Genomic DNA, 57,671 nt, shown 5'->3' with positions numbered 1-57,671 from the left:
GTTAAAAAAATAAAAAAATACAATCCCTTTGCTCCTAACTAGGTTCACTTCAAAAAGAAAACCAAAACATACAAGGATAAGGAAAAAAATATATAAAATGTCTTTGTGTTGAATTGCTACATAAAAACTAAAAAATAAATAACTTAAAAAAAAGATCAACACAAAAACACCATACGTTACTAGCATGTGTGTGTATTGATTGTGTAAATTAAAATCTTCAAACCAATTAGGGCCTAAGTTATAGGAAAAAAAATAATAGTTTAAATAATCTTTAGTATCTCCTTGCTTGTAACCTAATAGTAATTTACCATCTTTTACTAAATGATAAATACCAATACTACTTAAAACATATCTTAACTCTAAATCACTAATCTCTGTTTTTTCTTGATATGTAAATATTTTTTTATTACTAAAATCATTAGTAGGTTTAAAGTTTGCTATTTCTGGACTAAAACGTAATCCATCTGTAAATCTTTCTTTTATAAAGTTAATATTAAATACAGCTATAGATACTATTGCTAGTATTGAAAAATATGCAATTCTTTTTTTTAATTGCTTTATTTTTAAGGCAAAATAAAACAGGTAAAATACTCCATTTACAAATAAAATAGCTTTAGAAACACAAAGGATTAGCCCTAAAAGAAGGAGTATTATAAAACAGATCTTTACAACTTCGTTTTTTTTAAAAAACCACTTTGTTTTTGTGTGAATAATAAAAAACAACGCAATAGAAATGTTTAAAGAGTAATAAATAGGATGGTAATCATATAACAGTGTGAAATTATGAAATATTAAATCTCCTATTTCTTTATGTTGGGCAATTTTTATAACATTATGAATAAGTAATACACTAACACTTAGCACTGTTGCATACGTAAACCATATTAGTATTTTAGTGATTTTGGTTTTGGTTATTTTGTTATTTACTAAAATAAAAACCAGTAAAATCAATAAAATTTCTAAGTTTAAGCGCTTTAAGCCTTGCATATATTTATTACTTAAAAAACTACTTATTACTACAATTAGAAAGAATGCTATTGGAAAAATAGCACTAAAAGATTTTAGTTTTTTAAGATTCTCTTTTCTAAAAAAGAATACCGTATATACAGAAGCTATAATAATTGCAAGATTACCAATATTAATCTTAAAAGGTATTGTTGCAGCAATTAAACATAACAAAACTGTTGCTACATCGTACTTAGAAATGATATTTTTAATAAAATCCACTAATTAAGCAGTTTTTTTAAATCTTCTACTTTTGTACTCCAAGAATGTATATTTAAGTCTATTAAATTCTTAGCATTTTGTTGGTTCATAATTTCAGTTGAAAATTCTTTGGCGTTGTGGATTATATACAAATGTTCTTTTAACTCTTCTAAGCCATTAGAATCTGTACCAATAACTTTTTTTGTAGTTGCTAAATACTCATAAACTTTAATAGAGTTTGCTCCAGATTTTTTTTCTTCATCTACCACATAAGGGACCGTACAAATATCAAAGTTTTTTACATAATTTGGATAGATTTCATAGTGCTTATCTCCTAAATAATAAAAATTATCTAATTTTAAAATACTATTAAACACCTGTTTATCTAAAATTTGCCCAACAAAAACAAAGGAAGCATTTTTAGTTTGCTTCATAGTTTTATTTAACAAATCAACATCCAAAAGGTGAGTTATTTTTCCTCCAAAACCAACAATTGGCTTCGGGATATTTTTCATATCCTCAGGAATTTCTGCATCTGTATCTTTAGCAAATCTAGAAACGTCTACACCATTTTTAATTAGTACGAGTTCTTTGGGTTGATAGGCATTTGAAAAATCTCTAATATTATCATTAGAATTTGTAATCCAAAAATCACAAATCTTGGCATATTCTTTATAAGCAGAAAAGATTTCTTCTTTAATTTTTGAATACACGTTAAATTTTGCAAAATTATCCCAAGCATCAAAAACAGATTTTTTAGGTTTTAAAGATTTAGATAATTTACTAGCAAAGATATTTTGATTAAGTAAAAAGTAATCGTCATGAATACCAAGTTTACTTAAAGACTCGTTAATAAAGTTAATATATTTTGGGTTTTCATATTGTGAAATAAACCATTTATAACCGTTAAATACTTGACCCAAAATATCATTGGAAACAAAATCTATGACATAAAAATTCTTACTTACTTCATAAAGTTTAAAGTTTGACTTTGAATGAATGACTTTCCCTTTGATTAAGTTAGGCTTTCTTTTAAGTAAGATTTCTACTAATGTTGTAGGCCTATTAATAACCACTTTTACATCGGCACTATTTTCATTTAAATGTTCAATAAAATGCGCATCTCTAGTTCTAAAACCTTCTAGGATAATTTTTCTCCAATCGTGAAAAGGTGCTATAAGTATATTCATTCTTGTCTAATCTTTTTATTATTCTGTAATAAACTAGTTAGGGTTATCATTATTGCTAAATCTGAAAAAATCGTTGTCATAAAAGCATAAATAAGCACAACACCAAATAGAATAAATTTCACACTTCTATCTAATTTAAAACTATTTACAAGCAAATATAAAAGTAATATTAATAGAACGAGCCCTATAATACCCAAATCTGCATAAACCCATATTAATTGCGAAAAATGTTCTGTTTTTGTAAACTCTCCTTTTAATACATTAAAATAAGAGTATGGTCCTTCTCCTACTACTCTTAGTGGTAGCATGGTTGCATACGTAATAACAACTTGAGGACGCTTAGCAATGCCTCTATTATAGTTTGAAAAGGATTTTTTAGAATTGTATTCTTGATGAAAAAAGTAAATTTCCCTTTCAAAAGCTTTTATTTTTTTAGCTTGAGAAAACACTAAAGGCGTTAAAAAAAGAATGACTAAAACACCAAATGTTTTTATTTTTTTAGGAAATGATTTATATATTAAATATCCATAAAACAAAATAAGCAAGAGTTTAGTAATATTTGATTCTGCTATTAATATGGTTAAAGAAAGGTAGAAAACAACTAGTTTAGGCATTTTGGTAATGCTATTATTTGTGTTGTTTTCAAAAATGTTAAAGATATTTAACAATAAAAAGAAACCTAAAGCGTGATCGGCTTTTAAGAAAAAGGTCCCGAACATAAAGTCAAAAGAAGCAATAGCTTGGCTACTATTATTAAACTGTACAAGGAAATCATATCCAAAGTTCTGTATTAAAATAGCAGGTAATTGTAAACAAGCTATAAATAAATAGATTTTACTAATTGTTCTAGTTGAAATATATCTTTCTTTTTGATTTATTTTAAAAAACAAATAGCTTCCCAGAGGTACAAATACAAAAATTAAATAAATAATTGTTTTTAAAACTTTTGTTTGATTTACAATAGAACTGAGAATAATGAGTAGAAAAAAAAGGAAGAAAAGTAGTACTATTTTATCTACAAAAACCTTTTTTTTAACTACAACATAAATAGTGTAAAATATAAAGAAAAGCCCAATTATACCATAAGACAAAACAGTATTGGGTACACCTATAAAAAACTGAGTAAAACCTCCTATTAAAAAACAAAAAGCTATAATTAATAAAAAAACACCTAAGTATAACTTATTTAATTTTATCATTTATTTTAAAGTGTTTACTAGAAGATAGTATCGCTCTTAATATTATAGGGAACTTCCAGAAGTGAGTCGGGTTAAAAATCATTGCCAAAAATAAGATAAAAATATAACTTAAGGTATTTATTGAATATATCAACTTACTAGTCACAAAGTTTTTCTCAAAAAACACATTGTTACGCACAGAGTAATAAATTGCATTTTTGGAATTGGTTGAAAAATATCTTGTATGCAGAATTTTTTTAGGTTTTTTTAAATGAAATGAGGTTTCTAAATCCTCTAATTCACTATCTAAAACTAAAATTATTTTACCATCATTTTTTGTTATTCTATAAGAGAATTCATGATCATCTGCATATAGAAAAAAGTGTTCGTTAGGAAGCCCTATTTTACGAATAGTATCCTTATGAAAAAACATACCACCGTAAGGTGCTACTGCAACTACACCAGAATCTACATTTTCCGGTTTATTTACTTTAGGCTTCTTCAGTTTATCTACAATATTAAATCCTAAAAAAGAATTTTCAGTACCTAGCATTAAATAGGGATTATGCTGCGAAATAGCATCCTTGTAAATCTTTCGTTGTGGTCTGTAGGACAATAATGAAAGCGGCTTGGTAGTATCGTCATTAAAACCATTCCATGACTTTAAAAGTACTTCTAGCGCTTTGTCTTTAGGAAGGTTATCATCATCTAATAGCCATATAAAATCAATGTCTTCTTCTAAAACTCTTAATATCCCTTCTTTAAAGCCTTTGGCTGAACCGGAATTATAGCCTAAATCATGAACTATAAGTTTTGTTTTATTTGCTTCTTGCAATTCGTTTAAACGAACGCTACTTTCTTGATCAACACCATTAGAAACCACAACAATTTTTGCGACATTAGGATGTTTAACAGCCGACGCTATTAGTTTTGAAAAATAAGTATCTCTGTTACCATAAGTAACTGTAACTATTCCTACCCGTTCTTGTACCATGAAGATAAATCTAGATTTATTAAACTTTCTAAAGCTTTTATATCTTCTAAAAACACAGACTTAATAAGCTTTTCTTTAAGATCTTCATTTGTATTATATGTTATCTTTTTTCTATTTAGATGATCTATTTTACTAATAATATTTTTTCTAATTTGCGGAGATGCAATAATTTTCTTTCCTATTTTTCTAATAATATTAGGCTTGTTTACAAAGTCTCTAATCATTTTACTTTTAGGAGTTGAAGCCACATTGCTTTGAATGCTTAAATCGTAGTTAAAAGACTCTAAGCCTAGAAAATCATTTACCTTATTTATAGTTTCTTGTTTCTTGGCAATGAAATCGTCTTCAAAACGAATAAATAAAAAATTAGATGGGTTAAAAAGCTTAAAATAGGTATTAATTTGCTTAGTGTACAAGCTTCTTGTTTTATAGCTAAAATACAACTCACCAAAATTATCTTTGGTACGTGATGCTTCTTTATCTATAGCCTCTTCAAATTCTAAATCTTCAAAACCTCTTCGTTTACTCATCAAATATTGAGAAAAGGCTCTGTCGTAGGGATTTCTTAAAATAACAATGAATTTTAAATCGGCCCCAAAATGTTTAAGAATTCTTTCTGGTGCTTTTTCTGAACATAGATATTCTGGATCAATTTCACCAATTATCTTTTTCTCGTTTAAATCATCATTAAACATTTTAAAATACTCCTCTAAATTTCCTGAGTACAAGTCGTCATGAGAGAAAAAATGAGTTTCCTTATTTAATGGCAAACCTATATTTGGATTTTGCAATAAGATATCATGTAGCGAGGTTGTCCCCGACTTTTGAGCTCCTAAGCAAAAAAAAGAAATTTTATTAGTATTCATAAGGAATCAATATTTAATTTTATAATTAGATTTAATTTGTAATGTATTAAAAAAGAATAACAATTACTTCTTCTTGTTTTTAATAAAAAGGAATGGATTAAAATAAGTTACTATGCCCAATTTTTGTTTAACAAAAACAGCAGAACTAAGATTAAGTACAATAATACTAGAAGCAGTAGCTATGGCTGCTCCAATAATTCCGTATAACGGAATTAAAAGAAAATTAAGGGTTATATTTAATATGCCGCTGTATATTGTAAAGTTTCTTAGTTTTTTATGATTTCCTGTCATATTCATTACTTGCCCAGAACTACCAGATATTGCATTAATTAATTGAGACATCATAACGATTATTAAAGCAAGGCCTCCTACAATGAATTCTTCTCCAAAAACAGATAGAACAAGTTTATTAGCAACCATAATTACAATTACCAATGGTACTGTAATTATAAAAATTAGTCTGGTTGATTTTGTTATTAATTGTTTCATCTCCTCTAATTGAGAATTACCATAGAACTCTGATATTTTAGGTGCTAAAACAAGATTAATGGATGTTATAGCTATAATTGCTATTCTTGCTATTCTAATAACCACATTATATACTCCTACGTCTGTTTTATCATTATAATAACCTAACATTAAAGTATCTGTCCACCCCATTATAAAAATAAAAGAACTGGTAGCTAGCATTGGAAAAGAATAATGCATTAGTTGCTTTGCAGAATACTTTTTTAGTTTTGAATTATCTGCTTTTTTTATCCAGAAAACACTCAAAACAAAAGCGATACCAACTCCTAAAGCATAAGCACTAATTATAATAGTATCTTCTATAACATTAAAATAATAAAAAGCTACAAGCACAATAATAGATGCCGCAAAAAAAGGGATAATATGAGATAAAAAACCAAATCTGACAATCTCTTTTTTACCTCTTAAGGTTTCAAAATTTAATCGTAATAAAATTAAAGGTGTTAATGCTATTGCAGAAATAACAAAATACCTTTTAAGTGTTTCATCTTTATAAAAATCTGATAAAAATGTAGAAAGTGAATATAATATTAAGCTTCCTACAGCAGCTGAAAGTATTAATAACTTTATAGAGGTTCTTCTAAAATGAAATTTACTATTTATACTTTGATCAGAAACTATTTTTATAGTAGCATCTGGTATACCTAGCGCAAAGACTAATGCAAAAACATTTAATACTGTAAATGCAATAGAAAAACGCCCATAAGATTCTGCCCCAAAAGATCTTGAAACGATAACAATAAAGGCATAGCTTAACACTAAGCCTAGTATTTTTAAAACAAAAGAGAATATTGTTTTCTTAGCAAATTCTCCTTTAAAGATGTCTTTAATTTTTTGAAACAAGTCCACTTTTCATTTTTTTCCAGAGCAACAAATCCTCCATACTGTTTATTACCTAGCTTCTAATTCTAGTTTCTTCTTAAAAACTGGTTTTGAATTAAAATAAGGGTCATACTTTCCATCTACCATTTTACGTTCGATTACACCTGTTTCTTTGGTGTAATTTACATATTCGTTAGGTACGAAAAAAGAAAGAAATTCTTGTGAATTTAATTGCAGTTCAAAATCTTCGTAAGACATTTTAACCGTATTAAAAACTATATTTTCTGTACTGTTTTTTGTACCAAAATCAAATCTTAAACTCGTAGGAAAGATTTCTTTTGGAAGCAATAATTCTATATTTTGAGATTTCGTATCTCCTGTAACTTTTTTGGTTACTTTCGTTTTATAACTATATGCTTGGTTATCATAATCTAAATAAAAAACTTCTATTTCGTCATCATTAGGCACCACGATATCTAAATTAATTTTAAACACCGATTCTTCTTTAGGTGCTTCCATAACTGGGTCTGTTGTTGTTACTTCGGTTTTTGCTTTCTTTTCCTTTTCACCACAACTGAATAAGCTAATACTTAAACAAATAGTTACTAATAAAACAATTCTTTTCATCATTTTTAATTCTGTATTATATTAAACAATCATTCCTGCTGCAACCGTTTCGTTGGTAGCATCATCTACAAGAATAACACTTCCTGTTGTTCTATTTTCTCTGTACGTATCTACCATTAATGGTTTAGTTGTACGTATTTTTACTTTACAAATATCATTCATGTTCATTTCTTTATCGTCATTAATACGATCTAGAGTATTGATATTGTATTTGTAAATCACTTCTTTAATCATTGCTTTTTGATCGTTTGAGGTGTGTTTTATTGTGTATTTAGTTCTTGGTTTTGCAGGTGTATTATTTAACCAACATAACATCACTTCAATATCTTGTACTGCTTCTGGTTTGTTATTAGAACGTACAATCATATCACCACGACTAATATCAATATCATCTTCTAGTGTTATAGAAACAGACATTGGTGCATACGCTTCTTCTAACTCTTTATCTAAAGTATCAATCGTTTTAATTTTAGAGGTAAATCCTGAAGGCATTATTGTTACTTCATCTCCTTTTCTAAAAACACCACTTGCTACACGTCCAGCATAGCCTCTGTAATCAATAAAGCCTTCGCTTTGCGGTCTTAGTACGGTTTGTACAGGAAAACGTGCATCGACTTTATTAATATCGCTACTAATGTGCATGGTCTCTAAAGTATGTAACATTGGAGCTCCTTGAAACCAAGGCATGTTTTCAGATTTATGAACTACATTATCCCCTAATAAAGCACTCATTGGAATAAAACGAACATCTGTCACTAACATTTTTGAAGAAATGTCTTCAAATTCTTTAACAATATTATTATAAACTTCTTCAGAAAAATCTACTAAATCCATTTTGTTTATACAAACAATAATGTGTGGTATTTGTAATAAAGAAGCAATAAAAGCATGTCTTTTAGTTTGTTCAATTACACCATGTCTAGCATCTATTAAAATAGTTGCAACGTTTGCTGTAGATGCTCCTGTAACCATATTACGCGTATATTGAATATGCCCAGGGGTATCTGCTATAATAAACTTACGTTTAGGTGTTGTAAAGTACCTGTAAGCAACATCTATGGTAATACCTTGTTCACGCTCATCACGTAAACCATCTGTAAATAAAGCTAGATCCACACCTTCGTGGCCTTTCTTTTTACTGGTATTTGTAATCGCTTCTAATTGGTCTTCAAATATAGATTTGGAATCGTATAATAAACGACCAATTAAGGTGCTTTTTCCATCATCTACACTTCCTGCTGTTGTAAAACGTAATAATTGATTATTGTCTAACATGCTTCTTATATTATTTCTATTCGTTTATTTGAATTTTTAACTAAAACTTCGCCCTCTGAATTTCTAATTATCATAAAGACTTTATATTTACCTTTTTCAAGCAATAAACTGTTTACATTTATTTTAAAACCTGAGTTGTCGTAAATATTTTCTTTTTTAAAAAACTTAGATACATCTTTTCTTTCTATTGGTTTAAATTGGCTAGCTTTAGATACATATATTGAATTATTATCACTTTTTAATCCAATAAATATTTCACTATTCTTAGAGTCTATATTTTCTATTGCTGTCCAACCATCTAAAACCAATGGGGAGCTACCTTGTCTTATTTTATATTGTTTGTTTTTGGTTCCATTTATTTTTTCCAAATTTCCTAACAATCTGTTTCCTTCCTTTAATGTATCTCTTTTAATATCATTATAAAGATAAAATTCAGGCAATGATTTAGGAATTACATTTGAATTTAAATTATAATTTGTGTTTATAAAATTAGAAAGGTAATTACTTGTTTTAATAGCTCCTTTGTAATTTACATGTTGATTATATCCTACATATTCATTAGAGAAATTAGTATTATCCCAATCTGGAAAAACGACATTTAGATCAAGGTGTTTAATATTATTCTTCAATGCAAGATTATTAATTTCTGTATGAAATGAGGAATAATCAATTTTGTTTCGATATTCTTTAAAATATGGAATTGTAAGAAGCATTACTTCTATATTATGCTTTTTAGCTAGTTCCATTATTTTATTAAAGTATTCGAGTTGGTTTTCAGCTATTTTAAATGGTTCATTTTTAAAGGTCTTTTTCTTATAACCTTCCACCCTTTTTTTACTTAATGTGGTAATAGAGTTTGACGAACCTTTATAAAATCTAGTTGAATTTACAGGATTGTATTCCTCAAATAAATTATTGGTTACAAAGTCTTCTTTATTCCAATTAGAATGATTTCTAATTAAAGGGAAGAATGTAGGTAAAAATTCTTCGTCCTTATAAATATCTAAATACTCATTGAGTTTAACCAGACCTATTTTCTTAGAATCAAAACTTTGAATTTTAGCTTTAAAAGGAACATCACTTTCTTTTACAGGGTCTTTAAAATAATAAATGCTATCACCTGGTATTGCAAAAGTTTCAATTACAATCAATTTAGGGGATTGATATTTTAGAGTTTCTTTAAAACTGTAATAAATTTGGTTTAAAATTTGTCCGGAACTATATATAGTATTTACGTTTGCTTTTGTCTTAACAGTTACAATATTTAAATCAATACCATTACCGATATGAGAGTTACCCAAAAACAATAAATCTATAGAGTTAGAAGGTTGATTATAAAAAGAATCCCAAGTTTTATTTCCAGATTTTTTAGAAATAAAAAAACCACCTAATATACTCAGAAACAACGCGTATATTATCGTTAATATAACTAATTTTATTAAAAGTACTGAAAAATTTCTCATATTTTAAAATTGAAAATAAATAAATTCTGAAACATTATCATCTCCATATACTCCAAAAATGGTAAGAACCATTGCAATAGCAAGGTAAGTAGACCAACGTAATATAATAGATTGTTTATTTAACCAATTAACCATATTATACTTCTTGTGGTTTAATTCAAAACCAATCAAAACAATAATACTTAAAAATAATGCTAAAAACTCATTTTCCTTTAAACCTATAAGGTATAAATCGGTACCAAATAATTCATAAAAATTATTATTAAACATATTTTGAATAATTATAGATGCATCTGCAAAAGAATTTGCTCTAAAAAATAACCATGCAAAATCTACAATAACAAAGGTAATGATTACAAAAAACAATTTATTTGCAAAGGTATAAGCAGACAAGCCTAAAGTATTGCTTATCTTGGTTCGTATTTTATAAGTCGCTTTTTCAAAGACAATTATTATACCATGAATTACTCCCCAAATCACAAAAGTCATGGCAGCTCCGTGCCATAAACCGCTAACTAAAAAGACGATAAATAAATTGGCATACGTTCTATATTTACCCTTTCTACTTCCACCTAATGGGATGTATACATAATCTCTAAACCATGTAGATAATGATATATGCCAGCGTCTCCAAAACTCTGTAATAGATTTAGAAAAATAAGGGCTATCAAAATTTTTCATTAAATCAAAGCCCATTGTTCTAGCAGCTCCAATAGCAATATCTGAATATCCTGAGAAATCACAATAAATTTGAAAAGCAAACAAAACAGTAGCCATGATGGTTTCTACACCTTCATAACCTCCTGGATTATTATATACTTCATTCACATAAAGAGCAGCTCTATCAGCAATAACCATCTTTTTAAACAATCCAAAAGCCATTAATAATAATCCAGATTTCACTTGATTATAATTAAAGGTATAGGTTTTATAAAACTGAGGTAATAAATGGGATGCTCTCTCAATGGGTCCTGCAACTAGTTGCGGAAAGAAAGATACAAATGAGAAAAAAGCGAGCCAATCTTTAGTAGGTTCTAGCTGTTTCCTGTAAATATCTATCGTATAACTAAGGGTTTGAAAGGTGTAAAAACTAATCCCTACTGGTAAGATGATATTTAACGTAGAAACCTCTAATTCACTACCAAATAACCTAAAGGAATCTACAAAAGTGTCAATAAAAAAGTTCGTGTATTTAAAATAAACTAAGAAACCCAAATTAACAACAAGACTGACTAGCAAATATTGCTTTTGCTTTTTCTTATTATCCGTATTATAAATTTTTTGACCAATTAAAAAATCAACCAACGAACTAAAAGCTATTAATAGTAGAAACCTCCAATCCCACCAGCCGTAAAACACGTAACTAGAAACAAGTAAAAGTATATTTCTGTAATTTTTATTTTTAGCAACCAGCCAATAAAGAATAAAAACTATCGGAAAAAATATAGCAAAGTCTAAGGAATTAAACAGCATAGGTAATTAGTAAATTGGGTTTTCTATTAAAAATATCCTTGACGTTTTCTATCTTCCATTGCAGATTCAGAACGCTTATCATCACTTCTATTTCCTCTTTCTGTGTTACGCATTCCTGCAACTTCTGCAGCAATTTTTTCTAAAGTATCTGCGTCTGATTCGTCTCCTCCAGTAATTGTGATATCTCCTAAGGTTCTAAAACGTATTTTTTTAACTACTACCTCTTCATGTTCTTCTAGTACTAAAAACTCTGAATTAGGAATCCAGGTACCTTGTCTACGAACAACTTCACGCTCATGTGCAAAATATAAAGAAGGTATTGCAATGTTTTCTCTTTTTATGTAGTTCCAAACATCCATTTCTGTCCAGTTACTAATTGGAAATGCTCTAAAATGTTCTCCTTCAAAATGTTTACCATTAAAGATATTCCATAATTCTGGTCTTTGATTTTTAGGATCCCATTGGCCAAAATCATCTCTATGTGAAAAGAAACGTTCTTTTGCTCTTGCTTTTTCTTCATCACGTCTTCCTCCACCAATAGCACAATCTATTTTATTAGATTCTATAGCATCTAAAAGTGTTGTGATTTGAAGCGCGTTACGTGTTGCATTTTTACCTTTTTCTTCTGCCACACGACCATCATCTATAGATTCTTGTACAGAACCAACAATAAGCTCTACGCCTAACTCTTTAATAATATCATCTCGAAATTGAATAGTTTCAGGAAAGTTATGTCCTGTATCCACGTGCATTAAAGGAAATGGTATTTTAGCTGGATAAAATGCTTTTTTTGCTAAGTGCGTTACTAGAATAGAATCTTTTCCTCCAGAAAATAATATTACTGGGTTTTCAAATTGTGCCCAAACTTCTCGTAAAACGAAGATTGCTTCGCTTTCTAATTCATCTAAATAATTTAAGTAATATTTACTCATTGCTCGAATTTTAGTTTTTTCTTTATAGTATTCCTAAAATAGTAATTTTCTATTTGATAGGATTTTCTGCTTTCATTTAAATTTCAGTATGATACCTTTTCGTATTGTACTACCTTATTCTGTTCTACTTTAACATTTTTAATTACTAATGATAGCAATAATTTGCCAAAGTTAAAATCTTTAACGATATTTTATACTCTTTAACCGTTTTTTTTATAAACGAATACATTTTAATTTCTTTAATAATCAATATCTTAAATATAGAATGTTATTCTATTTATTTAACCTTATTCTATTTATTTAATCTTATTCTGTTTTTATTATAAATTGGTAAAAATATAAACGACAACACACCTATTACAATTATAATCATTGTTTGAGAAGTCCATATAATCCACCCAAAAGCGTAACTAGGTTCTTCTGCTAAACCAAACAATGTAAGTGCAGATAAAACTGCTGCAGGGTAAAAAAATACGCCTCCATTTGTTGTGGCTATAGTGAAACTTGCAGCTATAAAAGCTACTATCATAGATGCAAAAGGAGCGCCATGTAACTCTTTTAAAGAAAGTGATGTTATATAAAACATTAAAATATACATTAACCAAATAAAAATAGTGTGAAAAATAAAAACTCCTTTATTCTTCATTTTATATATACTTGTAATTCCTTCTAAAAGACCAACTACAAAACTTTTAATTTTATTAGCAATTTTACCTTTAGATTTTTTAATATAGAAAACTACTAAACCAAACAATAAGCACAAACCTAACAGTATTATTATTAGGTTACTTAAGTTAATTTTTTTTATTAAAATATTATAAATAAAATCGAACTGGAAAAACAAGGTGATAACACAAATAGAAAGCATCATTATTAAATCACAAATTCGTTCTGTTACTATAGTGCCAAAGCTTTTTTCAAAAGGAATATTTTCATAATTTGTTGCTACTGCTGCACGCAATACTTCACCCGATCTTGGAACGCCATAATTTGCTAAGTAGGCAATAAATATAGCCATTATACTGTTTGGTGTTTTTATGGAGTAACCCATTGGTTTTAGTAGATAATTCCACCTATATGCTCTAGAGAGGTGGCTTAAAACACCTAAAACTAAACCTAAAGCAATCCACCAATAATTAGCAGATTTAAAATAGGGAATAATTTCTGTTATTGGAAGTTTAGAAAAAGTTAACCAACCAAAAAAAACAGCTAATACTATTGGAAGTATTAGCTTTGTTTTTTTTAAAAATGATTTCTTTTTATCACTCATATTAAATCAATTTATACTCTATTTATTTAATAAAATAAAAATTGTTTGTAATTAAATTTTTAATTTAGGCCTAATATACGCCATGATATCTTTCACCGCTTCTTCAACGGTCTTTTCTTCTGTTTTAATTTCAATATCTGGGTTTTCTGGGGCTTCATAAGGAGCTGAGATTCCTGTCATATTTTTTATTTCTCCTGCTCTTGCTTTTTTATAAAGTCCTTTTACATCTCTTCGTTCACATTCTTCAACACTAGTGTTTATATAAACTTCAATAAAATTGGCATCTTTAACAATGCTTTTAATGTTTTCTCTGTCTTTTCTGTATGGAGAAACAAAAGCTGCTAAGGTAACTAAACCTGCATCTACCATTAGGTTTGCAATTTCAGCAATTCTTCTTATGTTTTCTGTTCTATCTTCTGGTGCAAAAGTTAAATCACTGTTTATTCCTTTTCTTATATTATCTCCATCAAGCGTATACGTTTTTACGCCTAGTTTATACAACTCTTGCTCAACAACATTTGCTATTGTAGATTTTCCAGAACCCGAAAGTCCTGTAAACCATACTAAAAAAGAGGTATGCTTATTGTTTTCTTGTCTATCTTCTTTGGAAACTTGATAGTTATGTGAAATAATATTTTCTTTCATCTGTATCTTTTGATTATTTTGTACGTTCTACAAGTCCAAAATTTATTTTATACCAAACACGTTCGTGTAAATAATACAACAACATTTTTGTTACCACTTCTGCAAATCCTATTTTAAGACCTGTTAATGGATCTCCTGAAATTAACCAAGCTAGTAACATAGTATCCATAGTACCAATAAAACGCCATGTTACTGTTTTTGCAATGTGGCGTTTTCTGCTTTCTAAAACTTCTCCTTCTTTAGAAAGGTTTATTTTAAACCAAACACGTTCATGCAGGTAATATAAAGTCATTTTAGTAATAACCTCAGCAAAACCTATCTTTAGGCCTGTAAAAGGGTCTCCTGAGATTATCCAGGATAAAATAATAGTATCTATGGTACCTACAAACCTCCAAGTAATTGTTTTAGCTATATGTCTCTTATAAGATATATCTGCCATTATTTACTAACTAAAAACCAAGGGTTTAATAGATTTTCTTTGTTATATAAAAGAGATTGGTTTGTTTCTTGTGAAATAACATCTACACCAACAGCATTACAAATTGCTTGTCCAGCTGCTGTATCCCATTCCATAGTAGGAGCAAATCTTGGGTATACGTCTGCGTTACCTTCTGCAACAAGGCAGAATTTTAATGAGCTTCCTTTAGAAACTACTTCAACGTCTTTTCCTTCTTTTTTAATAGAGTCTACAAAATCTAATGTTTCTTGACTCATGTGCGAGCGACTACCTACCACTTGCACAGGGTTAGAACCTAATGCTTTTGGTTCTAATTTTATTGCTCCTTTAATAACTTCGTCTAAAGTTGCATCATGGGAACTTACTTCTGTTTTAAAAGCTTCTTTGTTGGTTACATCGGCAACATAAATAGTTTTAGTTGCTGGTACATAAATAACGCCTAATACTGGTTTACCATTAGTAACTAAAGCTATATTTACTGTAAATTCTCCGTTACGTTTAATAAATTCTTTGGTACCATCAACAGGATCTACTACCCAACAAGTAGACCATGTTTTTCTAGTAGCGTAATCTATTTGTTTATTTTCTTCGCTAATAATTGGAAACTCGGTATTAACTAGATAAGAGTTTATAACATCATTAGCTTTTTTATCAGCTTCTGTTAAAGGTGATTTATCATCTTTAATCTCAACATTAAAAGCGGTATCATACACTTGCATGATTACTTTTCCTGCTTTTAAACTTGCTTGTATAGCTATTTCTAAATCTTTATTCATAACTTTTTGCTAATGCTTTTTTTAAACTGTCTCTCCAATATGGTATTTCCATTTGAAGATTCGTTTTTATTTTGGTTTTATCTAACACACTAAAATGTGGTCTTTTTGCAGGTGTTGGATATGCTTTAGATGGTATTGGTAATACCTTAATTTTAATATTGCTTTCTTCAAAAATAGCTTTAGCAAAATCATACCAACTTGCAACCCCCTCATTACTATAATGATAAATACCGTATTGCGTGTTATTAGTAGTTATAATTTTTATAATGGTTTCTGCTAAATCTGTTGCGTAAGTTGGTGTACCTATTTGATCGGCGACGATAGTTAACAGCTCTCTTCCTTCTGATAGTTTTATCATCGTTTTCATGAAATTATTTCCATTTTCAGAATACAACCAAGATGTTCTTACTATAAAATGTTGTTCTAGATTTTTAGCTACTTCTAGTTCTCCTTTTAATTTTGTTTCTCCATAAACTCCTGTTGGGTTTGTGGTATCTGTTTCTGTATATGCTACAGATTTTTCTCCATTAAACACAAAGTCTGTAGATACTTGAATTAAGGTTACATTATTTTCTGCGCAAGCAATAGCAAGATTTTTTGACCCAAGAACATTAACTTCCTCTGCTTTTTCTTGGTCACTTTCTGCTTTATCTACAGCAGTGTAAGCTGCGCAATTAATACAATATTGAATGTTTGTAGTACTAAAAAAATCTTGTACAGCATCAAAATCAGCAATATTTAACTGTGCTGAATTTGCGTATATAAAGTTTAAATCGGAATATGTTGATTCCAGATCTTTTATACAGGTTGCTAATTGACCGTTTCCTCCTGTCACCAAGATATTTATCATAGTCTAGCGTTGTCTAAATTTGGTAAAACGACATCTTTTTGTGAAACAAGCAGTTCGTTTTCAGGCAATTGCCAGTCAATATTTAATTTTGGATCATTGTATATAATTCCTCCTTCAGATTCTTTATTATACAAGTTATCGCATTTATAAGAAAATATTGCAGTATCACTTAATACAATAAAACCATGAGCAAATCCTCTTGGTACAAATAGTTGTTTCTTGTTATCTTCTGATAACTCTACAGCTACATGTTGCCCAAATGTTTTTGAATTAGCTCTAACATCTACAGCTACATCTAAAACTTTTCCTTTAATTACGCGAACTAATTTTGCTTGTGCATGCGCACCTACTTGATAATGCAATCCTCTTAACACTCCTTTTGAAGAAAAGGACTCATTATCTTGAACAAATGCTACATTTTTATTAATTAGAGTATTAAATTTTTCTTGGTTAAAACTTTCAAAAAAGTAACCTCTTTTGTCTTCAAAAATTGTTGGTTCTAAAACAAAACAGCCTTCTAGTTTAGTTTCTGTTGCCTTCATATTATTTTTCTAAAATACTTAATAAATGCTTACCATAACCGCTTTTAATTAGTGGTTGTATTAAGGTGTTAAATTCTTCTTTATTGATATACCCCATTCTAAAAGCTACCTCTTCAATTGCTCCAATTTTTAAGCCTTGTCTTTCTTCAATTACTTGCACAAATTGAGATGCTTGCATTAGGGAGTTAAAGGTTCCTGTATCTAACCAAGCTGTACCTTTATCTAAGACACTAACTTTAAGTTTTCCTTGTTTTAGGTACTCTTTATTAACGTCTGTAATTTCTAATTCACCTCTATGACTAGGCTTTATGTTTTTTGCAATTTCGACAACAGAATTATCATAAAAATAAATTCCAGGAACTGCGTAGTTTGATTTTGGTTTTACTGGTTTTTCTTCAATAGAAATAACCTTTCCTTCTTCATCAAATTCTGCTACACCATAACGTTCTGGGTCGTGCACGTGGTATGCGTAAATAATACCTCCTTCTGGATCATTATTGGCTTGTAATAATTGTTCTAATCCTGTGCCATAAAAGATATTATCTCCTAAAATAAGTGCTACTTTATCATCACCAATAAAATCTGCTCCAATAACAAAAGCTTCTGCTAAACCGTTTGGTGCTTCTTGTACTGCGTACTCAAAATTACAACCAAACTTTTTTCCGTCTCCTAAAAGTTGTTCAAATAAAGGTAAATCATGTGGTGTAGATATTATAAGAATATCTTTAATTCCAGACCACATTAAAGTGGATAACGGATAGTAAATCATTGGCTTGTCGTAAATAGGCATTAATTGCTTACTTACAGCAAGTGTTAATGGATGAAGTCTTGTACCAGAACCTCCTGCTAGTATTATTCCTTTCATGTTATGTTTTATATTTTAGCTATATTGTTTTTGGTAGTATGTTTGATAGGCTCCACTTGTAACGCTATTTAACCAGTCTTCATTATTTAAATACCAGTCTATAGTTATCTTTAAACCTTGCTCAAAGGTTACCGATGGTTTCCATCCTAATTCTTTATTTATTTTAGATGCATCAATAGCATAACGTAAATCGTGTCCTGGACGATCTTTAACATATGTTATTAATTTTTCTGAAGAACCTTTTTCTCTTCCTAAAGCAACATCCATTTGTTGGCAAAGGAGTTTTACTAAATCAATATTTTTCCACTCGTTGAACCCTCCAATATTATACGTATCTCCATGCTTTCCTTCATGGAAAACTAAATCTATTGCAATAGCATGATCTACAACATACAACCAATCTCTAGTGTAATTTCCATCACCATAAACAGGTAAAGGTTTGTGGTTGATAATGTTATTGATAAACAATGGAATTAGTTTTTCTGGGAATTGATTTTGCCCATAATTATTAGAACAGTTTGTTATAACATAAGGCATTCCGTAGGTTTCACCATAAGCTCTTACAAAGTGGTCTGAACTGGCTTTTGAAGCCGAATATGGTGAGTTTGGATCATAAGAAGTAGTTTCTTCAAACAAACCCGTTTCACCTAAAGTACCATATACCTCATCTGTACTTATGTGGTAAAATAATTTGTTTGTAAAATCATCTTTCCAAAGTGCTTTAAAAGCATTTAACAATATCATGGTACCAATCACATTGGTTCTAACAAATGCTAAAGGGTCTTTTATAGATCGATCTACATGAGATTCTGCTGCTAAGTGAATAACACTATCAAATTTATGCGTTTCAAAAAGAGAATTGATAAAACCTTCGTCTGTGATATCTCCTTTTACAAAAGTATAATTTGCTGCTGCTTCAATATCAGTTAAATTCTCAAGATTACCTGCATATGTTAAAGCGTCTAAATTAATTATTTTATAATCTGGGTATTTTTCAACAAACAACCTTACAACATGAGACCCTATAAAACCTGCTCCTCCTGTAATTAATATCGTTTTACTATGCATTCTTTTATATTTTTATATTTTATTAAATTTTAAGTAAGCTATTCCTTAAACGTATTTATTTTAAACGTATTAGACATCAAATGTATGGCTTTTTGGTTTGTATTACAATTAATTAGCTACTAGGTGTTTTAAATAGTTTTTCTTTATTATCTATGCTTAACTTTCTTTTTAAGTACTATGTTTAGAAAATATTTATAGTGCTTTTAAATATGCTGCACAAACAAATAAAACTGGCTGCTGCCTTAATTAAATCATTATTCTTTTCCATAAGCATTTACAAACTTAACTATAGTTACAGTTATATGTAAAATCAAAAGGAAAATAACAGCTAATATTGGAAAGATTAAACTATACTTTTCTGAAATTTTATCAGATTTTGTTCCTATTTTTTGAAAACTAGATATAGTATCAAAGAAAACATCTTCTTCAATTTTCTTTTCTTCAAGCACCCTTAATTCGGTTCTTAGTTTTAATTGTTGATTTAACAATTCATATTCTTTGGTGTTTGATTTTTCTTGTTTTAAAGGATATCCTCCATCAAAATTTATGTTACCACTTCCAGATTTAGCTTCTTCATTAAGTACGTTAACATATATTTGCTGTAAAGAATCTAACTCTTGAATAGATGCTAAAATATTCTCTTTTTGAATGATAATTAATGAATCTCTTTTCTTCATTTTCTTTAAAGAATACTCATTAGTAAAAGAAGAGTTTAGTCCTTTTTCTAAAGAACTAAAAATATCTTTTTTATAAGACTCTACATTAATTTCATAAAAATCACCAGAATAGATACTTCTGTTTTCAACAAAATCTTCAAATTCAATATCTGCAGCTCTAATACTATCTATAGATTTAATAAACTTATCATATTGAATAATTCTATCATTCTCTGTTTCTGGACCAGGAGCTATTTCAAATTTTTTAATCTGTTTTACAGATTCTTGATCTAAATGGAAAATATTTGATAAAGTAGTATAGTCTTTATTACCTATTAAAGCATTAAAATAGTCTATGTTAGTTACTAACTGAAATTTAGAATCAAAATATGGTTTAACTAACATACTTGAACCATAAGTAGCAGGTTTAATTTTTTCAATAACATATCCTAAGATACCGGAAACTAATACCGTTATTAAAATAATTTTAAAATTCTTAATTACTACTCTAAGAATAGAAACTATAAAACTAAGTATTCCTTTAAAAATAGATTTAATAAAATTAGTAAATCGATCAAAAAGACTACCTATAACATTAAAAAGTTGCCCTAAATCTATTTCATCTGAAGCACTTGTTTCTGTTTGTTTTTCACTCATAATGGTTAGTTAAATATTTGTTGTAAAATTTTTCTTGTTATTAAATATGTAGGTTTGACTCCTGAAGTACCTAAACCTCCTGAAGCAAGTGTTCCTCCTGTTTCTAAAGGGTTATCACTTGCATAATACGCATAACGCACTTTAACGTCTTCATTAATACTACCTCTTACTTTTGAAGCAGCTTGAATTGCTTTTTGGTAATGCGCTCCTTCCATTTCTAGACCAATCACATTCCATGTAGAGCTATGAAAGAACTTTAAAATATCTTTGTTTTGTAATGATGTACCTAAAACGGTTATCATAGCTCCTTCAAATATTTTTAATCCTTGCCCTTCTAAATCTGTTTTACACAATTCATTTTTAAAAGGGTAGTTATCTGCTGTCCCTTCAAAAATATGTGCAGAAGGTATCATAATATCTCCTTTTCCTCCTTCTAGAATTCCTGCTTTTCCCATTATAGAAATAGAATCTACATATAAATGTGTTTTCTTTCCGTTAGGCTGGTATGGTTTTAAAAGCTCATCTATAGTTTCATAAGCTTGTTCACCAAAAGCATAATCCATTACCAAAATAATTGGTTTTTCTTTTTTTAATTTTTCTTGGTTGACTTCTATGTCAATTTTAGAAAAATCTATTTTATCGGTATCAAAAACTTGCACGTTAATATTGGTACCAGACTCATCTTTAATATAAAGCATTCCTTTTTGCAACGCTTCTTTTGTTACTTTATTGCGTAGGTCTGCATTGTCTTTATTGCTTATAGCTTCATAAACTTGAAAAATATCTTTTTTAGCTGCTAAAGGTTTTAATGCGCTTGGTGCAAAAAGAGTATTCATAACACTATGCATATTAGCACTTATTACATGTATTGGTCTTTCAAGCAATCCGTTTTTATGTAAAATAGCTTTAATATTATTGGCCCAAATTTCACCATGAATATGGTGCCCTAAGCGCTCTCTTAATACAGGACTAAATGTAACGGTTCTTTTGTTGTTATTAACCACTTCTTCTATTGCTAATTTACCTAACCAATACACAATGTGTAATAATCTTTCTGGTTGTGTAGGTATAGCAAAATCTTCATACACCTCATTTAACTCATTAAATGTACGCCCAAGAATATTAGCCGTATGTGTTATTGCAACTTCGCGCTCTTGTTGTGTAAGTTTCTTTTTAGTAGTTACTGCTTTTTCAAGCTTTATCCAATCTCTAGTAGTTTCACCGTTTTCGTCAATTAAAACGCGTTTGCTAATTTTATGAGACTCTACAAAAAGAAAGGTAAGATGTGTTAGAATATCATAGATTTCAGAACGACCACGAGTAATCTCAATGTTCATTTGTTCTTCGTCTATTCTATAGCAATTACGTCTTCTTTTTGGGGGAATAATAACTTTAAAATGAGAGTTTGCATAGCCTTCATCACTTGTTAAGTTTATAAAGGTACACTCTTCTATACCTTCAGGTAGTCTATCAACTACATAAAGGAGCCCTTCAAGTTCTGCTTTTTCTTCACCAATAGAGCCATAAATTTCTGGTCTTAGTAGCAATAAAGCTTCTCTTAATGTTTCACCAGAAACTCCCATTGGCTTATAAAAACCACGATTAAAGAGGTGTCTCATGGTTATATACATGCGCTCAATAGCATTTGAGCTTTCTTGAGCTCTCGTTCTTGCATGATGTTTTTTGTTACTCATATACTTTATTTAACCTACAAATATAGAATTATTTAATGAGATTTAATGTTTCTAAATCATCAACTAATTTTCTGTCGTTAGATAGTCGTGGTAATTTATTTTGTCCGCCTAGCTTACCAATAGATTTCATATAGTCCTGAAAACCACCTTTTTTAACTAAAGTAATCTTTAATGGTTGTAAAACTTTACCAGCAATTAAGTCTAAATAATAACTATTTTGTTTTTGTAAAGAAGCATCTATTTTTTGCGCTAATACGGAAATGTTTTCAGGTTCTTTTTCAAATTCTATAAACCATTCATGATATGGTAAGCCTTGTGTTGGGTTAATTTGTGGTGCTACTGAAAACTCAGAAACTTCTGCATCACTTGTAATTAAAGCTTCTTGTATTGCCTGTTCTACTTCTTTACCAATTACATGCTCGCCAAAAGCTGAAATAAAATGTTTAATTCTACCTGAAACAATAACTCGATATGGTTTTGTTGAAGTAAACTGTACTGTATCTCCTATATTATAAGCCCAAAGTCCTGCATTGCTAGATATTAACATTACATAATTTACACCTATTTCTACATTTTTTATAGTAATACGCTTAGGGTTTTCGTTAAAAAAATCGTCTGCTTTTATAAACTCATAAAAAATACCAGAGTTTAATTGTAGTAGCATTCCTTTTACGTTTTGTTTATCTTGATAAGCAAAAAAGCCTTCACTTGCAGGATACAATTCTATACTATCTACTTTTCTTCCTATTAAATTTTCAAATTTAGCTCTGTAAGGTTCGTAGTTTACACCACCAAAAATAAATAAGTTGAAGTTTTTAAAAATGTCGCCTACTTTTTTTCCTGTTTTTTCTTGAAGCTTTTCAAAATACATTTGTACCCAAGAAGGAATTCCAGAAATGATAGTCATATTTTCTGGTAAAGTTTCTTCAACTATAGCATTTACTTTCGTTTCCCAATCTTCAATACAATTGGTTTTTAGTGAAGGCATTCTGTTTTTTTGAAGGTATTTTGGCACATAATGTGCAACAATGCCTGAGAGTCTTCCTAGTTGTATGCCATTTTTCTTTTCTAGAATTGGAGAGCCTTGTAAAAAAATCATTTTACCATCTACAAACTTAGCATTACCTGTTTCATGTATATACATTAAAATAGCATTTCTAGCTGCTTCTATATGTGTTGGCATGCTATCTTTGGTTATAGGAATGTATTTTGCTCCAGAGGTTGTACCTGAAGTTTTAGCAAAATAAATAGGCTTGCCTTTCCATAATATATTTTCTTCGCCAGCAACTACTCTTTCTACATACGGCTTTAAGTCTTCATAATCTCTAACTGGAACCCGTTTAACAAAGTCTTCATGATTATTAATACTAATAAAATCATGGTCTTTACCAAATTGTGTTGCTGCAGCATCACTAATTAGTTTTTGAAACACTTTGTTTTGAGTTTCTACAGGGTTATTAGCCCATTTTTGTATGGACTTATACACCTGTTTTGCAAATGGTTTTGCTAAGGCTGCTTTTATTGATAGCATTATTTCTTGTTTTTTTTAAACCAATTGAAAATTAATTCGTTTCGTTCTTCTTCAAAATTAGATAAACTATGATTTCCACCTTCAAAAACTTTAAACTGAAAATCTTTTTTATTAGACATGGTAAAAGAATCTACTAATTTTCGTGCTTCTTCTTCTTGAACTCTAGAATCATCTGTTCCATGAAGAATTAAAGTAGGTTCATTTAGTTTATTGTGCCAAAAAATAGCAGATCTTGCTTCATATTCTTTTCTTTTAGTTAAAGAATCTCCTATTAATGGTTGCATTACTTTAGTATACATTTTAGGTCTAAATTTAGATAAACTTAATATGTTTGTTGGTGACCCAACTATTGCAATACTGTTTATATCATCTGATAATTTAGAAACTTGGTAAGTATTCATTCCTCCTCTAGAGATACCAAATACATGAATGTTTTTAGTGTCTACAAAATGTAAATCTTTAGCTATATCTATAAGTTTTAAAATGTCGTTTACATCTTTTCCTCCAAATTCATCTACGCCTTGACTATACATGTTACCTCTTAATTGTGAAGCCAAAACAACAAAACCTCGCGCTGCTAAACTGTTAATTATTTTAAGTTGATAATCACTAATTGCACCAAAACTTTGGTTTCCTCCACGACAATAAATTATTGCAGGTAATTTTATGTTTGCTTTATATTGTGTTGGTCTTGCAATAAAACCTTCTATTTGTAGACCATCAGATTTATAATTAATTTTATAGGTGTCTACTCCATCTTTATGAAACATTTCTGTTTCGTTTAAAAGTGTTTGAGAAACTATTTGAGAATGAAATGTAGTTTTCTCTTTTTCTTTACAAGAGAAAAAAGACAAAACTGCTATTACCAGAACGATACTGAAAAAGGAATGCAGCAAAACGCCAACTACATGTTGTTTACTCTTTCTTATTCTCATTCAAAGTCTATAAAGTTAGTTGGATTTATTGGATAACCATCACTCCAAAGTTCAAAATGTAAATGTGGTCCTGTAGTAAGTTCTCCAGTGTTTCCAGACATAGCAATAACTTCTCCTGCTTTTACTAAATCTCCTTGTTCTTTATTTAAAGAAGCATTGTGTTTGTAAACCGAAATTAAGCCATGACTATGCTCTACAATAATTACATATCCTGTTTTGGTGGTCCATTCTGCAAAAATAACTGTGCCATCTGCAGCAGCTTTAATTGGTGTGTTTTTAGCTACTACAACATCTACTGCGTAGTGCTTATCTTTTGCGTTGTAGTTTTCTGTAATGGTTCCGTTAACAGGAGGAAATAGCACAAAGCTTACATTTGAGGTTGCAGATTCAAATAAGTTATACTTATCTTCTTTTACTACTTGTTCGCGTAACAAAGAGTCTTCTCTTGTAGGAGCTAGATCTATTTCACTTACATCTAATTTGGCTGCTTCAATAATAGAGTCTCTATTAAAATCTACACTACTCATCTCTCCATACAATACTTTTTTTATGGAAGAAAAATAACGTTCATTTACTGCTATTACTTTTTCTAAAGAATCTGTTTTATGGTTTAATATAGTTGCTTTCTTTTTTAAAGCGGTTGATGAATATCCAGGAATATATTCTTTTAATGGTGTAAAAGCAATTAAAATAGTAGTACCAATAATTAATAACACAGAAGAGAAAGCAAGTAAAACAAAAACGTTAAGCCTTGTTAACTTAAAAGATAAGCGTTCTTCAAAAGTATCTTCATTAAGTATAACTAACCTATACTTATGTAGTAATTTTTTTGCTATTTTTTTTTCTTTTTTCTTTTTTCTTTCCATGCCTAAAACAAAAGTAAATAAATTTACAAAGCCTCACTTTAATATTATACTAAAGTTAGCGTTAAAACGATAATATTAAACTTTAATTATTAACTTTGCTTTAAATTTCAAGATTATGATTTTAAATATGATCCCTCTTATTATAGGTTGGCCTCAAGTAATATTAATTGCCGTAGTTATTTTATTAATTTTTGGTGGAAAGAAAATACCTGAACTTATGCGTGGTCTAGGTAGTGGAATTAAAGAATTTAAAGACGCTACTAATAGTGAAGAGGAAGAAGAAAAGAAAAAAGAATAGTTTTGTTCTTTTTTAGATATAAAAAAACCAACGCCTTGCGTTGGTTTTTTTTGTTTATGTATTAAATAGTATTATTCTATTTTTATAGATTTAATTATTGCTTCTAGCTCAAACATATAATCTCGCTTTGCAACAGATGGCGCAAAAGCAAAAGCTTCTAGAACTACATAACGTTTGTTTGCCTTATCTTCTATCATATAATTAACAAAAGGTCCAGACATAAAAGCATTTTTCATATCCCAAATTCCTTTAGTTTCTAGTGTTAACTTATTATCTATACTTGTTTCTGAAAGAAATGGTGTATACGCATCTTCTGTAACCATATACGCCTCTTCTGTTGGGCCAGGAATATAAACTTTATTAATAGAGTCTCTAATTTTAATTATTTGACCAATTAAGCTATCATTTTTTTTAATAGCGCTTTGCGGTATACTGTATAACATTAAATTTGTTGTTCCTGTAGTTATATCTTTTCTAATCCAAAACACATTGTTTTCTTCTTTAGCAATTCTATAGGCTGTTGGAAAATTTATAGAAAACCCTAATTTTTCTTTTATAGCACTGTCTTTATGAAGAGATAGATTTATTCTTCGTTGTTTTTCTTTTAGTTCTTCATTTTTAAAAGCAGCAACAATTTTAGCAGCATTACCTGTAAGTTGTTCTATAATTTCTTTATTGTTTTTTCCAGTAACTAAAACTAGTTTTTGTGGTGCAGCAAATACATCATTAGCAACTTTTACTTCTGCTTTTTCTGTACCAACTTCAATTTTTAAAACCGTTCTGTTTTTGGTTACAAAACCAGAAAATACCTGAGGAGGTATTTGTGCCATGGTAAACGTTGGCTCATCTTGTGGTAAGCCATAAATTGGTGCTGCAAGCACCTCTCTAATAGTTTCTCCTACTTCACCCTCCCAAAGTTCATTAGCTACTACTACAGAAATATTATTGAGTGTTCCTGAAGATGCTGAAAGGATTCTTTTTTTAGATTTTTCATCATCTTTACAAGATGTAAACAATAGCACTACCATTGCTATACAAAGAAAATTACGCATAATTGATTGTTTTTTATAGAAGTATTAGCTTTTTGATACAACAAGCTTCATTCCTGGTTTTAATTTGTTACCACTAATATCGTTCCAATCTCTAATATTTTGAACAGAAACTCCAGGAAATTTTTGAGATATGCTCCAAAGAGAATCTCCACTTTTTACTAAATATGTTTTAGCATTTGCCGAAACAGTAGAACCTGCCTGCTTATTTGGAGTACTTTTTGTTGTTGCGGCTGTGTTTCTAGGGTAGATAGTTAAGCGCTGCCCTATTTTTAAATTATTGCTTCGTAAACCGTTCCATTGTTTTAATTGACTAATGCGAACACCAAATTTTCTTGCAATTTTACCCAAATAATCACCACTTCTTACCGTATATCGTGTTTTGCTTTCTGAATTAAAAAATTGTGGTAAAGGCTTTTCTCTCTTATCAAATTCTGCTTTAGCTAAAGCATAAAATGCTTCTTCATTATTTACAAATTTACCTACTACATCTCTTGGCAATCTTAAGGTATAATTTTCACCTTTTACAACAGGAATTATATCTAACTTATATGATGGGTTTAAAAACTGTAAAGCTTCTATTTGTACACCTGTAGCTTCGCTAACCTGGTCTAGCGTAATCATTTGCTTTACATGAATGGTATCTGTTTCTATGTATTGAAATTCTGGTTTTACAGGTTTAAAACCATGCTCTTCGGCAAACTCAAAAATATACATGGTTGCTAAAAAAGCTGGTACATATCCTGCTGTTTCACGTGGAAGATTATGACGAATATTCCAATAGTTTTCATAACCTCCAGAGCGTCTTATTGCTTTACTAACATTTCCTGGTCCTGAGTTATATGCTGCTAGCGCAAGGTCCCAATCCCCAAAAATCTCGTATAGTTTAGACAAATATTTAGATGCTGCTTCGGTAGATTTTATTGGGTCACTACGTTCATCTACATAAGAACTTACGCCTAAACCGTATTGTTTTCCTGTTGCAAACATAAATTGCCACAAACCTGTAGCACCTACTCTAGATCGCGCTCTTGGTTTTAAAGCAGACTCTACAATGGCCAGATATTTCATTTCTAACGGAATGTTGTAATTGTCTAATTCACGCTCAAACATTGGAAAATAATAATGGCTTAAACCCATTAATTTTTCAAAAGATTTTCTTCTATGTTTTAAAAAGGATTTTATAACACTTTCTAACGAAGTATTGTATTCTACATTAAAAGGTGTTCTAGCGTTTAGTTGTGCAAGTCTTGATTTTAAAACTTCGGTAGATAATTCTGGATAGTCAACCTCTTTATAATCTAGTGCACTAACAGTTCTATATATAGTATCATACAAAGAATTGTTGTATAATTCCTGAAGCCATTTTTTATCAATTTCTGCTGCGTGTTTATTGTCTTGTAAAATACTATCAAGAACTATCTGCTCTACCACTTTTATTTCCTTTTTATAAAAGGCTTGCCCATCAATAACAGTATCTATTACATAGTTTTTTCCTGCTTCTAATTGTTGTTCTGTAAGTCTAGTATTTTCTGTAGCAACTTGCAAAGTATCTTGCGCTTGTAAAAGGCCAAGACTTATAAAATAAGCAAAGAAAAAGAGTTTATGTAACTGCATGATTATATAATTAGCGTCTTGTTTAAACGTATAAGATACTAAATTCGTGTTTTATTAAATAAAAAAAAAGAGATATTGATTACTGCTATTCTAAAATAGCTGCAATTCCTGGAAGTGTTTTTCCTTCAAGGCTTTCTAGCATTGCTCCTCCTCCAGTGCTTACGTAGCTTACCTTTTTTTCAAATCCAAATTGCTTTACAGCAGCAACAGAATCACCTCCACCAACTAATGAAAAAGCTCCTTTTTTAGTAGCTTCTGCAATAGAGTTACCTAAAGCAATGGTTCCTCCTGCAAAAGTTTCCATTTCAAAAACTCCTAAAGGGCCATTCCATAGTATGGTTTTGCATTGTAATACTACGTTATTAAAAATTTCTTTTGATTTTGGTCCACAATCTAAACCTTGCCAACCATCAGGAATAGCAGTAATATCACAAGTTTGTGTTTCTGCATCATTACTAAAAGCATTTGCAGCCAAAACATCTACAGGAATATGTACTTGTACATTTTTAGCTTTTGCTTGTTTTAAAATATCTAAAGCTAATGGCATTTTATCATCTTCGCAAATAGAATCACCTACTTTTCCGCCTTGTGCTTTAATAAAAGTAAAGCTCATTCCTCCACCAATGATTAAATGGTCTACTTTATCTAAAATATTTTCAATAATAGTAATTTTAGAAGACACTTTAGCTCCTCCTAAAATTGCTAGAACAGGTTTTTCACCTGTTTGCATCACTTTATTTATACTTTCAATTTCTTTGGCTAATAAATAGCCAAAACATTTATTTTCTGGAAAAAACTGAGCAACAACAGTAGTAGATGCGTGTGCGCGATGGGCTGTACCAAAAGCGTCATTTACATAAATATCTCCAAGTTTAGAAAGACCTTTGGCAAACTCTTTATCACCAGAAGTTTCTTCTTCATGAAAACGTAAATTTTCTAATAATAAAATTTCACCTGGTTTTAAATTTTTAGCAGCTTCTTCTGCTTCGTTACCAACACAATCGGAAACAAATTTAGTTTCTACACCAATTATTTCTTCTATTTTATTTGCAATATGATGTAAGGAGAATTCATCTTGAACACCTTTAGGTCTTCCTAGGTGCGACATTAAAATACAGCTTCCACCATCTTCTAAAACTTTAATAATAGTTGGTTTTGCAGAAATTATTCTGGTAGCATCTGTTACTTGAAAGTTATCATTTAATGGTACATTAAAATCTACTCTAATTAATGCTTTTTTGTTTTTAAAGTTGAAGTCGTTAAGTGTTTTCATTTTTGTTATATATAAAAGATTGCGCAGTTTATTTTAAATGCTAAAGGTCTTTAAAATAAATAATATGCGCAATTTTTTTATTGTAGGATGTATTTAAAGCTTTTTACTCTTCATCATCTATATTACCAACAACAGGTTTTGCTTCTTTTAAAATATCTAAAGAAACTATAAAATCGTTATTTTTAATATTGTTTTCTATAAAGCAAGCTTCGCTTATATCTGTTTTAAATGCTGTAAAAAACATGTAAAAACGATCTGCTTTTGTGTGTACTTTTACATCTAAATTGGTTTGATTGTTCTCTAAAAAAGTATGATTTGTATTTGGAATATTAAATGAAATTAAATCAAATCCTAAAGTGTTTTTGCTTTTTGGAAATCTTGTTGTTACATAGTCTTTGTTGCTTGTAATTTTACTATTGAAGAAATTTTGTGCTGGTCGTAAAGTAGAACTCATATCAACAAAAGTGTTTTCTTTTTTACTAAAAACCGAAAACTTATCTGTTTTTAATTTAGCATCACCTTCTATAGCTGCCATAGTAATAGAAGCATCAATTTCACCAAATTCTGTAGTTTTAAAATTATTAAAATTAATAGCTAATGGTTGTTTATTTAATAGAGACAAGCCATGGTAAGTACTTATATATTTAGGCATTGCATCTTCGTGTTCATAAACTAAATATAAAACCCAACCAGCAGAGCTTCCTCCCGTAATAACACCTTCTGTTGCTCTAATATTTGCAACTGTATAATAACCGTTGGTATTTGTATTTTGTAATATAGATGTTACATCTGCATAACATACATACGGGGAATTTGCTGCAAAGAATTTTTTCTCATATCCATCAAAAATAATTTCTCCTTTAATGTTTTTGTATTCCTGATTTGGCGTTTTAAATTTTATATAATTAAACGTAGTATCTCTTGCTCCTTTAGCTTTAATAAGCATTTTATTTTTTACAACTTTATAATCTCCTTTTTTAAAACCATAAGTTGCACTCCAATATAAAGCTGCAAATTTTATTTTACTTGTATTATGAGGTAATTGTAATGCTGCAGAACTAGAACTAAATGTAGAACTTTCATTATCTATATCTACATATTTCATTTCTATTCTGTCATTTATCAAGCCTATTTCATTATAATCTTTTTTAACCTGTTCGCTTAATATATTATTTCCAATAGCTATTGCGTCTCCTTTAATGTAAAATTCTTTTTGTAGACTTAATGGTCGTTCTTGTATAGTGGAGATAGAACTATTCTTTTGTGCATTTTGTGCATTTTGTGCATTTTGTGCATATGCAGAAAAAACAAAAAATAATGTAAAACTGAGGTTAAGTATAATTTTCATTTTGGGAATGATTTGGTATATCAAATATAACAAAAAAAACACTTTATCTGTGTTTTTTGCGTTTTATCGTATTTATTTTTGTTTAAAATTTTAAATTGAAGAATACTTTTGGTTTTGGTTTTAAGGATAAAAACTATATTTGCCATATGCTTTTTAGTGATATTTTAGGACAAGAACACATAAAAAACCATTTAACACAAAGTGTTGATAATGGTAGAATTGCACATGCTCAATTATTTGTAGGTCCAGAAGGCTCTGGTACCTTACCAATGGCAATAGCTTATGCACAATATATTTTGTGTGGCAATACAAACAAAGAGAACGACAACGGAAACGCTGCATGTAATCTTAAATTTAATAACCTTTCACATCCAGACCTCCACTTTGCTTTTCCTGTTACCACAAGTGAAAAAGTGAAGAGTAAACCTGTGTCTAGTTTTTATCTAGAAGAATGGAGACAATTATTAAAAGAGCAACCTTATGGTAATTTATTTGATTGGTACAAATTACTTGGTGTAGACAATAAACAAGGACAAATTGGTGTTGATGAAGCCCAAGAAATAGTAAAATCTCTAGCATTAAAATCTTACGAAGGTGGTTATAAAGTGATGCTTATATGGATGGCAGATAAAATGAATGCAGCAGCCTCTAACAAGTTATTAAAGCTAATTGAAGAACCACCAAATAAAACCATATTTATTCTTATTGCCGAAGACGAAGAACAAATAATTAACACCATAAAATCGCGTTGCCAGATTTTACAGTTTCCTCCATTGGCAGAAAATGATGTAAAAAAAGGATTAATAAAAGACCATAATTTAGAAGATGCTGTAGCAACTAAAATAGCACATCAAGCCAACGGCAATTATAATAAAGCTTGTGATTTAGTATACCAAGATAGCGAAGATATACAGTTTGAAACTTGGTTTATTTTCTGGATTAGAAGTGCTTTTAAAGCAAAGGGAAACAAAGCAGCAATACACGATTTAATTTCCTGGAGTGAAGAAATTGCCAAAACAGGAAGAGAAACACAAAAACAATTTTTACACTTTTGTATTGACTTTTTTAGGCAAGCATTACTTTTAAATTATAATGCAAACGATCTAGTGTATTTTGAACCTAAAACCGAAAAATTTAAACTAGAAAATTTTGCTCCTTTTATTCATGGTAACAATATTCTAGAAATTTCTGATGAGTTACAAGATGCCATTTACCATATAGAACGTAATGGTAATTCTAAAATAATTTTAACCGATTTATCTATAAAACTAACCAGATTACTACATAAAAAAAGTCAAGCATAAGCTTGACTTTTTTTTGGTTGGTTGGGTGATCTATTTATTTTTTATAAGATGCATTTAAGGCTTCTAAAACCTTTTTTGTAATATCATTAGTTTCACTACCATACATTACACTTCCTGCTTCATTTTTACCTAAAATATAAGTATACCCATTTTTCTTTCCGTAATCTGCAACAAATTCTTTTACAGCTACAATTGCAGAATCTATTTCAACTTGAAATTCTTGCTGCATGCTTTGTTGTTGCATTTGTACTTGTCTTTGTAAACCTTGTTGTTTTTGCATTAAAGCATTGTATTGTTCTTGCGCTTTAGATTGTGACATTTTTGCAGCGGCAAGTTCAAAAGCTTTTGCCTCTATTTGAAAACCATTAGCTAAACTATCTGTATTCTTTTTAAAAGCTTCGTCTTTAATTTGAAATTTTGCTTCAATGTCTTTTTTACCTTGATACTCATTAATCAACTCACCATTATCTATAAAAGCAATTTTTTGTTGCTCACAAGAACTTAAAGCGAAAACGGTTACTACTGCTAAAATTATTTTTTTCATGTTTTAATATTTTATTTTTAAATCGGAGCAAATGTAGAAAAAGCAAAGGAATTTAACAGTATAAAAATTATTTATACTAAACACCTAAGCAATAAGTTAATTTTATTAAAAACAGCTTTAAATAAAGCGTTTTAAGCGCTTTTAAAGATTTTAAGTTGCGATTTGTCATACAAAAGAATAAAAACCAAATAAAAGTCCTTAAAACAAGAATTAGTGGTTTTTTATGACATAAATTAGCGAAGAATACTCACCAGAGCGTCTTGCTTTACAATTAGAAACAAAACCATACCAAAAAGCTTTAAAAGGATTCATAAATCCGGTTTTATATTTTTCTGAAAGTAAGCTTACATAATATGCATCAAATTTCATAGGAAGCGTTTTTACAACTTTCATCTTTTCACTAGCAAAAAGTGCTGCAATAGAATCTTGATTAAAATGCCAAAGGTGTCTTGGTACATCTAAAGCAGCCCAAACGTTTTTATAATGTGCAGCATCAAAACTTTTATAATTAGGCACAGCAATAATTAAAGTTCCATTTTCTTTTAATAAACTTTTAAAAACAGCAACTTGATCTTGTAAGTTTGGTAAATGTTCTAAAACATGCCAAAGGGTAATTACATCAAAACTATTTTTTTTAAATTCTTGCAACTGTTCTGTAGTATAAACAGCATGATTCGTTTTAGTATTTGCAATTTCTCTAGCTTGCTGGTTAGGTTCTATTCCAGAAACCTGCCAATTGTTTTGTTGTGCTATTTGTAAAAAATCACCTGTACCACAACCAATATCTAAAAGCGTTTTTTGAGTAGAAGAAAACGAGTCAATAAGTTTTAATTTTCTTTTTAAAGAAATATTTCTAACAAAGTGATATACTTTTTCAAGTACATTTCTTTTAGCATCTGTATGCGAAATATAATCTTCGGTTTTATAATATTCAAAAAGTTTTTCTTCTTTAGGTTGTGGAGTGGTTTCTAAAAAACCATAGGTTTGATTTTGTACTAATTCAAATTCTTCTCCAGAAACGGAATGATCTTTTACTTTTAAATAGATAGGATTTTTTTTCATTTGAAATAAATTCTGAAAAATAATTCAGAAGGATGAATAACTATTTTTTGATGGATTTTTTTTCAAAGATATTAATATGTATTAAAATCTCTTCAAATGACATCTAAATACTTTGCTACAATATATCAGTAAAAAGAATGTATTCTTAAAGCATTTTCTTTATTTTCAGAATTTACTACAACACAAACAATCTATTTCTTCTTCCCTTTTTTCACCAATACAGAATCTTCTTTTAAAAAAAAAAACAAACTACAAAGTCTAATTATTAATGAATAGTGAATAGTTGCCATTCATTGACGGAACGCACTCTGAAGCCAAAAATTAGAGTTTATAAAAATTGAGTTTTGACAAGAAAACGCTGAAACTTTACTCAAATTAGGAATAAAAAATTACAGCGGATTTTTTAGCAAATTAAAAAACTGAACTGAATCTGGAATTACACATTCAAACGTGAAATAAGAATCACATCGATTTTATTTAATTCCAAGTATTCTATTAAAGGTTTTTAATTCGCACTTATAAAATTGAATAAATTTTTGTTTGAATGATTTTAAAAAATTGTGCATATTGTAAGGTATTTAAGTGTAATTATAAGACGAAAAAGTATTGAATTTGTTACAAATATTATTTGAATTATAAATCAAAACCAAATTGTGTGTGGAATAAAGCAAGTTTCGGAATTGCTCACTCAAACGGAATTAAAAAATAAAGTGGAATATAATGCTCACGGAATTTACTCAAACTCTAAAAATATGAAAACAGAATTTAACTGAACAATTTGAACTCTGAGAAAAAACAACGAAGTGGCAACAAAGTATATAATCCATTGCTAGTTCTAGCCTACTTACGAATATTCATGCGGAATATTCTATTCAGTTTTTATTTGCTAAATTAGTTGCTTATACACACAACGTATCATATACAAAACCGTTAACGCTACCTCTTCCTTTTTAATAATAAAAATATCTAAAGAAAAAAAAGGAATACCTACAAAGCGTTCTTTTAAATATCTATTAAAAATAGAACTAATATTACTTGCAATATTACAAGGTGTATTACTATCTTTTTAAGTCTATCTCATTTAAAACACAAACATGTTCCACGTGGAACACTCCCTTTAATTCTTTAGTTAAAAAGAAAACTATCTACCCATATACACTAATAAAACAGAAATATCATTTGGTGAAACTCCACTTATTCTTGATGCTTGCGCTATAGAAGTTGGTTGTATATTTTTAAGCTTTTCACGCGCTTCTAAACTCATAGATTTAATTTGAGAGTAATCAAAATTTTCAGGGATTTTTACATACTCTAACCTATTTAATTTATCAGCATTCAGTTTTTCTTTAGCAATATATCCAGCGTATTTTACCTGTATTTCGGTTTGCTCAATAACCTCATTATCTAAATTATTTTCTTGAATATAGTTTTCAACAGCTTCAAACTTTCTTACATCTTCAATAGTAATATTAGGCCTAGAATATAGCTTAAACATCTTATCTGACTGTTTAACTAATGCAGAGTTTTTAGATTCTAAAACTGGATTTGCTTCTTCTGGCTGCACACTGGTTTCTCTAAAAAACTGAACAAACTTTGCTGCTTGTTCATGTTTTTCTTCCATACGTTTTAAACGTTTTTCACTTGCTAAACCAAGTTCAAAACCTTTAGGTGTTAGACGTAAATCTGCATTATCTTGACGTAATAACGTTCTATATTCTGCACGAGAAGTAAACATTCTGTATGGCTCTTCTGTTCCTTTTGTAATAAGGTCATCTATTAAAACACCAATATAAGCTTCATCTCTTTGTAGTGTAAAAGGATCTTTTTCACTTACTTTTAAGCTTGCATTTATACCAGCCATCAACCCTTGAGAAGCTGCTTCTTCATAACCAGTTGTACCATTAATTTGACCAGCAAAATACAAACCTTCAACTAGCTTAGTCTCTAAAGTATGTTTTAATTGTGTTGGCGGAAAATAATCATATTCGATAGCATAACCAGGTCTAAAGAATTTTACATTTTCAAAACCAGCTACAGAACGTAAGGCTTTAAATTGTACATCTTCTGGCAGAGAGGTTGAGAAGCCATTTATATAATATTCTACGGTATTCCATCCTTCTGGTTCTACAAATAATTGATGTCTATCTTTATCTGCAAAACGGTTAATTTTATCTTCTATTGATGGACAATATCTTGGACCCAAACTTTTAATTCTACCATTAAACATTGGCGAACGATCAAAACCTTCACGAAGTAAATCATGTACCTTTTCACTAGTATAAGACATGTGACAAGAACGTTGTTTTGACAAAGGCTTTGTAATATCTAAATAAGAGAATTTTTCTGGATTAACATCTCCTGGTTGTTCAAGCATTTTAGAAAAATCTAAAGAACGACCATCTACTCTTGGTGGTGTTCCTGTTTTCATTCTACCAGATTCAAAACCTAATTGCACTAGTTGTTCTGTTATTCCTGTTGCTGCTTTTTCACCAGCTCTACCTCCACCGAAATTTTTGTCACCAATATGTATTAAGCCATTTAAAAAAGTACCATTAGTAAGTACTACAGATTTAGCTTTAATTTCTACACCTAAAGAAGTTTTTACACCAACCACTTTATGATTTTCAACTAATAAACCAGACACCATTTCTTGATAAAAGTCCAGGTTTTTTGTTTGCTCTAGAAGCAATCTCCAGTCTTCAGCAAAACGCATTCTATCACTTTGCACTCTAGGACTCCACATTGCAGGTCCTTTAGACTTATTAAGCATTTTAAACTGTATAGCAGAAGTATCACTAACAATACCAGAGTAACCTCCAAGTGCATCAATTTCACGTACTATTTGTCCTTTAGCAATTCCTCCCATAGCAGGATTACAAGACATTTGCGCAATGTTTTGTAGGTTCATGGTAATAAGCAATGTTTTGCTTCCCATGTTTGCTGCTGCTGCTGCTGCTTCACTTCCTGCGTGACCAGCTCCAACAACAATAACATCATATACTTCGTTAAACATGTAATATACCTTTAAATGAAATTTATATTATATTTTGATTTTTTAGAAATGTTCCACGTGGAACACTTCTTTGTTTTATAACTGAAACAGCTTGCAAAGATACAAGTTATCTTCTAATCTGTAGTTAATTGCTCTAAGTAGAAATTTTCTTTGCTACGCATAACTTTAGCATCTTCTTCTGTTTTATCTTTATAACCACAGTAATGTAAAACACCATGAACAATGACACGATGTAATTCTTCTGCAAAAGAAACTTTGAAATCTTTAGCATTATCTGTAACTCTTTCTGTAGAAATAAATATATCTCCTTGTATAATTTTTCCTACGGAATAATCAAAACTAATGATATCTGTTAAGGTATCGTGATTTAAGAATTCTACATTTAATTTATGTAAATATGCATCATCACAAAAAACGTAATTGATTTCATCTTCTTTACATCCTTCAGAAACTATAACATTAGAAATCCATGTTGCTAATGTCGTTTCATAATCTAATTTAAAATCGTTTTCGTAATTAAAATTAATCATTGTTTTGTTTAAAATATTCTTGCACTTTCTTTTTATAAATAGATTGCAAAGGTAAGCTTTGTCTATTTAATATTTCGGTTGTGTTAAAATATTGTTTTGCGGTAGGAATTTTATTATTTGTTTTATTATCAAAATTCTTAGTATTGTTTTGAGATTCACGTTTTTCTTCCTGTCCTTGTTGCAATGTTGCTTGTTCTAATTTAAGTAATTGATGTTTTAAATTCATCATTTTTTGCAGGGTCTGTTTGGTAAAACCTTTGTTTAATAAATCTAATTCAATTTGTTCCATTTGTTTTACCAAATTACTACCTATACCTCCTTTACCTTCTTTAGCCAATCTATCTTGTAAAGCTTGACGTATTTGCTGCTGTTGTTGGTAAATTCTAAACAATTCGCCATGTAATTCTTCACTGTTTCCTTCTCCTAATTTTGTTTCACCTTCACCATCATTTCCATTTTTACCTTCGCCTTTTTCTTTGCCATTTTCTCCTTGTTGTCCTTTATTACCTTCGCCTGCTTCGCCTTTTTTACCATCACCCATTTTTCCTTCCATTTCTTTAGCTAACTGTTCTTGACTTTTAATTATATCTGGAAGACCACCTTCTCCTCCTTCGCCTTCTCCTGGTTTTGGTTGCCCTTGACCACCTTGTCCTTGACCACTCATTTGCATTTGCATATTATCTAATGCATTGCTTAAAAAATCTGCAAGATTATTAGCAGAAGTAATGGTGTATTGCTGATTAGAAACGCCTTTGTATATTTGATTTTCTGAAAATTCTTCTAAAGATTTATCTACATTATAAAACACCTCTCCTATTTCTTTATTTACTTTTTCTGAAATTTTTGGTTGGCGTAGCGATAAAGCAAAAAGGCTATCATCAATATGCGAAAAATGTTCTCTTAAATCATACTGTTTACGCAAATAAGAAGCATACTTATTATGGTTTACTTCAATGCTATTAAATTGTTTCATTAAATGTTCTTGATCAAAAGAAAAGAGTACTAAATTATCTAAAACCTGACGTAACATGGCAACATCTTCTGCCAATTGTTCTCCACTTGATGAAGCCATAGCTGCTTGCATTTGTGCACTCATTTGTTTCATTTTTTGAGCGGCTTGTTTTTGTTTTTGTTGTGCTTGTTTTTGGCTAGATTGCTTTTGTTGTTCTTCTTGACTATTTTGTTTTTCTTCTAATTTATCTGAAGCTTCTTGTTGATCTTCTTTTACATTTTCTTCTTCCTTTTTATTTCTATCTATTTTTTCTGGACGTTTTAATTCTTGATTTTCTTTTTCAAGTGCATCCATTTCTTTTTGAAAATTTTCAAACTCCTTATTAATTTCGTCTTGTTTTTCTTTGGTGTTTTTTTCTGGAATTTCTTCAGAGAGCTTTTCTTGTTTATCTGCTAACTTTTCTAATTCTTGTTGTAGCTTTTCTAATTTTTTAGCTACATAATATTTTTTGGTAAGTTCTAATAACTGTTCTAAACTACGTTCTTGGTTTTTATTTTGTTTGGCTAGCTTTTCTAATTTTTCGCTTAACTCTTCTTTATCTAATTTTTCTCTTAATTTTTCTAACTCCTCAAGCAGTTTCTCATCTTTTTGAAGCTGTTCTTCATTTTCTTTTAAACGCTGCTTTAAATCGTCTTTAAATGGGTCATCTTCCTTTTCTTGCTGAAATTCTTCTAAATTATCTTTAAGCTTTTTATTAAAGCTCTTCATCATCTCTTCTTGTTCTTTTTGACGTTTTAAAAAATTGTCTAGTTTACGTTTATCATTAAAACTTAAAGTGCTTTTTTCTTTTTGGTTTTTTGAAAGTTGTTCTAATTCCTTATCACGTTCTTCCATTTTTTCAAGAGACTTATTTAGCTCTTGAATGGTTTCCTTTTGTTCTTGTAACTGTTTTTGTTCTTCTTCTTCTTGGGTTAATTTTCTGTAAGAAAATACTTCACTTTTAGTGCTTTTGTATTTATGAATTACATCATTATCAAAAACTTGAAAATATAAATCATAAGATATACCTTCAGTAATTTCAAGATTATTAGGAAATGCTGTTATAAAATCTGCTACATTAGATTTTGAGATAGTAATATTTTCTACGCGTTTTTCAGCTTCATTTTCTGAAGGATAATACACTAATTGTAATGTATGTAATCCGTAATCATCACTTACTTGTCCATAAAAATATAGGCTTTGTTGGTCTAAACTATCTACTTTCATTTTAATATTTAGTTCAGGATATTCGTCTTTAATAACATCAATACTAAAGGCTAGGTTTTCGTAATCTTTAAGGTTTGCATTACTCGTGGTAAGGTTATATTTTAAATTGTTATAGACTTTTTTTGAAGCTGTAAAAACTCCAGAATTATCTGTAAATACAAGGGTATCTTTAGCATATAAATGTACTTGATCTGTGGCTTTGGTATTTAATTTCCAGGTAATATTTGTGCCTTGTGGTACAATTGCATTTCCAGTACTTTTAAGGGTTTCGTCTTGTTTTTTGGTATGACTAGGATACTCTAAAACCATATCAAAACTCAATAAAGTTGGTGCTTCAATAACCTGTAGTGTGTATGGTTTAGAAGTAACATTATTTGCCAATAATTGAAAAGTAAGATTTTGCTTTGGTTTACTAATAACATACTCAAAATCACCAATTGCTTTTTGCTGTAAAAAATAAGTTTCGTTATTGTAAGTTATTTGCACATTTTCTGGTTGTACCTCTCCTACTGTTTTAATAAAAAGTGTAAAGTCTTTATTTTCTGTAGCTTGAAGATTTTCATTGATAACAAAAAACTGAAAAGGAGCAGGTGGCTCATAGGCTGTTTTGTAGTTTACTACTCTTTTATAGCTATCGCTAAACCAATTAAAATGTCCGGAAACCGAAGCTAAAAGCAAAATTAAAACAGGAATTGCAGCATATTTTAAATACTTGGTATTCTTTTTAAAATTTACAGCTAGCTTAAAAGGAACAGGTTGTAAGCTTGCAGATTTTTGTGCAATACTTGCTAGAAGTAATTCAGATGGTTCTGAAGATTGTTTTAATTGAAGAACATTAAGCAATTTATCATTAACCTCTGGAAAGTGATTACCTATTATTTGCGAAGCTTCTTCATAATTAATTCCTTTTTTAAGCTTAAATAATTTAGCTAAAGGAATAGCAATAAATTTTGCAAACAGCAACATTTCAACCACAACAAATAACCAAAATAAAATGGTTCTGCCAGAAGAACTTAACCATAAAAAATGCTCGATGAGTAAGGTTAATAAAAAATACAATAAGCCTATACTAAAAAATAGAATGGTACCTTTAATGAGTTCATTAGTGTAGTATTTTCTAATAAACGCTTCTAGTTTAACTTGTATGTTCTTAAAATTGTGCAAAGTGTAGCTGTTTAACTTACTAAACTACAATAATAATTTTAACTAGAAATGCCTAAATTTGGTAACATTCTGTTAATTTTAAATAGAAATTTAAAAGATTTTCGCTTTTGCGGAAGTAAAATAAAGTACTGTAATGAAAGATCTTAAATATTTAGCTGCTTTTTCTATTCCGTTACTGGCTGTTTTAGGTTTATATTTTAAAGGAATATATGTTTATTTGGTTCCTATTTATGCCTTTGTTTTACTACCAGTTTTCGAGATGTCTTTTCCTATTGACGATACAAATTTAGAAACAGAAGAAGTAGCAAATAAACTTAAAAATAAGTTGTTTGATTGGTTGCTATACTTAAACCTTCCTATTGTTTATGGTTTACTTTTTTTAAATTTAAAAACAGTAGCAAGCCAAAATTTAGAAACCTATGAAATAGTTGGTTTGGTTATATCTTTAGGAATTGTTTTAGCTATTAATGGTATTAACGTTGCACATGAACTTGGACATAGACAACGTAGCAACGCGCGATTTTTAGGCAAAGCCTTGCTCCTACCTTCTTTATACATGCATTTTTATATAGAACATAATTTTGGACATCATTTACATGCTGCAACTCCAGAAGATCCAGCAACAGCAAAATATAATCAAAGTGTATATTCGTTTTGGTTCACCTCTACTATTAGACAATATTTAAAGTCTTGGAAGATTCAAAAAAAACTTTTAAATAATAATAATAAATCTTTTTTCTCTGTTAAAAATGATATGTTTTGGTTTACTATTATTCAAATTAGTTATTTAGTTATAGTATATCTGCTTTTTTCCTCTTCTGGATTATTTTTTGCTTTAGCTTCAGCAATTGTAGGCTTTATTCTACTAGAAACTGTTAACTATATAGAGCATTATGGCTTGCTTCGTTTAAAAACAAAATCAGGTAGATATGAACGTGTAAAAAAAATACATTCCTGGAACTCTAACCATATTATTGGCAGAATTGTATTGTATGAATTAACCAGACATAGTGACCATCATTATAAAACAACAAAAAAATATCAGATTTTAGATTGCCATAAAGAGAGTCCGCAAATGCCTTATGGTTACCCAACCTCTATGTTAATTTCGTTATTCCCTCCACTGTGGTTTAAAATCATGAATAAACGTGTACCAAAAGAGATGCTTACAACTTTATAAAAAACTTATAGCATCTAGTTTTTGTCTTATAGCTTAATAACTATCTTTGCACTTTCAAATTAAAAATAAAATGACCAAAAACGTTAGAGTGCGTTTTGCACCAAGTCCTACAGGACCTTTACATATTGGAGGAGTACGTACTGCTTTATTCAACTATTTATTTGCTAAAAAACACAACGGAACTTTTGTATTACGTATTGAAGATACAGACCAAAACCGTTATGTAGAAGGTGCAGAAAAGTATATTATAGATGCTTTAAACTGGTGTAATATTCCTTTTGATGAAGGACCAGGAAAAAATGAAAAATTTGGACCATACAGACAAAGTGAGCGTAAGGATATATATAAAAAATATGCCGATGATTTAATAGCTTCAGGAAATGCATATTATGCTTTTGATACTGCTGAAGCATTAGATTTTCATAGAAAAGACCACGAAGCAAAAGGAAAAACATTTATTTATAATTGGCATAACCGATTAAAACTAAGTAATTCTTTATCTCTTTCTGTAGAAGAAACACAGGCAAAACTAGATGCTGGAGAAGATTATGTAATTCGTTTTAAATCACCACAAGACCAAACCTTAGCATTAAAAGATATTATTAGAGGAAATATTAGTATTGATACTAATATTTTAGATGATAAAGTTTTGTTTAAAAGTGATGGTATGCCTACCTACCACTTAGCAAATATTGTAGATGACCATTTAATGGAAATTACACATGTTATTCGTGGTGAAGAATGGTTACCAAGTTTAGCATTACACGATTTATTATATAAAGCTTTTGGTTGGGAATCTCCAGAATTTGCACATTTACCGCTTATTTTAAAACCTACAGGAAAAGGAAAATTAAGCAAACGTGATGGTGATAAATTAGGATTTCCTGTATTTCCGTTAGAATGGAAATCTCCTGAAGGCGAAGTTTCTAGAGGATATAAAGAAGATGGTTATTTTGCAGATGCCATGGTAAACTTTCTTGCCTTTTTAGGATGGAATCCAGGAACAGAGCAAGAAATTTTTAACTTGGAAGAGCTAATTGCAGCTTTTGATTTAGAACGCGTAAATAAATCTGGAGCTCGTTTTGATCCGGATAAAATAAAATGGTTTAACCACCATTATATGCAAGAGCAAAATGATGAAGAATTGGCTGCCATATTTCAACAAAAACATGAAGAATTAAAAGACATTGATGTTAACTATATTGCCTTGGTTGTTGGCTTAATAAAAGAACGAGCAACGTTTATTAGTGATTTTTGGAACTTAAGTTCTTTCTTCTTTGTTAGCCCTAAAAGCTACGATGAAAAAGCATATAAAAAATCTATGAAAGAAGGAACTCGCGAACTATTAACCGAGCTTTCTGCTGTAATACAAACTATAGAAGATTTTGAGGTAGAAAACCTTAGCGCTACTATTAAAACCTGGATTACCAATAAAGAAATTGGTTTTGGAAAAGTAATGATGCCTTTGCGTCTAGCCTTAGTTGGTGCCTTACAAGGTCCAGATGTATTTGATATTATGTATATGATTGGTAAAAACCAAACCATAGAAAGAATAGAAAAATTAGCAACTAGCTAATAAATGAAAAAGCGAGCTTAACGGCTCGCTTTTTTTATAAGCTTATTTCTATTAATAATGCTCTTGTTCTACAAAAACAAATTGTTATATTAAAAGGTAATCATAAGTGTAAAGGCTAACATAGATTGGTTTCCTTTAAACTTACTTTCACTACTTCCTGAGGTATCTAAATTGTTTTTATTTAGTTTGCTAAACATATTGGTAAACCCATAAATATATTGCGCTTTAAATCTAAAGTGGCTAATTCCAGCAGAGAGACCAATGGCACCATCTACGTTAAATTTAGTAATATCACTTATGTCTTTAGCCAATAAATTACTGTAATTATTAATTACATAGTTTTCTTGGTCTTTGTCTTTTAACTCCATTTCACTATTGTATTGTAACATAGGTCCAACGTCAAGAGTTAAATAACTTTCTATAATTTTTATGTGTGCTTGTAAAGATATTTGTGCTGTAAAAAGTTTATAATCTATATACTCTTCTGTGGTAGCTAAAGCAAACGGTCTGGCAGCAATACCAATGTTATTTTCAGAAAGCTGTATGCTATAACTCATATTATACCATTTGTGTGGTAACTCTACCGTTGCAGATGCTCCACCAATCCAACCATTGCCTTTTTTGGTATTAAAGTTATCTGTAATAATATCAAATTGCGTAATACCACCTTGAATACCAATACCGTTTTTTATAGGTACTCTTCTATGTTGTGCAAAATTTATTGTAACAAAACCTATGGTACAAGCTACTAATAAGATGTATTGTTTAATTTTCATAATTGTTATGAGGGTTTAGGCAAATATAGTTTATTTTTAAAGTCATATTATTTTAATCAAAAAAAACATGTTATGGGAAATTTTCTTTTAATACCTCTTATTTTTTTCGGAGTCATTATATTGATTTCTGCATTTTTTGTAGTAAAACAACAAACAGCAGTAATTATAGAACGATTTGGAAAATATCATAGTATACGTCAATCTGGATTACACTTAAAAGTACCTTTAGTAGATAAAATTGCTGGACGTTTAAGCTTAAAAATTCAGCAATTAGATGTAATTATAGAAACAAAAACATTAGATGATGTATTTGTACGTTTAAAAGTATCTGTACAATATCGCGTCATTAGCCAAAAAGTTTATGATGCTTTTTACAAATTAGATTATCCGCATGAGCAAATTACCAGTTATGTATTTGATGTAGTAAGAGCCGAAGTACCAAAAATGAAACTAGATGATGTATTTGTAAGAAAGGATGATATTGCAATTGCTGTAAAAACGGAATTAAATGATGCAATGTCTGATTATGGATTTGATATCATTAAAACCTTAGTTACAGATATTGATCCTGATGCCCAAGTAAAAGCTGCTATGAACAGAATTAATGCAGCAGATAGAGAAAAAACAGCAGCACAATTTGAAGGAGATGCAGCACGTATTTTAATTGTAGAAAAAGCCAAAGCAGAAGCAGAAAGCAAACGTTTACAAGGACAAGGTATTGCAGACCAACGTCGTGAAATTGCACGTGGTTTAGAAGAGTCTGTAGAGGTTTTAAATAAAGTAGGTATAAATAGTCAAGAAGCATCTGCTTTAATTGTGGTAACGCAGCATTATGATACTTTACAATCTATAGGTCAAGAAACCAATAGTAATTTAATTTTACTCCCTAATTCACCACAAGCAGGAAGTCAAATGTTAAACGATATGGTGGCTAGTTTTACGGCAAGTAATCAAATTGGTGAAGCCATGAAAAATGCGAAGAAAAAGAAAGAAGAAGATGAAGAGTAAGAATAGTTAAAACCAACAAAAAACCTCAAAGTATGTCTTTGAGGTTTTTTTATTGATTCTTTTTATATTTTTTTAAAATTTCTTTCAGGCTATTAAAATAATCTTCTAGAGATTTAGTGTCTATATTAGGCTGATTTGAAATAGGAATTGTCATAGGATTTTCATCTAAATGTACATACAATTCATGGTGGTTTTTTTCTATATCTAATAAAAGATTAGAAATTTTAGTTAATATTTTTTGCTTGTTTTTCATGGTTCTTAAATTTTGTTTACTCCTTTTAATATACTGATTTATAAGGATAAACAAAAACCATAATCGTTAAAATTAATTAAAAGTATTGTATAAAACGAAGTAAATTTTGCTATATCTTAATTCGGTTTCTATGCATAGCAATTGGAATAAAAAACCAATTTATAGAAAATAAAAAAGCAGCTTAGACCAATTACTAAACTGCTTTTTTGGGCAAAAAAGGTTTATTTTAAGGTTATAGTAGCACTTGTTACTACATTTTTATTGTCATAAATATGAATTTGGTAGGTTCCTTTTTCAAGTGTTGTATCTGCATTAAAAACAAAGTAATCGCATACATTTAAGTTTTCATTTTTGTAACTAAATGTGGTATTAAAAGAATATAAAATATCACTTTCGGCTATTTTTAAAGCTCCAGTATTTTGCGTGACTAATTCATTATTAGGATCTAAAATTTGAACTTGCATGGTTTTATCTCCTTCTTGCACTAAGTTGTTTTTAGCAATGGCATAGCAAATTTTAAGTTTATTAATACGTTTTGCTTTATTGGTAATCATTTCTTTACCAGAAGAACGTTCTTTTATTCCTTCTATTTCTAAATCTAACAAGGTTAAATATTTAGCTTCTTCAATACTATTATTTAATAGTATTTTTTCTGCATCTAATTCCCCATTTTCTTTTTTAAGAGCATTTGCTATGGCTTGGCTTTCAAATAGTTGTTTTTTGCGTTTTTGTAAAGAATGTACTAATATTTTATTGTCTTGAATAAGTTCCTTATTATCTCTAATAAGGTTTTTCATTTCACTAGTAATCTCCAGTTGTTTTTCTTTTAATAACAATAAATCAGTAACAGTAGTATTGCTGGTTTGTAAAGAATCTATTAAATGATCTATTTTAAGTTTGGCTTTTTCTAATACAATATCTTTCTCTTCACTCTCTTTAATGGCAGTATCATAAGCAAGTGAAGTTTCTTTTAACTGATTTAAAAGTATTTTTTTTTCGCTTAATATTTCTGTTTTTTCAGTTAGTTTAGAGCTAAATAAAGAGTAGGCTCCATAGCTAACAAATAATAGAATAATAACAGATAAAATGGTTTTAATTCCTTTCTTTTTATGTGTTGTCATAATTAATTTTTTATGTGTTTATTTTAGTGTAAGACAATTAAAAACTGGATTACCCTACTTTAAAAACAAAAAAATTATAAATAACTACTTAAAAGGATGACGTTCTTGCCAATCTCTAATTGGGTTCATGTACTTTACTATTAATTTTAAAACAGTATTAGCTATAAAATTATTGGTGTGTTTTAAGTAAATGTGCATGGTTTGAGGTTTAGCTCCTATAGAGCTTTTAATTTCCATGGCAGTTCTTGCAAAAACAATGGTTTTAAAATTATTTTCTATACCAAAAATAGCCATATTATAGAGCATGTTTAAATACATTTGGTATTGGTGCTGTAGCTTTGGGTGGTATCCTAAAAAATAGGTTTCTAGTGTATTATTATTTGCTATTAAGGTATAAAAACCAATCAATTCATTATTTAAAAAGTACCCAAAAACTTTAAAATCTTCTTTTAAATGGCTTTTTAAACTGTAAAAATGATTATTAGCTAATTTAAAGGTGTTTATTCCTGCGTTGTCAGATACACACTCATATAAGTTAAAAAGTGTATTAGCGTACTTACCAATAGCTTCTAGGTCTAGTTCTTGTAGTTGTAAAGCATTACTTTTTTTTCTTGCTCTTTTAAAACGATCTCTATATTTTTTAGTAAATGCAGCAATATACTCTTCTTTTGTGTGCCATTCTTTTGGAATAACAAACAACATATTGGGTTGCACTTGTACTTTATACAAATTTACTTTGTTAAAATATTCTTCGTTTTGATGTATAGTATCGCTTTCAAAATAATCTTTAAAGGCAATAATTCTTATCTTTTTATGGTGCTTCTTTTTTATAACAACACGCAAGTATGTAATAGCATCCTGTATTTGATTTAAAAAGGTTTCTTGCAAAATTTCATCTTTTAAAAAAAAGAAACCATGTTGTCCAGTATGCATTAAATTACCAACCACTAGCATATTTCCTTTTACAATTTTGGCAATTGCCTTTTTTGCAAGTACTTTAAAAAAGTTGGTAGATGTTTTTCTAAAGATATCATTGGTATATAATTTTACGCGTTGTAAAATAGCAATACCAACTAATTTCTGATCTTTAAAAACGGCTAAATAATACGAAGTAATATTACTTGGAGACGACTGCTCTAAGGCTTTTAAAAAGGGTGTTTTTAAAAATATATCTTGTGTTGGCAATGCGTTCCAGGAATCTGGAAGTTCTTCAATAGTATTAAAAAGCTTAAAGTGTATCAAATAGTAAAAATAAAAAAGACTGAAATTAAAATTATTCAGTCTTTAAATGTATAAAATCATTACATCTTATTATAATCCGCAAAGTAATGCTCCCATTACAGCAAGAGTAACCACCCAATATCCTGCGTTTATAAAAATGTATTTTGCGCTTTTACGTTCAAACAAAGCTATAGTACCTATAATTGGTAATGCGCCAAATAAACCAAATATAGTACCATGTAATGCGCCATGTTTATAGGTTCTAAAAGCGTTACCGTAGTCTGCCATAAACGCATCAAAAGAAGGTAATGCACCTGTAGGATCTCCTCCTACCATTCCCATTGCTCCCCATTGGTGGTTGGTAAATTGCATTAATAAAATGGCTAATAAAGCAGCAAAAAATAAAGACAATGTAAAGATTTTTATCATGTTGCTACCTTTCATTTTTTCTTCTGTCATACCAGATTCACGCATCCAAACATTTCCAAATACTTTTGGGTTATACCAAATAGCTCCAATTACCAAAGCTGCTACTGCTGCTACAGGTATTGCCCAAGGTGTTATTGCAAGTTCCATATTTTTATAAATTTTATTCTTTTCAATGTACAAAAAAACCTTGATTTTTCAATCAAGGTCTTTTTTAAAACATATACTAACTACTTAAAGCTTGCTAGCTTCTGCAACTAATAATTCATTTTTATCTTCTAAAGCTTTGCTAATAAAATCTATAATTGCTTGATTTTTTTCTAAACCATTTTCTAATAAAACACGAAGTGTTAACATAGCTGCAATACGTGTTCCTGCTTTTTTAACTGCTGTTGCAAAAAGAGGTTCTAGTTCTTCATAGGTAACATTTTTAGCAAGTTCTAAAATTTCTGCTCTTACTTTTAGTTGTTTTTCTTCAGGTAGGTTGGTGTATTTTTTACCCAACTGTTGAATAACACTAATCGCTTTTCTTTGGTTTTGTTGTTGTGGTTTTTGCTGTTTGTTGTTTTCTTTTGGCTTTGCTTTTGCCCAAGAATCACGTAAACCAACCGTTTTATTGAATACCAATTTATTTGCAGTAGCATCATTATCTACATTAAAATAACCTAAACGTTGAAACTGAAACTGCTCTCCTATTTTTGCTTGTGCCAAACTAGGCTCTACAAAAGCTTGAATAATATTTAAAGAATTAGGGTTTATAAATTCCATAAAATCTTTGTCTTCATGGCTATCAGGAGCTTCATCAATAAATAATCTATCATATTCTCTAACTTCTGCTTGTACTGCATGTTTAACAGAAACCCAATGTAAGGTTCCTTTTACTTTTTTAGTAGTATCTTCTGTATAGGTACAATGTACTTCTGTAATGTTTCCGTTTTCGTCTTTTACAACATTTTCTGCTTGAATGATATAGGCATTTTTTAAACGCACCTCTCCTCCTAGTTTTAGACGGAAAAACTTATTGCTTGCTTCTTCTTTAAAGTCCTCTTTTTCAATATAAATTTCTTTAGAAAAAGGCACTTTACGGCTTCCTGCAGTAGCATCTTCCGGATTATTTTCTGCTTCAAACCACTCTTCTTTATCTTCTGGATAATTAGTTATTACCACTTTTAAAGGGTTTAAAACAGCCATTACTCTAGGTGCTGTTTTATTTAAATCTTCACGAATACAAAATTCTAAAAGCGAAACATCAATAACATTTTCACGTTTTGCAACTCCTACTTTTTCTATAAATTTTCGAATAGAATTTGGTGTATACCCTCTTCTTCTTAAACCAGAAATGGTAGGCATTCTTGGGTCGTCCCAACCAGAAACTACACCTTCTTCTACCAATTTAAGCAGCTTACGCTTACTCATAATGGTATAGCTTAAATTTAAACGTGCAAATTCTCTTTGTTTTGGTAGTAAAGGATATTGCTCAGCGCTTAAAGGGTATACTTGTTCTTTAAACCAATCGTATAATTTACGATGTGGTTTAAATTCTAAAGAACATAAAGAATGCGAAACCTGTTCTATATAATCACTTTCTCCATGTGTCCAGTCATACATAGGGTAAATACACCATTGGTTTCCTGTTCTGTGATGATGTGCATGCATAATACGATACATGATAGGATCACGCATCAACATATTAGGATCTTCCATATCAATTTTAGCACGAAGAATATGTTCTCCTGCTTTAAATTCTCCATCCTTCATACGTTGAAACAGTTCTAAATTTTCTGCTACGCTTCTATCTCTAAACGGACTATTAGTACCTACTTTTGTTGGTGTACCTTTTTGTTCTGCCATAGCTTCGCTGCTTTGCGAGTCTACATAGGCTTTACCCTCTTTTATTAATTGTACAGCCCAATCGTATAATTGTTGAAAATAGTCTGATGAATATACTTCATTAGCCCATTGATATCCTAACCAAGAAATATCACGCTTAATAGCATCTACATATTCTTGTTCTTCTTTAGCAGGATTGGTATCATCAAATCTTAAATTTACAGGTGCATTGTATCTTTCACCTAAACCAAAACTAATACCAATTGCTTTGGTATGACCAATATGTAAATAGCCATTAGGTTCTGGCGGAAAACGAAAACGTAAATTAGATTTAGGCATCCCGTTTTGTAAATCTTCTTCTATAATATGCTCTATAAAATGGAGCGATTTAGCTTCTTCAGACATAATTATTTTTCTTTCTAAACTGAAATACAAAACTAGACAAATTTATAGTAACTATATAATAGCTCAAGCGTATATATTTTGTAACTTTTTAAAAAAAAATAAAGACACATAGATAAAAATTAAGATAAGGTATGAAACACAAAAACTATGAATGCCCTAAATGTAATAACCATACATATACTACAGGACAAATGCGAGCAACTGGTGGTAGGTGGTCTAAAATATTTGATGTGCAATCGCAAAAATATACCTCTGTTACCTGCAATAACTGTACATATACAGAATTTTATAAATCTAAAACTAGCGCACTTAGTAATATTTTTGATTTGTTTACTAACTAATGTATTAGTTAATAATTAATTTAAAAATTATATTAAAACTGCCTTTGGTTATACTACTTTTGCGCCATGGGAATAATTAAAGTAGAAAACATTCGTGTATTTGCATATCATGGTTGCTTAACCGAAGAGACTATAATAGGAAGCGATTATCGTGTAGATATTAAAGTAAAAGCCGATTTACAAAAAAGTGCAAACTCAGACGATTTAAAAGACACGGTAGATTATGTGTTTTTAAATAGAGTAATTAGAGAAGAAATGGCAAAGCCTTCGCACTTATTAGAGACTGTTGCAAAACGTATTTTAACTCGTATATTTACTGAAGATAAACTAATTACTGTTGCTACAGTAGCAGTGAGTAAAATAAACCCTCCTATTGGTGGAGATGTAGAAATGGTAACTATTGAGATTACCGAAAAAAGAAAAAGTGTTTCTAAATAGCGTAAAAAGGGAATTATTTTTATATTTGCCTTCTCATTAGAAATAATGAGGTTCCTTTTTAAAGGAATTTAAGGTGTCGTGGCCGAGCGGCTAGGCAGTGGTCTGCAACACCATCTACAGCGGTTCGAATCCGCTCGACACCTCAAAAAGAGTTACTTAAAATAAGTAGCTCTTTTTTTTTGGTTAAATTTTAGAAAAATTTAAGTAAGAAAAATACAGCTGTTCTAGTAGTTTGCTACTACATCTCAAAAAGAGTTACTTGTATATAAATAGTGGTTTAAGTTAAATTTTAAAAAAAATTAAAATAAGATAAAAATAATGCAGTGTTCGAGTAATATATTTCTACACCTCAAAAATAGTTACTTGTATAAAGTAACTATTTTTATATATTAAACTAATATATACAGTAGTTGTGTGTAATTTGAGCAACAGAACTAAAACCAAACTGAATGGGAATATTTGGAAAACTTTTTGGAAGTAAAAAACTAAAAACGACTGACTCTGATTTTGGAGAAATTGAGAGTTTTAGCACGAGAGGAAATGATGTTGGTTGGCAAGTGAATAAAAGATTTTTGGATGCTGATATTGAAATTCTTGTGGCAGGAAATAAGGACGGAATAGCTGAAAATCAGAAACAGATTTTACTCAATGCTTTGAATAAAGAAACGGAAATAAAATCCGAATCTGAAAATGCACTTAAAGAACAATTTGAAAATGCAGAAATGGAATTCGTATCGATTGAAAAACATTTTGAACTGAAAGGAATATCTGTACGTGACGAAGGATTTGAAATGGCTTTTCAAGAAAAAGAAGGCCAAAATTACTTTTTTAATATTCATTTTGAGGATAATAAACAAGTTGGAGTTTCTATTGACGGATAGAAATCGGAATAAAAACTGCACACAACACCGTATAAAATAATTGCGGCTTAGTGCTCAAAAGAAGGTCGTTGCGTGTTTGTAACGTCTGCTTTTCCTTCGGAAAATCCTCGCATACAAAATCGCAACTATTCTTATACATCAACCTTAGAATATAAACAACATGTATAGAAAACTTTAAATATGTATTGAAGTTTTTTAATGCTAATGAAACTCAAGAAAATTATTTAAGAAAAGGATAACAAATGAATACTACAGATTGGATTGGTTTTATAGGAGTTTTTCAAATACTATTAGCATACATTCTTAATGTAATAGGAAAACTAAAAAATACAGATTTAACGTTTATTTTACTTAATTTTATTGGTGCAAGTCTAGCTTGTTTTGCCTCAATACTTATGCAGTATATTCCTTTTATAATACTTGAAGGTGTATGGAGTTTGGTATCTTTAATTTCTTTAATAAAATATAAAGCAAATGACTAGTAAAGTATTACAAAATAATCTATAAAAACATTATTCATTTGTTTAAAGTTAGTTTAATGGATTAATCTGCTCTAATTTATCTTTAATTAATTCTTTTTCTTTAGGAAAAAACCCTTGTACTAAAAGCAAAATTCCGAAACCTAAAATAACAAGAGCTACTATTTTTTTAGTTTTAAAAATACGTCTTGGCGTTAGTTTATTTTTAAGCGTTTTTGCAGCTGCAATTTTTAATAAATCTACTAAAAAGTAAACCAATAAAATGGTAGCTAAAAATATTTGTAGTTCATAAGTACTTTCTGTTAAAGAGTTACCTATTACAATAAAACCCAACCAACCTAGTAAAACACCAATGTTAATAAAATTAAGTAAAAAGCCTTTTACAAAGAGTTTACCATAGTCTTTTTTAAATTCTACTCTATGATATTCTCTAACAATTTCTCTAAAAGATTTAGAAGTTTTAATAAAAGAAATAACGCCATAGGCAGTTAAAAAAACACCACCAAAAATAAGAAAACTAGGATCATCTTTTACCTTTTCTAAGAGTTTACTGGTACTATAAAAAGCAACAATTATAAAAAATATATCTGCTAGAATTACTCCTAAATCAAAAATTAAAGCACTTTTAAACCCTTTGGTTGCACTAGTTTCTAATAAAACAAAAAAAACAGGTCCTATGGTGAACGATAATATAATACCAAAAGGGATTGCTGTTAAAATAGCATCTAGCATGAGAAAGTCTTTCTTACAAATTTAAGAAAAATGCTAGTATTTATTCTTCAATAATAATTTTTCCTCCTAAAATAGTATTCTCATCTACCATTTCTGGGTTACCATAAACATAAACGCTACCTCCTGCTCTAACTTTAGCAACCACTTTTTTACTAGTATTTACATATGCTGTACCAGCAGCTTTTATAGTAACTGTAGTATTTTCTGCAATTAAATCTTTTGCTTTATAGGTACCACCTGTATTAATATCTATAGTTTGATTTATGGTTGTTCCAGAAATTTTAATATTGGCTCCAGAAACAGCCTTGACATCTAAATAATGTAAATCTTTTACTTGTAAAGTAATGCTTCCTCCTTCTTGTGCTTTTACTTTTAAATCAAATTGTTCTAAAATATCATTAGAACCAATAAAAGTACCTTCATTAGCATCTATAACATCTAAAGAGGTATAATATACTTGCACTGTGGTATCATCACCATTAAAAGCTTCTGTTAGTGTCATTCTAATTTTTAGAATGTCATTTTTATGCACTATAACAACATCTTTTGTGTTTTTTCCAGAAATAACAACTTTGTTTTCATCAGCTTTTATAAGCTCTATTTCTATACGATCATAGACTTTAATTTCGCTAAATTCTCCTATTGGTAATTCTATAGATTCTTGTGCAAAACTTGTAATTGCTAGGCTAATAAATAATAAACAAAGTAACTTTTTCATAATATATATGTTTAAAGGTTACTGCAAATTTAAAAAAATAAGATTTTGAGGCCTTTTATTTTAGGCAACTTTAACAGCTGTTCCTGTTATTGAAACCATAATAATTCCTGATGTTGCAATAGTTTCTACATCTACAGTAATACCTACCACAGCATTTGCTTTTAAAGCAATAGCATTTTTTTTAAGGTTTTGAAAAGCTGATTCTTTTACCTCTTCTAGATTATTTTCTAAACTATCATAGTACTTTTTTAAACTAAAAGTCATTCCTGTTTGTTTTCTATTTACTGCTACTCCAGTAACAACACCTAAATAATCATGAATTTTATGTGCTTCAATAGTATTTGTTGTGGTTAAAATCATTGTAAAAAATTTTATTATTAATTACTTTTTGAGTAAAAAAAAACATCTTTTCTCTTGTTAAGAAAAGATGTTTTATAAACTAATTAGCTTTTCCTATTAATAAAAAATCTAGGTGTTTTTTTACTAAATCGGCATTTTTAACTTTTACTATTACTTCATCGCCAAGCTGATACATTTTTTTATTTTTACGACCAATAATAGCGTATTGGGTTTCGTCAAATTCATAATGATCGTCTGTAATATCACGCATTCTAACCATTCCTTCGCATTTATTAGAGATTATTTCTACATAAATTCCCCAATCTGTTGCACCAGAAATAACACCAACAAATTCTTCGTCTTGATGGTCTTGCATAAATTTTACTTGCATGTATTTAATAGAATCTCTTTCGGCTTTAGTAGCTAAACCTTCCATATTTGAAGAATGTTTACATTTATCTTCATAGGCTTCTTGGCTCACTGTTTTTCCTTTATCTAAATAATGTTGTAAAAGTCTGTGTGCCATGACATCAGGATATCTACGAATTGGCGATGTAAAGTGACTATAATAATCAAAAGCTAAACCGTAATGCCCAATATTTTTGGTAGTATATTCTGCCTTAGACATGGTTCTAATAGCTAAAGTATCTACTAAATTTTGTTCTTTTTTTCCGTTTACTTCCTTTAGTAAATTGTTTAAAGTAGTAGAAACTGTTTTGCGGTCTTTAAAGTTTAATTTGTAACCAAATTTAGAAACTACCCCTTGTAAAGCTGCTAGTTTACTTTCGTCTGGTTCATCATGAACTCTATAAATAAATGTTTTTTCTGGTTTTTGCTTACCAATAAATTCTGCTACTTTTTTATTTGCAAGTAGCATAAATTCTTCAATTAACTTATTGGCATCTTTGCTAGTTTTAAAGAACACACCAATTGGATTTGCATTTTGATCTAGATTGAATTTTACTTCTACTTTATCAAAAGAAATAGCTCCTGTACGCATACGTTTGCTACGCATAATTTTTGCAAGTTGATCTAGTTTTAAAGTAGCAAATGCTATTTCTGGTGTGGTTTTATATGTATTACCTGTAAGCGAAACATCTTCAGGAATGGTAGTATCTATCAAAGCAATTTCTTTGGTAGTAAATGTTTTTCCTTCATTATTTTCAATAATTGCTTGGGCTTCTTCATAAGCAAATCGAGCATCACTGTAGGTTACTGTTCTACCAAACCACTGGTTTAAAATTTCGGTTTTGTCATTAATTTCAAAAACCGCAGAGAAGGTATATTTTTCTTCATGAGGTCTTAAAGAACAAGCGTTGTTAGAAAGTACTTCTGGTAACATAGGTACTACTCTATCTACTAAATATACAGAGGTTGCACGTTCATAAGCTTCATCATCTAAAATAGTTCCTTCTTGCACATAGTGTGAAACGTCTGCAATATGTATTCCTACTTCGTAATTTCCATTTTCTAGAATTTGAAAGGATAAGGCATCATCAAAATCTTTAGCGTCCTTAGGATCGATGGTAAAGGTTAAAACGTCTCGCATATCTCGACGTTTTGCAATTTCTTCTTTTGTAATAGAAGTATCTATTTTATTTGCAAAAGCTTCTACTTCATGCGGAAACTCATATGGCAAACCATAATCTGCTAATATTGCATGAATTTCTGTATTGTGTTCTCCTGGTTTACCTAGTACTTTTATTACTCTACCATAAGGAGAATCTGCTTTTTCTGGCCAATCTTCAAGAGATACTAATACTTTATCACCATCTTTTGCTTTGTTAATTTTATTAATAGGTATAAAAATATCTTTGTACATTTTGTTAGAATCTGCTACAAAAAAAGCAAAGTTTTTCTTTTCGTGAATTTGAATTATACCAACATATTCGCTTTTAGCGCGTTTAATAATATTGGTTATTTCGCCTTCTAGCCTACCTCTTTTTCTTCGGTTGTAAATATATAATTCTACTTCGTCACCATGTAAAGCTTTATTTATGTTATTAGAAGCTATAAAAATATCATCTTCAAAGCCTTCTACTATAACATAACCAGAACCTTTAGAAGTAAGATCTAGTTTACCTGTGTAATATTCTGTATTAACAATGGCTTTAAATTTACCACGTTCTATTTCTTCTATATCGCCATCTGCTTTTAATTTTTGCAGTTTTTTAATGATTTGGTTTCTGCTGCTAGCATCATTAACTCCTAGCTTAGCAGCTATTTGTTTGTAGTTAAAAGACTTGGTTCTATCTTTTTTTAAAATACTTAAAATAGTATTTGTAAGGTTAGAAATCTTATTATGTGAAGGTTTCCTGTGTTTCTTTTTTGTCATTTATTAATTGTAATCAATTGAATTTCTAAGTTATGTGAAATTCTGTTATTATCTAGCGTTTTAAGTGGAGAATTTTCGCTATTTGTTTTTACAAAGCTACGTATTTAATATTAAATGGATATTTACTTAAAGTTAAATCTAAAAAAAGTAGTTATCCACATATATATATATAATCATCTTTTTCTTTTAAAAATTTAAAAAAATAATACTGTTTATTATTGCTTGTTAATAACGGTATAACTTTTTAATATTTTAGTTTGATTTTTTTATAAAAGTACTCTATTAACAAGTTATTAGTTCTATAAAAGCTTCATTTATAAAGGATTTATATTCGCTATTAACAACTGTTAATAACTACTATTCACATAAAATTTTTAATAAGTATTTTATTTTTTTACGTTTAAAATTGATGTTTAAGTGCTAATAAGTTTACAAAAAATTAAGGTTAACTTATTTGCATGTTAACTAAACGTTACGGATTGTAAATTTTAATGAATAATCCTAATAAAAGTTTTAAAAAACAATAAGAAGATATTAACAAGTTATAACTAGTATTTTAAAAGTTATTAAGACTATTGTTAATTACTCTATTTTAGTTTTTTATAAAATATAACTATCATAAAATCAAATAGTTATAACTTTTTTATTATATTTACATTTCTCTCTATACTTTATAAAACTATGTTAATAGTATCTGTTTAAAAGCAGGAAAATAAATTACGTCTAATTTAAACTATTAACTCATGAAAAAAATGTACACTTTCTTATTAAGTATTATATGTATGTATCAAATACATGCACAATATACAGCTATTCCAGATTCTGC

Annotated in this window: 53 protein-coding genes and 1 tRNA gene (2 of these 54 running past the window's edge); 11 read left to right on the top strand and 43 right to left on the bottom strand. The window is 29.5% G+C overall.

The genetic code is table 11. The features are described 5' to 3' along the window. The 24 genes from KO494_RS00795 to KO494_RS00680 all read right to left on the bottom strand — a co-directional run. Positions 1-1,227: the 5' portion of a hypothetical protein gene (locus tag KO494_RS00795; protein ID WP_215965681.1), read on the bottom strand. It extends 54 nt beyond the left edge of the window; 1,227 of the gene's 1,281 nt are visible here — the first part of the coding sequence; it begins with the start codon at positions 1,225-1,227; its stop codon lies beyond the left edge, outside the window. Then, positions 1,227-2,396 carry a hypothetical protein gene (locus tag KO494_RS00790; RefSeq protein WP_215965680.1) on the bottom strand — a complete coding sequence of 390 codons (1,170 nt, stop codon included), beginning with the start codon at positions 2,394-2,396 and terminating at the stop codon, positions 1,227-1,229. Before KO494_RS00790 ends, KO494_RS00795 begins: the two co-directional genes overlap by 1 nt. Beyond that, positions 2,393-3,595 carry a hypothetical protein gene (locus KO494_RS00785; RefSeq protein WP_215965679.1) on the bottom strand — a complete coding sequence of 401 codons (1,203 nt, stop codon included), beginning with the start codon at positions 3,593-3,595 and terminating at the stop codon, positions 2,393-2,395. The genes KO494_RS00790 and KO494_RS00785 overlap by 4 nt, the downstream gene beginning before the upstream one ends. Further along, a complete protein-coding gene (locus tag KO494_RS00780) occupies positions 3,579-4,568 on the bottom strand; it encodes a glycosyltransferase (protein WP_215965678.1) in 990 nt (329 codons plus the stop codon). Before KO494_RS00780 ends, KO494_RS00785 begins: the two co-directional genes overlap by 17 nt. Beyond that, a complete protein-coding gene (locus KO494_RS00775) occupies positions 4,550-5,434 on the bottom strand; it encodes a sulfotransferase (RefSeq protein ID WP_215965677.1) in 885 nt (294 codons plus the stop codon). The genes KO494_RS00780 and KO494_RS00775 overlap by 19 nt, the downstream gene beginning before the upstream one ends. Positions 5,435-5,497: 63 nt before the next feature. Then, on the bottom strand, positions 5,498-6,811 hold the full coding sequence (locus KO494_RS00770; protein ID WP_215965676.1) for a flippase: 1,314 nt from the start codon (positions 6,809-6,811) through the stop codon (positions 5,498-5,500). A gap of 42 nt (positions 6,812-6,853) precedes the next feature. Beyond that, the gene (locus KO494_RS00765; RefSeq protein ID WP_215965675.1) at positions 6,854-7,414 is read right to left on the bottom strand and encodes a hypothetical protein; all 561 of its coding nucleotides are present in this window, start codon (positions 7,412-7,414) and stop codon (positions 6,854-6,856) included. 18 nt (positions 7,415-7,432) lie between these two features. After that, entirely contained in the window at positions 7,433-8,686 is a 1,254-nt protein-coding gene (locus KO494_RS00760; RefSeq protein ID WP_215965674.1) for a sulfate adenylyltransferase subunit 1, read from the bottom strand. A 5-nt stretch (positions 8,687-8,691) separates the two neighbouring features. After that, positions 8,692-10,149, bottom strand: a complete 1,458-nt coding sequence (locus KO494_RS00755; RefSeq protein WP_215965673.1) for a hypothetical protein — start codon at positions 10,147-10,149, stop codon at positions 8,692-8,694. A 3-nt stretch (positions 10,150-10,152) separates the two neighbouring features. Continuing rightward, positions 10,153-11,364: an MBOAT family protein gene (locus KO494_RS00750; RefSeq protein ID WP_252730205.1), complete on the bottom strand. Its 1,212-nt coding sequence runs from the start codon at positions 11,362-11,364 to the stop codon at positions 10,153-10,155. A 284-nt stretch (positions 11,365-11,648) separates the two neighbouring features. Further along, positions 11,649-12,554 (bottom strand): sulfate adenylyltransferase subunit CysD, encoded by a 906-nt coding sequence (gene cysD / locus KO494_RS00745; RefSeq protein ID WP_215965671.1) that lies wholly within the window; start codon positions 12,552-12,554, stop codon positions 11,649-11,651. 292 nt (positions 12,555-12,846) lie between these two features. Continuing rightward, a complete protein-coding gene (locus KO494_RS00740) occupies positions 12,847-13,824 on the bottom strand; it encodes a lysylphosphatidylglycerol synthase transmembrane domain-containing protein (RefSeq protein ID WP_215965670.1) in 978 nt (325 codons plus the stop codon). A 51-nt stretch (positions 13,825-13,875) separates the two neighbouring features. After that, positions 13,876-14,469, bottom strand: a complete 594-nt coding sequence (gene cysC / locus KO494_RS00735; protein WP_215965669.1) for an adenylyl-sulfate kinase — start codon at positions 14,467-14,469, stop codon at positions 13,876-13,878. Between the two features lie 13 nt (positions 14,470-14,482). After that, positions 14,483-14,908 (bottom strand): DUF2061 domain-containing protein, encoded by a 426-nt coding sequence (locus KO494_RS00730; protein ID WP_215965668.1) that lies wholly within the window; start codon positions 14,906-14,908, stop codon positions 14,483-14,485. Continuing rightward, positions 14,908-15,702, bottom strand: coding sequence for a 3'(2'),5'-bisphosphate nucleotidase CysQ (cysQ, locus tag KO494_RS00725; RefSeq protein ID WP_215965667.1), 795 nt, complete (start codon positions 15,700-15,702; stop codon positions 14,908-14,910). Before cysQ ends, KO494_RS00730 begins: the two co-directional genes overlap by 1 nt. Continuing rightward, positions 15,695-16,552 carry a dTDP-4-dehydrorhamnose reductase gene (gene rfbD / locus KO494_RS00720; protein WP_215965666.1) on the bottom strand — a complete coding sequence of 286 codons (858 nt, stop codon included), beginning with the start codon at positions 16,550-16,552 and terminating at the stop codon, positions 15,695-15,697. Before rfbD ends, cysQ begins: the two co-directional genes overlap by 8 nt. Beyond that, entirely contained in the window at positions 16,549-17,094 is a 546-nt protein-coding gene (gene rfbC / locus KO494_RS00715) for a dTDP-4-dehydrorhamnose 3,5-epimerase (RefSeq protein WP_215965665.1), read from the bottom strand. The genes rfbD and rfbC overlap by 4 nt, the downstream gene beginning before the upstream one ends. 1 nt (position 17,095) lies before the next feature. Continuing rightward, positions 17,096-17,959, bottom strand: coding sequence for a glucose-1-phosphate thymidylyltransferase RfbA (gene rfbA, locus KO494_RS00710; protein ID WP_215965664.1), 864 nt, complete (start codon positions 17,957-17,959; stop codon positions 17,096-17,098). 15 nt (positions 17,960-17,974) lie between these two features. Next, positions 17,975-19,027: a dTDP-glucose 4,6-dehydratase gene (rfbB, locus tag KO494_RS00705; protein WP_215965663.1), complete on the bottom strand. Its 1,053-nt coding sequence runs from the start codon at positions 19,025-19,027 to the stop codon at positions 17,975-17,977. 254 nt (positions 19,028-19,281) lie between these two features. Continuing rightward, positions 19,282-20,340 (bottom strand): hypothetical protein, encoded by a 1,059-nt coding sequence (locus KO494_RS00700; RefSeq protein ID WP_215965662.1) that lies wholly within the window; start codon positions 20,338-20,340, stop codon positions 19,282-19,284. 5 nt (positions 20,341-20,345) lie between these two features. Next, positions 20,346-22,034, bottom strand: a complete 1,689-nt coding sequence (locus tag KO494_RS00695; protein ID WP_215965661.1) for a hypothetical protein — start codon at positions 22,032-22,034, stop codon at positions 20,346-20,348. 28 nt (positions 22,035-22,062) lie between these two features. Further along, positions 22,063-23,565: a GH3 auxin-responsive promoter family protein gene (locus tag KO494_RS00690; protein WP_215965660.1), complete on the bottom strand. Its 1,503-nt coding sequence runs from the start codon at positions 23,563-23,565 to the stop codon at positions 22,063-22,065. Continuing rightward, positions 23,565-24,500, bottom strand: a complete 936-nt coding sequence (locus KO494_RS00685) for a S9 family peptidase (RefSeq protein ID WP_215965659.1) — start codon at positions 24,498-24,500, stop codon at positions 23,565-23,567. Before KO494_RS00685 ends, KO494_RS00690 begins: the two co-directional genes overlap by 1 nt. Further along, entirely contained in the window at positions 24,497-25,366 is an 870-nt protein-coding gene (locus KO494_RS00680) for a M23 family metallopeptidase (RefSeq protein ID WP_215965658.1), read from the bottom strand. The genes KO494_RS00685 and KO494_RS00680 overlap by 4 nt, the downstream gene beginning before the upstream one ends. 127 nt (positions 25,367-25,493) lie before the next feature. On the opposite strand from KO494_RS00680, the gene KO494_RS00675 reads away from it, so the two are divergent. Next, complete coding sequence (locus KO494_RS00675) at positions 25,494-25,664, top strand: twin-arginine translocase TatA/TatE family subunit (protein ID WP_252730204.1); 171 nt, start codon at positions 25,494-25,496, stop codon at positions 25,662-25,664. A 71-nt stretch (positions 25,665-25,735) separates the two neighbouring features. On the opposite strand, the gene KO494_RS00670 is transcribed toward KO494_RS00675, so the two are convergent. The 4 genes from KO494_RS00670 to KO494_RS00655 form a co-directional block, all read right to left on the bottom strand. Further along, entirely contained in the window at positions 25,736-26,716 is a 981-nt protein-coding gene (locus KO494_RS00670; protein ID WP_215965656.1) for a DUF4837 family protein, read from the bottom strand. 24 nt (positions 26,717-26,740) lie between these two features. Further along, positions 26,741-28,330, bottom strand: a complete 1,590-nt coding sequence (locus KO494_RS00665) for a LysM peptidoglycan-binding domain-containing protein (RefSeq protein WP_215965655.1) — start codon at positions 28,328-28,330, stop codon at positions 26,741-26,743. An 85-nt stretch (positions 28,331-28,415) separates the two neighbouring features. Further along, positions 28,416-29,603: a phosphoglycerate kinase gene (gene pgk, locus KO494_RS00660; RefSeq protein WP_215965654.1), complete on the bottom strand. Its 1,188-nt coding sequence runs from the start codon at positions 29,601-29,603 to the stop codon at positions 28,416-28,418. A gap of 103 nt (positions 29,604-29,706) precedes the next feature. After that, entirely contained in the window at positions 29,707-30,951 is a 1,245-nt protein-coding gene (locus KO494_RS00655; protein ID WP_215965653.1) for a hypothetical protein, read from the bottom strand. Between the two features lie 146 nt (positions 30,952-31,097). Between KO494_RS00655 and KO494_RS00650 the strand changes: the two genes are divergently transcribed. After that, the gene (locus KO494_RS00650) at positions 31,098-32,255 is read left to right on the top strand and encodes a DNA polymerase III subunit delta' (protein ID WP_215965975.1); all 1,158 of its coding nucleotides are present in this window, start codon (positions 31,098-31,100) and stop codon (positions 32,253-32,255) included. A 34-nt stretch (positions 32,256-32,289) separates the two neighbouring features. Here the strand turns inward: KO494_RS00650 and KO494_RS00645 are convergent, their stop codons facing one another. The 5 genes from KO494_RS00645 to KO494_RS00625 form a co-directional block, all read right to left on the bottom strand. Then, positions 32,290-32,799: an OmpH family outer membrane protein gene (locus KO494_RS00645; protein ID WP_215965652.1), complete on the bottom strand. Its 510-nt coding sequence runs from the start codon at positions 32,797-32,799 to the stop codon at positions 32,290-32,292. A gap of 210 nt (positions 32,800-33,009) precedes the next feature. Beyond that, positions 33,010-33,861 carry a bifunctional 2-polyprenyl-6-hydroxyphenol methylase/3-demethylubiquinol 3-O-methyltransferase UbiG gene (locus KO494_RS00640; protein ID WP_215965651.1) on the bottom strand — a complete coding sequence of 284 codons (852 nt, stop codon included), beginning with the start codon at positions 33,859-33,861 and terminating at the stop codon, positions 33,010-33,012. A gap of 1,141 nt (positions 33,862-35,002) precedes the next feature. Beyond that, the gene (mnmG, locus tag KO494_RS00635) at positions 35,003-36,874 is read right to left on the bottom strand and encodes a tRNA uridine-5-carboxymethylaminomethyl(34) synthesis enzyme MnmG (RefSeq protein WP_215965650.1); all 1,872 of its coding nucleotides are present in this window, start codon (positions 36,872-36,874) and stop codon (positions 35,003-35,005) included. 113 nt (positions 36,875-36,987) lie between these two features. Then, a complete protein-coding gene (gene ybeY, locus KO494_RS00630; protein WP_215965649.1) occupies positions 36,988-37,404 on the bottom strand; it encodes an rRNA maturation RNase YbeY in 417 nt (138 codons plus the stop codon). After that, on the bottom strand, positions 37,397-40,786 hold the full coding sequence (locus KO494_RS00625) for a DUF4175 family protein (RefSeq protein ID WP_215965648.1): 3,390 nt from the start codon (positions 40,784-40,786) through the stop codon (positions 37,397-37,399). The genes ybeY and KO494_RS00625 overlap by 8 nt, the downstream gene beginning before the upstream one ends. Before the next feature lie 133 nt (positions 40,787-40,919). Between KO494_RS00625 and KO494_RS00620 the strand changes: the two genes are divergently transcribed. After that, positions 40,920-41,966, top strand: a complete 1,047-nt coding sequence (locus KO494_RS00620) for an alkane 1-monooxygenase (protein WP_215965647.1) — start codon at positions 40,920-40,922, stop codon at positions 41,964-41,966. A gap of 70 nt (positions 41,967-42,036) precedes the next feature. Further along, positions 42,037-43,542, top strand: a complete 1,506-nt coding sequence (gltX, locus tag KO494_RS00615) for a glutamate--tRNA ligase (RefSeq protein ID WP_215965646.1) — start codon at positions 42,037-42,039, stop codon at positions 43,540-43,542. An 89-nt stretch (positions 43,543-43,631) separates the two neighbouring features. Here gltX and KO494_RS00610 read toward each other — a convergent pair whose 3' ends face one another. Beyond that, the gene (locus KO494_RS00610; protein ID WP_215965645.1) at positions 43,632-44,318 is read right to left on the bottom strand and encodes a hypothetical protein; all 687 of its coding nucleotides are present in this window, start codon (positions 44,316-44,318) and stop codon (positions 43,632-43,634) included. Between the two features lie 72 nt (positions 44,319-44,390). Here KO494_RS00610 and KO494_RS00605 point away from each other — a divergent pair, with 72 nt between their 5' ends. Continuing rightward, positions 44,391-45,326, top strand: a complete 936-nt coding sequence (locus tag KO494_RS00605; protein ID WP_215965644.1) for an SPFH domain-containing protein — start codon at positions 44,391-44,393, stop codon at positions 45,324-45,326. A 49-nt stretch (positions 45,327-45,375) separates the two neighbouring features. Here KO494_RS00605 and KO494_RS00600 read toward each other — a convergent pair whose 3' ends face one another. The 5 genes from KO494_RS00600 to KO494_RS00580 all read right to left on the bottom strand — a co-directional run bounded on the left by KO494_RS00600 (position 45,376) and on the right by KO494_RS00580 (position 50,582). Continuing rightward, positions 45,376-45,579, bottom strand: coding sequence for a hypothetical protein (locus KO494_RS00600; RefSeq protein ID WP_215965643.1), 204 nt, complete (start codon positions 45,577-45,579; stop codon positions 45,376-45,378). Positions 45,580-45,800: 221 nt separating this feature from the next. Next, on the bottom strand, positions 45,801-46,700 hold the full coding sequence (locus tag KO494_RS00595) for a hypothetical protein (protein ID WP_215965642.1): 900 nt from the start codon (positions 46,698-46,700) through the stop codon (positions 45,801-45,803). 84 nt (positions 46,701-46,784) lie between these two features. After that, positions 46,785-47,942, bottom strand: a complete 1,158-nt coding sequence (locus KO494_RS00590) for a GNAT family N-acetyltransferase (RefSeq protein ID WP_215965641.1) — start codon at positions 47,940-47,942, stop codon at positions 46,785-46,787. A 69-nt stretch (positions 47,943-48,011) separates the two neighbouring features. Further along, entirely contained in the window at positions 48,012-48,497 is a 486-nt protein-coding gene (locus KO494_RS00585) for a DUF1761 domain-containing protein (RefSeq protein WP_215965640.1), read from the bottom strand. Positions 48,498-48,581: 84 nt separating this feature from the next. Continuing rightward, positions 48,582-50,582, bottom strand: coding sequence for a glutamine--tRNA ligase/YqeY domain fusion protein (locus KO494_RS00580; RefSeq protein WP_215965639.1), 2,001 nt, complete (start codon positions 50,580-50,582; stop codon positions 48,582-48,584). A 131-nt stretch (positions 50,583-50,713) separates the two neighbouring features. Here KO494_RS00580 and KO494_RS00575 point away from each other — a divergent pair, with 131 nt between their 5' ends. The 5 genes from KO494_RS00575 to KO494_RS00555 all read left to right on the top strand — a co-directional run bounded on the left by KO494_RS00575 (position 50,714) and on the right by KO494_RS00555 (position 52,724). Continuing rightward, the gene (locus tag KO494_RS00575; protein WP_215965638.1) at positions 50,714-50,923 is read left to right on the top strand and encodes a zinc ribbon domain-containing protein; all 210 of its coding nucleotides are present in this window, start codon (positions 50,714-50,716) and stop codon (positions 50,921-50,923) included. Positions 50,924-50,989: 66 nt separating this feature from the next. Continuing rightward, on the top strand, positions 50,990-51,361 hold the full coding sequence (gene folB, locus KO494_RS00570; protein ID WP_215965637.1) for a dihydroneopterin aldolase: 372 nt from the start codon (positions 50,990-50,992) through the stop codon (positions 51,359-51,361). Between the two features lie 72 nt (positions 51,362-51,433). Further along, positions 51,434-51,504, top strand: a tRNA-Cys gene (locus tag KO494_RS00565). Between the two features lie 306 nt (positions 51,505-51,810). Continuing rightward, positions 51,811-52,242: a hypothetical protein gene (locus tag KO494_RS00560; protein ID WP_215965636.1), complete on the top strand. Its 432-nt coding sequence runs from the start codon at positions 51,811-51,813 to the stop codon at positions 52,240-52,242. Between the two features lie 242 nt (positions 52,243-52,484). Continuing rightward, positions 52,485-52,724, top strand: a complete 240-nt coding sequence (locus KO494_RS00555) for a hypothetical protein (protein ID WP_215965635.1) — start codon at positions 52,485-52,487, stop codon at positions 52,722-52,724. A gap of 48 nt (positions 52,725-52,772) precedes the next feature. On the opposite strand, the gene KO494_RS00550 is transcribed toward KO494_RS00555, so the two are convergent. The 4 genes from KO494_RS00550 to rnr form a co-directional block, all read right to left on the bottom strand. Further along, entirely contained in the window at positions 52,773-53,453 is a 681-nt protein-coding gene (locus tag KO494_RS00550) for a LysE family translocator (RefSeq protein ID WP_215965634.1), read from the bottom strand. Positions 53,454-53,493: 40 nt separating this feature from the next. After that, the gene (locus KO494_RS00545; protein WP_215965633.1) at positions 53,494-54,171 is read right to left on the bottom strand and encodes a head GIN domain-containing protein; all 678 of its coding nucleotides are present in this window, start codon (positions 54,169-54,171) and stop codon (positions 53,494-53,496) included. A gap of 60 nt (positions 54,172-54,231) precedes the next feature. Beyond that, on the bottom strand, positions 54,232-54,531 hold the full coding sequence (locus KO494_RS00540) for a YbjQ family protein (RefSeq protein WP_215965632.1): 300 nt from the start codon (positions 54,529-54,531) through the stop codon (positions 54,232-54,234). A gap of 79 nt (positions 54,532-54,610) precedes the next feature. Continuing rightward, complete coding sequence (gene rnr / locus KO494_RS00535) at positions 54,611-56,845, bottom strand: ribonuclease R (protein WP_215965631.1); 2,235 nt, start codon at positions 56,843-56,845, stop codon at positions 54,611-54,613. Positions 56,846-57,588: 743 nt separating this feature from the next. Here rnr and KO494_RS00530 point away from each other — a divergent pair. Beyond that, positions 57,589-57,671, top strand: partial view of a T9SS type A sorting domain-containing protein gene (locus KO494_RS00530; RefSeq protein WP_215965630.1) — the 5' portion only. 1,231 nt of this gene lie beyond the right edge of the window; only the first 83 of its 1,314 coding nucleotides appear in the window; the start codon lies at positions 57,589-57,591; its stop codon lies off the right edge, out of view.

Origin of the sequence: Lacinutrix sp. C3R15, from assembly GCF_018860825.1 — a bacterium.
Taxonomy (GTDB): Bacteria; Bacteroidota; Bacteroidia; order Flavobacteriales; family Flavobacteriaceae; genus Oceanihabitans.
This window is presented reverse-complemented; position numbering and strand designations above follow the sequence as displayed.

What these genes read in the sequence shown, in the direction of transcription:
- KO494_RS00580 (WP_215965639.1), bottom strand. Translation starts at nt 50,582, where the DNA reads ATGTCTGAAGAAGCTAAATCGCTCCATTTTATAGAGCATATTATAGAA.
- KO494_RS00680 (WP_215965658.1), bottom strand. Translation starts at nt 25,366, where the DNA reads ATGGAAAGAAAAAAGAAAAAAGAAAAAAAAATAGCAAAAAAATTACTA.
- folB (WP_215965637.1), top strand. Translation starts at nt 50,990, where the DNA reads ATGGGAATAATTAAAGTAGAAAACATTCGTGTATTTGCATATCATGGT.
- KO494_RS00545 (WP_215965633.1), bottom strand. Translation starts at nt 54,171, where the DNA reads ATGAAAAAGTTACTTTGTTTATTATTTATTAGCCTAGCAATTACAAGT.
- KO494_RS00780 (WP_215965678.1), bottom strand. Translation starts at nt 4,568, where the DNA reads ATGGTACAAGAACGGGTAGGAATAGTTACAGTTACTTATGGTAACAGA.
- KO494_RS00605 (WP_215965644.1), top strand. Translation starts at nt 44,391, where the DNA reads ATGGGAAATTTTCTTTTAATACCTCTTATTTTTTTCGGAGTCATTATA.
- KO494_RS00600 (WP_215965643.1), bottom strand. Translation starts at nt 45,579, where the DNA reads ATGAAAAACAAGCAAAAAATATTAACTAAAATTTCTAATCTTTTATTA.
- mnmG (WP_215965650.1), bottom strand. Translation starts at nt 36,874, where the DNA reads ATGTTTAACGAAGTATATGATGTTATTGTTGTTGGAGCTGGTCACGCA.
- KO494_RS00650 (WP_215965975.1), top strand. Translation starts at nt 31,098, where the DNA reads ATGCTTTTTAGTGATATTTTAGGACAAGAACACATAAAAAACCATTTA.
- rfbB (WP_215965663.1), bottom strand. Translation starts at nt 19,027, where the DNA reads ATGCATAGTAAAACGATATTAATTACAGGAGGAGCAGGTTTTATAGGG.
- KO494_RS00575 (WP_215965638.1), top strand. Translation starts at nt 50,714, where the DNA reads ATGAAACACAAAAACTATGAATGCCCTAAATGTAATAACCATACATAT.
- KO494_RS00670 (WP_215965656.1), bottom strand. Translation starts at nt 26,716, where the DNA reads ATGCGTAATTTTCTTTGTATAGCAATGGTAGTGCTATTGTTTACATCT.
- pgk (WP_215965654.1), bottom strand. Translation starts at nt 29,603, where the DNA reads ATGAAAACACTTAACGACTTCAACTTTAAAAACAAAAAAGCATTAATT.
- KO494_RS00655 (WP_215965653.1), bottom strand. Translation starts at nt 30,951, where the DNA reads ATGAAAATTATACTTAACCTCAGTTTTACATTATTTTTTGTTTTTTCT.
- KO494_RS00620 (WP_215965647.1), top strand. Translation starts at nt 40,920, where the DNA reads ATGAAAGATCTTAAATATTTAGCTGCTTTTTCTATTCCGTTACTGGCT.
- KO494_RS00685 (WP_215965659.1), bottom strand. Translation starts at nt 24,500, where the DNA reads ATGAGAATAAGAAAGAGTAAACAACATGTAGTTGGCGTTTTGCTGCAT.
- rnr (WP_215965631.1), bottom strand. Translation starts at nt 56,845, where the DNA reads ATGACAAAAAAGAAACACAGGAAACCTTCACATAATAAGATTTCTAAC.
- gltX (WP_215965646.1), top strand. Translation starts at nt 42,037, where the DNA reads ATGACCAAAAACGTTAGAGTGCGTTTTGCACCAAGTCCTACAGGACCT.
- KO494_RS00665 (WP_215965655.1), bottom strand. Translation starts at nt 28,330, where the DNA reads ATGCAGTTACATAAACTCTTTTTCTTTGCTTATTTTATAAGTCTTGGC.
- KO494_RS00760 (WP_215965674.1), bottom strand. Translation starts at nt 8,686, where the DNA reads ATGTTAGACAATAATCAATTATTACGTTTTACAACAGCAGGAAGTGTA.
- KO494_RS00560 (WP_215965636.1), top strand. Translation starts at nt 51,811, where the DNA reads ATGGGAATATTTGGAAAACTTTTTGGAAGTAAAAAACTAAAAACGACT.
- KO494_RS00675 (WP_252730204.1), top strand. Translation starts at nt 25,494, where the DNA reads ATGATCCCTCTTATTATAGGTTGGCCTCAAGTAATATTAATTGCCGTA.
- KO494_RS00550 (WP_215965634.1), bottom strand. Translation starts at nt 53,453, where the DNA reads ATGCTAGATGCTATTTTAACAGCAATCCCTTTTGGTATTATATTATCG.
- KO494_RS00645 (WP_215965652.1), bottom strand. Translation starts at nt 32,799, where the DNA reads ATGAAAAAAATAATTTTAGCAGTAGTAACCGTTTTCGCTTTAAGTTCT.
- KO494_RS00585 (WP_215965640.1), bottom strand. Translation starts at nt 48,497, where the DNA reads ATGGAACTTGCAATAACACCTTGGGCAATACCTGTAGCAGCAGTAGCA.
- KO494_RS00555 (WP_215965635.1), top strand. Translation starts at nt 52,485, where the DNA reads ATGAATACTACAGATTGGATTGGTTTTATAGGAGTTTTTCAAATACTA.
- KO494_RS00730 (WP_215965668.1), bottom strand. Translation starts at nt 14,908, where the DNA reads ATGGCAGATATATCTTATAAGAGACATATAGCTAAAACAATTACTTGG.
- cysD (WP_215965671.1), bottom strand. Translation starts at nt 12,554, where the DNA reads ATGAGTAAATATTACTTAAATTATTTAGATGAATTAGAAAGCGAAGCA.
- KO494_RS00755 (WP_215965673.1), bottom strand. Translation starts at nt 10,149, where the DNA reads ATGAGAAATTTTTCAGTACTTTTAATAAAATTAGTTATATTAACGATA.
- KO494_RS00740 (WP_215965670.1), bottom strand. Translation starts at nt 13,824, where the DNA reads ATGAGTGATAAAAAGAAATCATTTTTAAAAAAAACAAAGCTAATACTT.
- KO494_RS00785 (WP_215965679.1), bottom strand. Translation starts at nt 3,595, where the DNA reads ATGATAAAATTAAATAAGTTATACTTAGGTGTTTTTTTATTAATTATA.
- KO494_RS00695 (WP_215965661.1), bottom strand. Translation starts at nt 22,034, where the DNA reads ATGAGTAACAAAAAACATCATGCAAGAACGAGAGCTCAAGAAAGCTCA.
- KO494_RS00700 (WP_215965662.1), bottom strand. Translation starts at nt 20,340, where the DNA reads ATGAGTGAAAAACAAACAGAAACAAGTGCTTCAGATGAAATAGATTTA.
- KO494_RS00690 (WP_215965660.1), bottom strand. Translation starts at nt 23,565, where the DNA reads ATGCTATCAATAAAAGCAGCCTTAGCAAAACCATTTGCAAAACAGGTG.
- ybeY (WP_215965649.1), bottom strand. Translation starts at nt 37,404, where the DNA reads ATGATTAATTTTAATTACGAAAACGATTTTAAATTAGATTATGAAACG.
- KO494_RS00765 (WP_215965675.1), bottom strand. Translation starts at nt 7,414, where the DNA reads ATGATGAAAAGAATTGTTTTATTAGTAACTATTTGTTTAAGTATTAGC.
- KO494_RS00790 (WP_215965680.1), bottom strand. Translation starts at nt 2,396, where the DNA reads ATGAATATACTTATAGCACCTTTTCACGATTGGAGAAAAATTATCCTA.
- rfbA (WP_215965664.1), bottom strand. Translation starts at nt 17,959, where the DNA reads ATGAAAGGAATAATACTAGCAGGAGGTTCTGGTACAAGACTTCATCCA.
- KO494_RS00540 (WP_215965632.1), bottom strand. Translation starts at nt 54,531, where the DNA reads ATGATTTTAACCACAACAAATACTATTGAAGCACATAAAATTCATGAT.
- rfbC (WP_215965665.1), bottom strand. Translation starts at nt 17,094, where the DNA reads ATGAAGGCAACAGAAACTAAACTAGAAGGCTGTTTTGTTTTAGAACCA.
- KO494_RS00775 (WP_215965677.1), bottom strand. Translation starts at nt 5,434, where the DNA reads ATGAATACTAATAAAATTTCTTTTTTTTGCTTAGGAGCTCAAAAGTCG.
- KO494_RS00595 (WP_215965642.1), bottom strand. Translation starts at nt 46,700, where the DNA reads ATGACAACACATAAAAAGAAAGGAATTAAAACCATTTTATCTGTTATT.
- KO494_RS00610 (WP_215965645.1), bottom strand. Translation starts at nt 44,318, where the DNA reads ATGAAAATTAAACAATACATCTTATTAGTAGCTTGTACCATAGGTTTT.
- KO494_RS00640 (WP_215965651.1), bottom strand. Translation starts at nt 33,861, where the DNA reads ATGAAAAAAAATCCTATCTATTTAAAAGTAAAAGATCATTCCGTTTCT.
- cysC (WP_215965669.1), bottom strand. Translation starts at nt 14,469, where the DNA reads ATGAAAGAAAATATTATTTCACATAACTATCAAGTTTCCAAAGAAGAT.
- rfbD (WP_215965666.1), bottom strand. Translation starts at nt 16,552, where the DNA reads ATGATAAATATCTTGGTGACAGGAGGAAACGGTCAATTAGCAACCTGT.
- cysQ (WP_215965667.1), bottom strand. Translation starts at nt 15,702, where the DNA reads ATGAATAAAGATTTAGAAATAGCTATACAAGCAAGTTTAAAAGCAGGA.